The following is a 55,173-nucleotide window of genomic DNA, read 5'->3' on the forward strand; positions in this document are numbered from 1 at the left end:
GGAGAGGCCTACGACGAAGCGAAGGCCTTCCCCCGCCACTCGCCAACGGAGATCCTCCCGGAAGCCGCTTGACGGCTTAGCACCGTGGGATGTCTCCGGGCCGACTCGCCGACCCGACCTCATGGAGGAGGACCACGTACTGATGGACTGGCTCACCGGCACCGACGAGCAGATCCTCACTCATTCCGCGGCCACCTTCGCCACCGGCACAGCCCCCGCCGTATCCGGACGCCGGTGGTTCCGTGACCCGGGGCGCAACGACATCCAAGCCGAGTTGGAAGGACAGGGCTGGCCCCCCGGGCCCACCTACGCGCTCCGCTCCTCCGGCGACAAGGCTGCCCGGCGCGCCGGTGGCGTGTTCTCCTCCGCGTTCGCCCTGGTCACGAACCTGCTGCTCAACGAGAACAACGTGGGCACAGCGGACGCCGAGCCCGAAGATCCGGAGAACGAGGTCGACGACTTCGCCGTCATGTGGGGTGCACCCGGCGCCCTCGCCCGCACCTTGCCCTGGCAACTGGACCCGGCCCGCAGGCCCGACGGCTACACCACGGACCTCGTCATCACCAGCCAACGCCTGCTCTTCCTCGGCACTGACCTCGGCTCGCTCGAACATGCCGACGTACTCGCCGAGTTCCCCGCCAACGCCCTCGCCACCGCCCGGCAGATGAAGTTCAGCCCGCTCGGAGCGGATGTCCGGCTCACCTTCACCGACGGGTCCTGGGTGCGGCTCTTCACCGGTGCCGGGAACAACGCGGAGCGTCTCGGCCAGATGTTCGACGGGACGGTGCGCATGGTGCCGGAGAGCGCACTCAACCCCGGGCAGCGGGCGGAGGCGGCGCGATTCTGTGCCGGTTCGTCGCCGAACAGGCCGTACCCACCTACGTACGCCTTGCTGCCGAGCGGCACCGTGCTGATGGAGGTGCGGTCGCCGGCCAAGCACGCTGCGGGGTGTTTCGACGTCTCGCTCAACTTGATGACGGCGACCGGCGAGCGAACCGGCCCCCAGCCGGGCGACCCGGGCGTCGCGTAACCAGTCGGAGGCACCCGGCACCCGGCACCCTGCACTCGGCACCTGACCAACCCCTCGCGGCGATGGTGCCGAGCGCGAACTCGGGCAGCACCACCTGGGCCCCGCCCCGTACTCCCCACCCCGTACTCTCCACCCCGTCGCGACAGTAAAGTGCGCCGGATGAACGAGGGGGCCGGTGTGACCGAGGCAGTGCAGGGCACGACGTGGGGCCGTGGGGGTGGGGTTCGCCAGGGCAACGGGATGCTGCGGCGTCGGTGCGGAAACGTGCGGGGAGGTCGAGGGGCCTCCCTCCTTGCCGTCCTCGTCGCCGCCTGCGCCCTCCTCCCCCTCCTGGCCATCGCCCCCGCCGCCGTCGCCGCCCCCAGACCGCCCTCCCCCGGCGCCACCCAGGCCGCCACCCTCGCCGCCCACCTCCGGGCCGACCCGGTCTACGTCACCGACCAACTCCCCCGCGCCGTCCCCCGCTCCACCGCCCCCGACTTCGCGCGGCTCGCCGAGCGCACCGGTGTGCCGACCTACGTCCTCGTGCTGCCGGAAGGTGGCAGCGGAGGCAGCGGAGGCGGTGGAGCGGGGGACGGCGCGGGCGAGGCGCTGCTCGGGGCCGTGCACGACCGGCTCGGGCGGGACGGGCTCTTCGTGCTCGTGGACGACAGTTCCGTCGTGGCGGCCGGTGCGTACGGGGTGCGGGTGCCCGCCGAGGACGCGCGGACGGTGCAGGTGTACGAACTTCCGTACGATGCCGGGGCGTTGCTCAGCTTCGAGCGGTTCGTCGAGGTCGTCTCCCTGGGCAGGGCGAAGGCGGCGGAGCGCGCGGAATCCGCCCGTGAGGAGTACGGCGGGCACGGGCCCTACGGTGAGGGCTACAAAGACCCCGAGCCGCTGCACATCGGCCCCGCCGACCGCCGGAACCAGTCCTTCATGACCGGCATCGCCCTCGCGGCCCTGCCGTTGCTCGTCCTGCTGCTCGTTCCGTACGTGCGACGGTGGTGGGGGCGTCGGCGGCCCGGAACGGGTGGGTCCGGCACGGGCAGTACATCCGGCGCAGGGTGGTTCGTACCCCGTAGGCCCCGCCCCCGTCCCCGCCGCCCCCGCGCCCCCTGGCTCGTGGTCCCTCTCGCTGCGGGCGTCGCCGCCGTCATCGCCGTCACCGCCACCGCCCTCTTCGACCAGTCCACGTCGAGCGCAGCTCCCCCGCCCACCTCCGCCGACATGACGGCCCGCGTCGAACGCGTCGCCGACGGGCTGCGGCGCGACCCCGTGTACAGCGACCCGGAGAGCCCGCGCCCCCTCGCCGCCCGGCATATCGCCGAACTCCGCTCACGAGCCGCTGAGTTCGGCCCCGGACCCGTGCACTTCGCCCTCGTGCCGCAGCTCTCCGAGGACGAGTCCGCCGGTGTTCCCGAGGCCTTCGCCGACGCGCTCCACGCCGAGCTCGGCCAACCCGGCGTCTACGTCGTCGCCGACCCGCTGTCGGGCGACATCGACGCCGTCACGTACGACGTACGCATCGACGCGAACCTGGTCGCCTTCGACGTACCCGACGCCATCCACCACGCCGCCGCCGACGACCGCTCCGACGATCACCGGCTCGGCGAGCGTCTCGACAAGCTGATGACGTTCCTGGAAAAGACGCCCCGTTCGGACGTGCCCGAAACGTCCTCCTACGGTGAGCCGGCCCCCGACCCCGTCGAGGAGAGCACGCTGCCACGTCTGTTCAGCGGGGACTTCTGGCCCGGCCTGCTGGTCGGGGCGATCGGGGCAGTGCTGGTCTTCGGGATCGTGGCCGGGGCACTCGGTACCCCGGGCACGCTGCGCCGCGCCGCACGCTTCCTGCGCTTCGGCGGATCCGCCGGGTCCGGAGCGTCCGGCGCGTCCGGCACGTCCGGCGCGTCCGGCGCGTCCGGTCCCGCTGCGGCGGGCTCGGCGTTCACGGCGCCACCCGCCCCCTCCACCGCCTATCTGCGCGACACAGCACGCGCCGAACTCCACGCCCTGGCAGCAGAGTTCGACCCGGATGCCGCACTTCCCTCCCCCTTGCGCAACCGCGTATGGGACTGCCTCGACACCGCCACGCTCCTCGCCGACCGGGGAGGGAGCGGGAACGACGGGAGCGGGCACAACGGGAGCGGGCGCAACGGCCGCGGGCCCGACGGCCGCCTGGACGACGAAGCACCGCCCGCCGACCTCGCCGTCGACCTCGCCGCCGATCTCGCCGCCGCCATCACCCTCGCCCGCATCGGCCGCGCCGCCCTCGCCAGCGGCGACATCACCAAGCCCTGCTGCGCGCTGAACCCCCTGCACGGCCCGGCCACCGGCTGGCGCGATGCTCAGTACGCGCCCGAGGACAGCAGACGCCGCACCCTCCCCGTCTGCGCCTCCTGCCGCCTCTTCGTCACGGAAAATCCCGGGCGCGCCCACACCCTCCGGCTGACGCTGCCTGCTCCGGCGGTTGGCCGGGGCGCCGCCCGCGTCCTGTACGAGGACGCGCCGGGCCCGCTGCCCGCCGCCCGCACGGGCGTGCCGCAACTCATCCGCAAGGTACGGGAGTACGCCGGTGTCCAGTGACCTGAAGCGCCTCGCCGCCCTGCTCCTCGGATTCGGCCACCTCCTCGGCCTCAGCCTCGGTCTCAGCCTCGGCCTGCTGACCGTCACCACCACGTCGGCGTCGGCCGCCCCCTCCCCCACCCCCGGCGAGAGGATCGCCGCGTCCCTCCACACCTCTCCGGTGTACGTCGACCCGTCGTACGCGGCCTCCGCCGTACCGCCCGCACGGCAGAAGGAGCTCATCGCCCAGATCCGGAAGACGGGCCTCCCCATCAAGGTCGTCCTGGTCCCGCTGGACAAGGGCGACTCCTTCGGCGGCGAGCCCGACACCCTCGCGGCCGTCGTACGCGACCGCCTGACCGAGCAGCGCACGGAGAACCGCGGTGACGACCGCGACCTCATCCTCATCACCACCGAGGACCGGAACGACGACATCCGCGGCTTCGAGTGGCCCGGCGACGAGCACCAGGCCGAGGACGCGGTGGGCGCGGTCGGCCTCATGGACGCGTTCGACGACGCGGGCCTCGCCGAGCTGACCTCCGGGGCGATCGACCTGATCGAGCGGGGCGACGGCACGAAGGCGTACGAGAAGGCGTCGAAGGAGCTGGACAAGGACCTGAGTGACCACGCCAACGACACCGACAACACCGACGACACCAACGACACCAACGACGCCACGAAGCCCGCCGGAGGCGCAGCCGGATCGGGCATCGAGGCGAGCGACGAGGCAGGCGCCCCCTCGTGGTGGGGGATCGCGGGCCTCGCCGTCGCTGCGGCCGCCCTGCTGTCGGGTACGGCCCTTCTCGTACGTTCCGCACGGCACCGCCACCGCCCTCCGGGGCACCCCGCTGCTCTCTTCGCCTTCCCCCATGCCGTCTTCGCCGCCGCACGCGAGGCCGACGAGGACGAGCTACGCCGCCGCGCGGAGGCGGAGGTACTCGCCCTCGGTGAGGCCTTGCGGGCGGCCGACACCGAGGCGGCGCCCGGTCTCCAACCTCTCCAACGGGCCCTCGACGCGTACGCCGCCGCGGGCACCGTCCTCGACTCCGCGCGCGGGCTGCCCGATCTGGCGGGGGTCCTGGCCCTGGTCACGGAGGGCCGCGACGCCCTGGACGGCACGCAGGACCCGCTGCCGCTCTGCTTCTTCAACCCCCTGCACGGCCGCGCGGCCCGCGCCATCACCTGGCGCCCCCTGGGCCGCCGCGACCAACTGCGGATCTGCGCCTGCGCCGCCTGCGCCCGCGCCGTACGCGAACGCCGCGCACCCGAGGTCCTCACCGACGCGACCGAACCGGGCGGTTCACCACTCCCCTACTTCGAGGTCGACGCGACCGTCAGCATCTGGGCGGCCACCGGCTACGGCTCACTCATCGGTACCGGCACCGGCACCAGCACCGCCACCGGTACAGAGGACGGGCTCGCGCGGCGGGTGGCGCGGGGGGACTTCTCGCGGGAACGGCGCGGCTGATTCTCATGCGGCACGGCTCAAGACAGCCGCCTGGTTCCGGACAGCCGTCGGTGGGGGCGGATCCCGACACTGGCCGAGGCCCGCATCCGACGCCCGACGCCCGAAGCCGTGCGGTTCCACGTCATCCCGCCGTACTTCCCCAGGATGTCCACGGAACCGAAGCCGCCAGGCTAGGCGTGATCATGGCAAAGTAGTGTCCCGCGCACGTCGGCGCACCGTGTAAGTACCGTATGGAATGCGCCAACGGGCCCGGAAAACGGCACAAGAACGGCAAGAACGGCAAGCACGGCGAGAACGTGGCGAGAACGGGGAGACATGTCCGGATCGGACCTGGTCGTCGACTTCCAGCTGCTCAACAAGTCAGCAAGCCAGCTGAACGCCATCGAGAAGGAGTTCAAGAATCTCGGTGAATGGAAGGACGACATCAAGACCGCCGTCGGCGCGTCCGACATCAAGGACGCGATGGGCGACTTCGTAGACAACTGGGACAAGAACCGCAAACGACTTCTCGAATCGCTCGGCGAAGTCGGGAAGATGGTCGAGAACACGCGGGACGCGTTCCAGAAGCTGGAGGACCAGTTGTCGAAGTCCGGCAAGAAAAAGGATAAATAGCGCCCGGGCTGCACGGATTCAGCATTCGGCATCCAGCAGTCAGCCCGATTCGCCTCGCCGAGGTTCGGCACCACTCGGAATCGTCCAGGAACATTCGGGGGAGAAGGAAATGGCACGGCCCAAGGACTGGCACCCGCTGCGCGAGAGCGACCCCGTACCGGGTGACCCCGTAGCGGTCCGCAGCCAGGTCAAGCACATGAAGACGATCGCCGAGTATCTGCGCACGCAGGCCGAGGCGCTCAACGCCATGGCCGACGCGGACAACCTCAAGGGTCAGTACGCGGAGAAGCTCGGCGAGGACTCCCGTGCTCTGGGCCGCAAGCTCGACGAGGCCGAGGACCGTTACCGCGAGGTCAAGGGCCACCTGTCCAACTGGGCCGAGGACCTCGAAGGCTTTCAGAAGCGGGCCGACAAGGCGCTCAGTGACGCCAAGGAAGCCCAGGGCATCATCGACGCCCACGACAAGAAGCCGGACTCCGACAAGAAGGCCAAGGACGGCGACGAGAAGGACAAGAAGGACGACAAGGGTTCCGACACCGAGGACCCCGCCCTGAAGAAGGCCAAGGAAGATCTGTCGGACGCCCGTACGCGCCTCAACACCGCGTCCGGGGACTACGACGAGCGCGCGGGCCACTACGCGGGCCAGATCCGCAAGTCCATCGACGACGACATGAAGGACAGCTGGTGGAACGACTTCAAAGCCGCGGTCGCCGACGCCGACTGGATCGGTGACTGGGCGGACAAACTCAGCTGGCTCGCCACGGTCGTCGGCGTGGCCGCGATGTTCTTCCCGGCGCTCGGCATCGTCGCGCTCATCCTGACGGGCATCGTGGCCGCCGCCCACCTGGTGATGGCGGCGACAGGCAACGGATCGTGGTTCGACGTCGTGATGGACATCGGCGCGCTCAAAATGGCCCGCAATGGCGTCAAGGCCGCCAAGGCCATCAAGCTGCTGCAGCAGAGCTCCCGCAAGGCCGCGACCGGGGTGGCCAAGGAAGGTGCCGAGTCCGCAGCGGCCGCGACCCGCAAGAACGCGATCAAGAACGCGGCCAAGGGCGAGAAGAAGGCCGCCGGCCGCTCGGGCGGCGACCGCGCGAAGAACAGGGCACGCCGACTCAAGATGGAACAGAAGAACCGCACGGCGGGCAAGAAGGCGGGCAACGAGGTGCGCGACGCCGAGATGCCGCAGATCACCGCGCAGGAGAAGGCCGGCGTGATCGGCGACGCGCAGCTCGGCAAGCAGATGAAGGACATCAACAAGTGGCGTGACGCCTACCCCGGCAATACGAAGCTGGCGGACAACGCCGCCGAGGCCTCGCGCCAGAAGGACCTGCTCCAGGGGTCCTGGGCGGTCGGCACCGGCCTCGACGCCGCCGACAAGAGCGGCGACGCGGTCTCGGGCGGCGAGTACAGCAGGATGAAGGACCGTATGACGACGCCGGCGCCGGGCACGTCGCGATGGTGAGAGAAGAACGTTGATGGCAAGAGAAGAACGTTGAGGGCTGGAGAAGAGCGTTGAGGGCTGGAGAAGAGCGTTGAGGGCTGGAGAAGAACGCTGATGCCGAAGCACCCGCATCCCACGCAGCCACCCACGCAGCCGACGCAGGCCGAAGACCGGCAGACTCGGCGCCTGACGGCCGGTGTCGCCGTCTTCAAGTGGATCTTCGTGCTGGCCCTGCTCCGCATGTTCGCCACCCCCGCGAGCAAGGACTTCTTCGACGAGGAACTGCTGCCGTCGCCGACGTGGGAGTGGTCGCTGTGCGCGCTCACGCCGGGCCTGCTCATCTGGCTGGCGCGCAGCCCCGAGGACTGGAAGGCACTAGCGGGCGAGCGCTCCCTCCTCCGGATCGCGCTCACCTTCTACCTCCTCTACGCCCTGGCCTTCGCCATCGCCCAGGACGCCTGGGTGCTCTGGATCGCTGTCGCCGCGTCCCTCGCCGGTTTCGCGGGGATCCGGCATCTCAACCTCAAGGAACGAGCAAGTGCAGCCTGACCAGACCGAAACGACCACGGAGCGCGGTGGCGGCGACAACGACGCCCCGCAGGCGCCGGTCACCGGCTACCGCGTCCTCCTGCCCTCCGAATGGGCCCAGATCCCACTGCGCCACGGTACGGAGGACGCCGTCCGCCGCGTCCTCGACGAGGCGTTCGCCCGTATCCCCGCCGACGGCCCGCAGGACAAGATCGGCCCGTACAAGCGCGAGCTGGAACGCCGCTTCCGCGCATCCGTCGCCGACGCCCAGCGGAGCAAGGCCCTGGACCTCTACCTGCCGGTGAAGCCCATGGGCGACTTCACGGTCGGGGCTTCGATCCTGGTCTCCGAGTCGGTCGTGCCCCGGCGCGCCGGGGAGCGGCACCCCGCGGCCGAACCGACCGAGGTGGCCGTGCAGTTGCTCGCCCGGGACGGTGTCGAGGATGCCGATCTCAGCTCGGGTGACATCGACGGCGCGCTGGCCGTACGGCGCGAGCACGTGGCCGCCGCCGCCCCGGCCAAGGGGGCCGAAGTCGCCTCGCGGCGCGTCGAGTACGTCCTGTCCGTGCCGGACGATCCGGAGCGCTGGTTCGTGGCGGCGTTCTCCACGGTCGGGGGCGGCGATCCGCGGGACGAGCTCGCCGAGGCGCTCGTCGAGTGGTTCGACGCGGTGATGGCCAACTTCCGCTGGAGCCGGGCATGAACGAGACGGGCATGGACGAGACGGGCATGAATGAGCCGGGCATGAACGAGCCGGGCGGCGGCATGGGCGAGTTGTTCTGGCCGATCATCGACATCGAGGACGTCGACGACGACGCCTGGGTGATGGTCCCGCCCCGCACCGGGCGCGCGGCGCCGTTCCCCGAATGGGACGACATACGGGCCTGGTCCGCTGAGGTCGCCGCGGACCTGTGGGCGGACAGCGACCTCGACCCCGGCCAGGATGGCGTCGGCTTCGTGGCCGGCACCCTGGAGCGCACCGCCGAGGCCCTCGCCCCGCCCGGCTCGGACCACTGGGTCTTCCTCCACCTCGACCACCCGGCGGAGCTGCCGCTCCCCGTCTGCGCGGCGATCGGCCCCGCGTCGGGGCCGCGGGAGGAGACCCTGCGCGCCCTCACCGAGGCGGACGACAGCACCGCGGTCGAGCCACCAGTGGTGAAGACGGTCAAGTCCGAGAAACTCGGCAAGGGCATGACCACCTTCCGCTACGTCCCGCAGGAAGACTCCCCCCACCTCCTGGCCTGCGTCCGCTACGCGTGGCGGGTCGAGGAGCACGGGGCCGACGTGGTCATCTGGACGGCATCGGAGGACATCGCGCACGTCATGCGAGCGGCACAGGACCTGGAGGCGCTGGCCCGGACGGTGGGAGTCTGGACACCGTGAGGCCGACTCACATACCGGACGAGGACGAGAGCAATCGCGATCCCGGGCCGTGGGAGTACAGGGCGCGAGAAGGAATCATCAGGAAGATGGTCCCCGGCGATGTGCTCGCCGCGGTGCCTGCCGCCCGGGAAGCCGCCGAGGCCGAGGGCCGCAGGCTGCGGTGCGACTTCTTCGACGACGAAGCGGTCCTGAAAATGCTGCGTCTCCGCCACATCGACGAGATGCAACTGCACTACGCGGGCAAGCGGTTGGCCTACCCCACGGCCATCATTCTCTTCGGTCTCTTCGCCTACTGGGGGCCTACGTCCAGTACTGGGAATCCACCCGGAACCAGAATCTCTACTACGCGGCGGCCGGTGTCATCGTCGCCGCCCTCGTGGTGCTCTTCATCGGAACGCTGATACGGCAGTGGGGAAACCGCCCCCGGCAGAAGGTCCGCGCCAGGGCGGCGGCCTATCGAAAGGTCGCCCACATCGCCGCCGAGAACGGCGGTGACATCCCGGCCTTCTACCCCCACTACGGGCCGTACCCCTTCGCCGCCACCTTCCATGCCGATGCCGACGAGCTGGAACTGCCGGGCAGGAACAGGTTCTGATGAGCCAGGGTCTGACTGGGGGGGGCAGCGGCGCTGCGGGTGCCGCACCCGCCCTTCCCTGCTCAGTGCTCAGTGCTCAGTCGGGCTCAGTCGGGCTCAGTCGGGCTCAGTCAAGCGGGACTTCCTCGACTACCGTCTCGCGGAAACGCCACGACCCGCGGTTGCCCGCCGCCTCCGCGCGCAGTCCCATCTCCCAGGCGATCCGCGCGGCCCGCTGCCGGGACACCTCCGGATACTCCTCGGGCCGCACCTTGATGTAGCCACGCCGGTCGGCGGGGAACGTACGCAGAGCCGCCCGCAACCGTTCCTCCTGGCCGTCCTGCGAGCTGTGGTCGCGGGCGACCGTCTTGTACGCCCTCCGGGCCCCGGTGTCCGAGCCGCGCCAGGCCATCCAGGCGACGGCTCCGACGGCGGCGAGGGCGGCCGCCCCGGCGCTGACCAGTTCCGCAGTGGCGTCCGCCTCCGCCGGTGTGCGGGGCTCCAGTTCGCCTTCCGGGTCGGCGAGGACCGTGAGAACGTCGCCGACCTCGTACTCCTTGAAGCCCGTCCCCATCTCGGGCCCCGGAACCCGGGTACCGTCCCGCTGTTCCAGGACGTAATGGGAACGACGGCCCTTGCCCTGGCCGGGGTCAAGGCGCTCCTTCGCCACCGCGGCCGTGATCTTCTCGCCCCGCGCCCGGAGGGCCAGGTCGTCGCGGACGAGGCCCACTCCGTATGCGGCGAACAGAGAGGCGATGACGACGAACAGCGCCGCGCCCGCGCCGGACTCCCGGGCCCCGAGCAGAAACGCGGACGCCTTCCCGGAGAACTTCGTCAGCTGCTTGATCCCGTACGACCACTCGTCGCCGAAGTCGTCCATGCGCCGGGCGAGTTCGGGCACGCCCATGGCGCCGCCGGTGACCTGCTCCATGCGCCCACACCTGCGCGCGACCGCACGCCGCGCATGGCGCACACCGCACTCAACTACGACACCGTTGTAGATCGAAGCTATCATCACGCCCGCCGCGGCCCATATGTCTTGCCACGCCCCATACGCCCCCGTACGCATCTCGTACGGCGCCAAAGCAGGTCGACCACGTCGTGCCGGTACCTTCGACACCGTCATGACCACGTTCCGCTGGAGGACCGAGTGACCGTCGCCTTCTCCCTCGACACGGACAGCGACGCCACCATCTGGCTCGCCATGCCGATCCTCGGCGAAGGACGGCGGGCCGCGCGCGAGCGCAAGAAGTGGGCGCGGCGCATCTCGGAACTTCTCTGGGGGCTCGTCGACGACGAACCGGTCGACAAGAAGCAGGTCAAGATGCTGGCCTTCGAGCTCGACTCGGCGGCCGAGCTGATCCCCAAGACCGTGCCGGTGCACCAGATCTTCCTCTACGTTCCCGATCCTCGCCGCGAGTTCCTGACCTTCCTCGTGCATGCGGGACCGAGTGAGGGCGACGTCGACACGACCCTGGACGAGCTCGTCCAGAAGAACGAGCCGGGCGCCGCCCAGGACCCCGAGGTCATCGACTTCGACACCGAACGGCTGGGACGCGGCAAGCGTTCGATCCGCTACTTCGTCGCGGCCAAAGCAGAAGCGATGTGCTGCTCGGTGAATTACGCGTGGCGCCTCGAGTCCCTGGGCATCGACGTCATCGTGCGCACGCTCGGCGAGGACATCGGGTGGATCACGTCGAACATCGAGGAGTTCGACGCGTTCGCTCGGAGTCTGTTCATCAACCTTGAGCAGTGATCCACCCGGAATCAGAATCTCTACTCCATGCCGATGCCGACGAGTTGGTCCCGGCGGACATCAGCGAGTTCTGATGGTCGAAGTTCCACCTAAATGCAACGACTCGCCTGGGTTGCCCCCCTGGAGAACCAACAGCCCCCTGGATAGCGTCGGCCCGTTGGAGATACCCCAGCACCCTCTGCCCCGCCCCTTCGCCTCACCGGGAGCCGACCGTGAACCGCCGCACCATGCCCGTCACCGCCGCGCTCGCCGCGACCGCCGCCCTCCTCCTGACGGCCTGCGGCAGCGGAGACGACGGTGACTCCAAGGACAAGGACAAGATCGCCGGAGCCGACCAGGGGGACACGAAGAAGTCCGGGCCACCGAGCGAGCAGCCCGCCGACAAGGCCGGCCGGCCGAAGATCACTCTGCCCGAGGACGACGTTCTCGTCTTCGAGGGCGGCAAGACGGGTGACGCGAAGAAGGACGCGGTTCTGGGGGACAACGCGGAGCGGTTGCGCGCCGTCGACGCCGCCATCATCAAGGGCGACGCGGAGTACAAGCCGGTGTACTTCTACTCCACCGGAGACGCCGCCAAGTCCGCGGCCCAGTCGATCCAGAGTTACGTCGATGACGATCTCTCGGTGACCGGCACGGTCCGTTACTTCGACCGGTCCGTCAGCTTCCGTGAGGACGGTTCCGCCCGTCTCACGTACTGCAGCGACGAGACAAAGGGCTTTGGCAAGAACCGCAAGACCGACAAGACGCTCAAGACCAAGGTCGACAAGGACTCGTACGTCTTCTACGACACGCGCCTCGACCGGAACTCGAAGGGCGTGTGGCAGACATCAGGAGTCACGTCCGATAGGGGGGCTACGCAATGCCAGCCGTAAAGGTCGCGGGGATCACGGCACAGCAGCGGTTATGGATCGTCGCCGCTGTCACCTGCCTGGCGCTTGCACCGGCGGACGCCTTCGCCACTCGCCCGGGAGACAAGGACGAAGGCAAGGTCGAACAGTCCGGCCAGAAGCACAACGACGAGCTGGCCTCCGTAATCCGCTTCGATACGTCCCGCAACGGAACCGGCCCCTCCAGCGGCCCCATGACGGTGCGGTCGTCCGACTGGACGCCACCTCCGTGCTGGTACGAGCCCAAGTACACGCCGGAGCAGCTCAAGGCCGACCACATGAAGACGAAGAACCTTCCACATGCCAGCGGGCTCGGTGAGGCGGTGCAAGCCTTCGAGAAGCACTACGTCGACGGCCACCCCTACAAGAACTACAACATGGCCAAAAAGGGCAAGGGCATGTTCTGGGACCGCGCCGCGCTCTCCTACGAAGAGGGCGGTGACATCTTCGCCTGCAAGAAGCCACCCTTCTGGGTCGACAACGGCGAGCCCCCGAACGTCGAGAAGGCGGTCACGCCCGAGGTTCTCGCCGAACTCGCCTACGCGAAAATCAGGATCCCCGGGACCAAGGTCACGCTCGCTCCCGAGAACGTGACGAAGGTGAACCTCCACACCTGGGCCTGGCTCGACAAAGCGAAGTTCAAGCCCGTCTCGGTCACCGCCTCGCTCGATGCCGGCGGCCGGCACATCGAGGCCACGACGACAGCCGAGCCTCAGTCCCTCAGGATCGAGCCGGGTACGAACGCCGCGGAGATCCACCCCGCCTCGGGCGACTGCACGATCAACGAGGACGGCAGCATCGGCTCTCCGTATGCGCGGGGCAACGCGAAGAAGGTCCCGCCGTGCGGCGTGACGTACCTGCGCTCATCCGGCGACGGCACGTACGAACTCAAGGCCACGATCACGTGGAAGGTCACCTGGAAGGGCACGGGCGTCCCGGGCGGCACCCTGCCCGAGGGGACCTTCGGCACCACGCAGAACATCGCGGTCGAGGAAGTGCAGTCGATCAACCGCTGAGCAGCCACGGAGCGACCGCTGAGCAGCCACAGGGCAACCGCTGAGCACCCCACCTCTACCGCTCCGATCGCGACCGCGAACCCCGGTGCACTGCGAGAACCGGCGAGCTTTCGCCCCAGAAGGCCGCCGGTCTCCGCTCTCTCTTTGCGTCACAACACGGTGACATTCCGCCGAGCCATGACGGTTTTATCCGGTACCTCCCGTGGAGAGCCATCAGCCCCCTGGGTAACGTCGCCCCGTTGGAGACACCTTTTTCTGTCCTACCGGGAGCCGACCGTGAACCGCCGCACCCTGCCCGTCGCCACCGCGCTGGCCGCAACCGCCGCCTTGCTCCTGACGGGCTGCGGCAGCGACTCCGATCCGGACGACAAGATCAAGGGGGCCGAACAGGGGGAGAGCGCAGACGCGCCGAACCCGAAGGCCACCCCCACCGCGCCGGCCAAGGTCGCCGACTTCGGCCTCCCCAAGGACATCAAGGTCGAGATCGAGTCCAACGAGACGGGTGACAAGGCGAAGGACCAGATCCTCAAGGAGCAGGCCGAGGGCTTCATGGCCCGTCAGCGGCTCTACGTCGACCTGGATCCCAACTCCCGTTACCTGACGCGGTACTACGCCGGTGAGGCCCGGGCCTTCTACAGCGCGGAAATCAAGAAGGCGAAGTCTGAGGGCCGCACCATCACCGGGACCTATCGGTACTACGACCGCAAGGTCACGAAGAACACGGACGACCTCGCCATCGTCACTTACTGCGAAGACCGCTCCAAGGCGTACGCCAAGGACATCAAGTCGGGAAAGCCGCGTAAGACGAAGTCGAGTCCGGAGGACTTCATCTTCAATACCGCGACCCTCGGGAAGACCGAGCACAACACCTGGCTCGTACAGTCGTTCCGCGGTGAGGCCGGGACGGGTGCTTGCCGATGACTCGCTTGGTTCGCAGTGTGTTCGTGCTGGGCGTAGCGGCCCTGCTGACCCTTGGGTACGCGGGGGCGGCTGACGCCGGCGACGGTTCCGGTACCTCGGGTAAACCGCCGGCCGGGGAGGGCGGCGGTGAGGGCTCGTCCGGCAGCGGCTCCATCGGCGCCCAGGTCCAGTACAAGACCAATTTCAAGGGGACGAAGGGGTCCAGCCATATAGCCGCTAGCAACGGTCCGTGGAAGCCACCTCTGTGCTGGACCCAGCCGAAATTCACGCCCAAGCAGTACAAGGAAGAGGAGAAGAAGACCGCTCCCATCGACCCCACTACCGGAAAGACACTTCCCGGGTGGAACAAGGGGAAGGACTTCCACGAGGGCGACAAGGGCGCCTGGTGGTACCGGACCTACGCCGTGGACCAGCTCAAGTCGGGGAACGTCGAGTTCGCGGACATGGAAAAGTGCACCACGATCAAGGGCGTGCAGTGGGTCAAGGCGGGAGACCCTCCCCCGGACGCCATTTCCCCCCTCGCGCTGGCCGGGCTCGCCTACGCCGAGACGAAACTCCCCGCCCCGCCGGTCACGCTGCGCCCGGGCGCCGACAACCAGATCGTCAACCTGCCCACACACGTCAGATTCGACGCGCCTCTCGACCGGGTCTGGGTGACGGCCCGCTTCAACCATCTCGGCGTGGATCTGGCCGCCACGACGGTCGCGACCCCTGTCGCCCTTCGCGTAGATGCGGGCACGGAATTCGCGGATCCCAAGACCTGCGAGTACGACCTCACCAAGGGCAAGTCCGAAAAGTCCGGCAAATCCGGTTTCCAGGTGGACACTTCGAAGGCGGACTGCAACATCGCCTTCAGGAAATCCTCGGGCGACGGTTCCTATCCCCTGAAGGCACAGGTCACCTGGAAGGTGACCTGGACGGACTCCGCCAACCCCGACGGCGCCCCCCAACAGCCGGACTTGCCCGCGGGCTTGTCCACTTTCGAACAGGACGTGGCGGTCAAGGAAGTTCAGTCCGTCAACCGCTGATCCGCGCCCCGTTGAGCGGCTACTCCCAGTGGAGCGTTCCGGCCACGGTGTCGAAGAGCTCCACCATCTGTTGCGCCAGGCCCTCCATGGGAGTGGAGAAGGTGAGGTTCAGCCACTGCGTGCTCGCGGGGACGGGGACGTGATACGTCACGGTGGTCGTCGCGAGCGTGTTGCCCATCTGGCGCCCGGGATCAGCGGCTTCGGTCTTCTCGGTTCGTACCGCGTCGCCCGCGGCGTCCAGTGTCCGCACCTCGGCGGGGCGCCCCGTGTCCGCGAGTCTGCGGGCGAGATCGTGCGCCGTGCTGCAGCCGGGCCAGCCGTCGGGGAGGAGGCTCACGAGCAGCGACGACGCCAGTGGCAGACCCTCGACGGTCAGCAGTGAGATGTACAGCTCGACACCGCCCTCGCGGTGGGCCGCCTTCGCCTGCTTCTGCAGGTCCCGCATCAGGCGTTCCTTGAGCACGGGCGCGTTGTCGATGCCCTCGAACTGCCGGTCGGCCAGTGCGGCGATGCCGCGGTCGCGCTCGTCGGGGTCGAGGTGCAGCTGGAACCAGCCGGCGGGCACGAAGATCGTGTAGTCGCTGGGCGGGGTGTCCCATTCGGTGCGGAGAGACATGTCAGAGCTCGCTGGGGGGTTCGGGGGCGTTGTCCGTGCCGGGCTCCAGGAGGGTGGGCACGAGACGCAAGGTGGGCACGACGCGGTCCACGAGGTCCGTCAGCTCATCCGTGCGTTCGAAGTTGTGCCACCTCGCCTCGACCAGCAGGATCTCCTCGTGCCCGGTCGGCCAGACCCAGTACCGGAGACACTCGCTGAGCTTCTTGCCCCAGCCGAAGCGCCGCTTCTCGACCAGCACCGCCTGTACCCGGACAGCCGGGCCGATCGGCAACGCGACTTCGGTGATGTCGGCGTCACCCTTCACTTCGGCATAGGACCACTTCAGCAGCATGTCTCCGTACTCCTCCGGCGACGGCCGTGTGACCCCGTCCTCTCCGTAGGCGAGGACCGACATGTCCGCCAGGAACACACCACTGTCCGTATAGGCGACTGCGGTCAGGAGCGGGCCTGACTCGTGGACCGACAGGGCATGCTCCTCCAGTTCTTGCTGAAGCGATGCCTTGCTGACCGCCAGGTGCAGCGGGTCGAACTGCTCCACCAGGCCCGCGGCCAGTCGGCGGGCTTCCGCCCGGGTGCCCTCGAGGAGCGTGAGACCGAGCCATCCGCCGTCGAAGTCGAATTCGACGATGAAATCGTCCTCAGGGCCGGGCGGAATTCCGTCCGGATTCTGTTGCTCTTGTTTCATCACGACACCTCGTCGATGAATAGGCCGCCGGCGGTGACTCCACTGCCGGCCACACTCAGCTGCGTCGCCCTGCGCGACATCTTGTTGACATCGAACCCTGCGTCCCCCAGCCCCTTGCTCAAGAGCTTGGCTTCACTGAGAGATGATGCCGCCGACGAATCTGCCAAGGTGAACGATTTGCCGATCCCCTTCAAGGCACTTCCGTTCCCGACCTCCTTCAGTGTCCGACCCATCTCACGGTAGCCGCCCTTGAAGGCATCCTTCCAAGTGGGCCCCTTGAAAAGTTCCGTGACTGGCTCCCGGATCGACTTCGAGATGTCGCCCTTTTCGAGCCCCTTGATGACGCCCGCATCACGGTTGAACTTTTGACGGTTGCGCTTGAGCTGCCGCCCGGTCAACTTACCGGCCTTGGCCTGCTGCATGCGGTCCACAAGGCCCTTGGCATACCGTCCGCTGACCTTGGACATCGCCTTGCCCGCGCCCATCATCAGCAGTCCCACCGCCGCCGTGGCGAGCGCTGTCCACGACTCGTCGCCCATTCCGACCTGGATCGCCGTACAGGCGATGTTGACCAGCGTGGCCAACATGGATAGGGCCCCCAGGAACCCCGCCAAGCCCTGACCGATGATGGGGATCCAGCCGACCGCCAGAGCGGCGATGCCGGCCCACTTGGAGATGTCCTCCGTCCACTTCGCCACGGTGTCCACGACATCGGCGAAATCGTCCCAGAAACCATCCTTGAGCGCATCGTCAGAGATGACGTCGTCGATGGCTTCACGCGCCTTGCGCGCCGCATCGTCGCGGATGCTCTGCGCCTTCTGGAGCTTGTCCCTGGCCGCTTCCAGGGACTTCCCGGCGGCCTCCGCCCGGCCCTCCAGCTTCTTCTTGCGCCCCTTGTCATCACCCTTGGCGCCGTCATCCTTTCCGGATTCTCCGGACAGGCCATCAAGGCTCTTCTTGGCGGCGCTCTTTTCGGCCTCCGCCTCCTGCGCCTCCTGTCGGGCGATCTCCGCGATGCGTTGGGCGCGGTGTAGTTCCGTGGCGTAACTGCCGGGCTGGGCCGAGGCGTTCGACTCGTAGTCGGATCCGTGGTCCACGATCCGGTCGCCGACCGCGTCGGCCACCGTCTTGTAGCGCTTGTGCGCGGCTTCCAGACGGCCGCGGCACTTCTTGGCCTTCTCCCGGAACTCGTTACCGGCGTCGCTGTCCCAGGATTTCACCTCGGACGCCGCCTTGAGGTGACGGACCTGCCGTTCGAGCTCGTCTGCCGTCTTGCGGAGCTTGCGGCCCAGTTGTTCCAGTCGATCCGGATCACCGGGGGCCGGGTCCTGATAGGCCAACGGCTGCCAGTCCTTGGGGCGCGCGCCGGCCATCAGGACTTCTTCTTGTCGGAATCGCGGAGGGCCTTGGCCAGCTCGCTGTCGATCTTCTCGTATGCCTTCGCGGCGGCCTTCGCGATGTCGCCGAGGCGCTTGATCTCGTCGCCGAGTTCCTCGCGGTGGCTGTCCCAGTTCTCTACGAAGTCTCCGAACTGCCAGGCGAGGTCGTGTTCACCGAAGTCGTCTTCGTACTGTCCCTTGAGTTTCCCGAGACCGTCGAACGCTTCCTTGATCTTGCCGAGCCCGAGACCCATCTCGCGGATGACGTTCAGGTCGTCGATCCTCGAGTACTCCCCCACGAGGCATCCCCTCCGTGCGCCGTAGTTTTCCGTCGCTCGTCGTTACCGCACTCCCGCTCACGGGCCTTCGGCGTCTCCGAGGGCCGTGAACCGAGGCAGGGGCGGCGGATGCGTCCCGCCGCCCCAGACCAGTCGAGCCGACCAGGCTACTTGCGCGCAGCCCTGCCCAGCTCGTCGTCGATCTGCTCGTACTTGTCCGCGGCGTTGGTCAGGTAGTCGCCCATGCCGTCGAGGCCGTCGATGGTCTTCTTCGCACCCTCGACGAACTCGTCGAAGTTCTCGTCGAACGCCTTCGAGGCGCTCTTGGTGACGAAGCCCGTCTCGACGAGGTTCTTGATGTACTTCTTCAGCCCGTCGAGCTTCTCGTTGAGCTTGTCCTTCTCCTTGACCACGTGCTTGGCCGCGTCACGCATGTCCTGATATGTGACATCAAGGTCCTTGGCCATGAGGCTCTCTCCAATGCAACTCGCCGCAGGGCCAACCCCCGTGGCTCCCGTAACGCGGATGGTGTGATCTTCCGCTCTTGCGCCAGCAGCTTACGGGTGGGGCTGGTGGGATCACAGCCCGGTTCAGTCACAGCTCTGCTATGAGCGACTGCGAAGTGGTGTGAAGCGGTACGTGCCGTTTCGGGGGGAGCGAGTGCGCAGGCCGTTGCCTGTGGGAAGGGTGGAGCGGATATCGTCAGGCGCATTGTTCAGCTCCGGGGAGGACGATCGTGCGCCTGACTCTGACCGTCGTCGATCCGTACGGCGGGGGCTCCGCCGACGTGGTTCTCGACGCCGATCCCGAGTCCACCGTGCAGGACATCGCGGTGGAACTGGCCCGGCAGGCCGGCCGCAGCGGTGCGCAGATCATCCCGATCGGGCAGGGGCAGCAGGTCCCGGGCGGTGGAGCGCCCATGATCTACGTCGACGGGTACGCCGTCGACCCCGCCGCCACCGTCGTCACCTCGCCGCTGCGCGAGGGCGCCGTCGTCAGCCTCGACGACCCCGCGGGGTGCCTGCCGGGGGAGCCCTCCGGCCTGGTCGAGCTGCGCGTGGCGAGCGGGGCCGCCGCGGGTTCGGTGCACCGGCTCGGCATCGGGCGGTACGACATCGGCAGCGGGCCCGCCTCGTACATCCGCATCGGCGATCCGGAGATGCCCGGCCGCGCGCTGACGTTGTCAGTTGCAACCGACGGCACCTGTCAGGCCACCCTGCACGGGTCGGCGCAGGACAAGGAGGGCGTGACCCTCGACGGGGAGCCGTTCGGCGAGGAGAAGGAGGAGCCCGAGCCGCTCGCGACGGTGCCGCCCGAGGGAGAGTCCAAGAAGGACAGGAAGGCGCGCGAGAAGCGGGAGAAGCAGGAGCGGAGCGAGCGCAAGGAGCGGGTCAAGGCCGCCCGGGGCAAGGGCCGGCTCGACACCGTTCCGTGGCCCATCGGCGCGCAGATCGCGCTCGGCAACACCCTCCTCGAACTCGTCCGGTACACGCCCCCGAACGCCGCCCTCAAGTGGTCCGAGGACGGCGCGGGACTCGACTACAACCGGCCCCCGCGGCTGCGCCCGCCCGAGCGGCAGACCACCTTCCGGCTGCCCAGCCCGCCCCGCGAGTTCGAGGCGCGGCCGCTGCCGTGGCTGATGGCGCTCTTCCCGCTGGTCGGTGCCGTCGTGGCAGCGATGATCTTCAACCGCTGGTACTACCTGATCATGGCGGGGCTCAGCCCGATCATGCTCTTCGGCAACTACTTCATGGACAAGAAGCACGGGCGCAAGTCCCATGCGAAGCAGGTCAAGGAGTACAAGGAGACGAAGGCGCGGATCGAGAAGGACGCGCAGGACGCGCTGATCGCCGAGCGGCTCGACCGGCGTAACGCCGTCCCCGATCCCGCCGCCGTGCTCGCGCTCGGCACCGGGCCCCGTACGCGCCTCTGGGAGCGGCGGCGGACGGATGGCGATCATCTGCTTCTGCGGTTCGGGACCGGTCAGTTGCCCTCCGAAGTCGTGCTCGACGATCCGGAGAAGGACGAGCACCGGCGGCAGGTGACCTGGAAGATAGAGGACGCGCCCGTCGCCCTGCCGTTGAAGGGGCTCGGGGTCATCGGCATAGCCGGGCCCGACGACTCCGCCACCGCGCTCGGGCGCTGGGCCGTCGCACAGACCGCGACGCTGCACAGCCCGATGGACGTGCAGTTCTACGTGCTGACCGAGAACACGTCCATGGAGAGCTGGGACTGGGTGCGGTGGCTGCCGCACGCCCGGCCGTCGGGCGGCCAGGACATCAACGTACTGATCGGCACGGACGCCGAGACCGTCGGCGCCCGCATCGGTGAACTGACGCAGATCCTCGACGCGCGCGTGAAGGCCGCGGAGGACAACAAGAGCCAGGGCGCGAACTTCTCCGACCCGGACATCGTCGTGGTGTGGGACGGGTCGCGGCGGCTGCGGTCCCTGCCGGGTGTGGTGCGGCTGCTGCGCGAGGGCCCCGCCGTCCATATGTACGCGCTCTGCCTCGACACCGAAGAACGGTTCCTGCCCGGCGAGTGCCAGGCCTTCGTGGTCGCCGAGCCGAAGCCGGACCTCAAGCCGGACCCCCACGCGTACGGGGGCGGGCAGTACGGGAGCGGGCAGTACGGGAGCGGGCAGTACGGGGACGGGCAGATGGCGGCTCCCGGCGTCCCGAACGCGCCTGCCCAGCCTCCGCAAGCCCCCGGCGGCTTCCCTTCCTTCCAGGCGTGGCACACCGCGGCGCCCGAGACCCACCTGGCCAGCGCCCCGCGGGAGCTGCGACTGCGCGTCGAGATGTCGGGCGCGGAGCGGCTGCGCGACGTACGGCCCGACTTCGTGACCCCCGCCTGGTGCCTGCGCCTGGCGCGGGCCGTGTCGCCGCTGCGCGACATCAGCGGGGAGACCGAGGACTCCGCGCTGCCGGGGTCGAGCCGCCTCCTCGACGTACTGCAGCTGGAGCCGCCGACGTCCGGCGCGATCACCGCGCGCTGGCAGGCGGGCGGGCAGTCGACGATGGCCGTCATCGGTGAGTCGTACGACGGTGCCTTCGGCATCGACATGCGCAAGGACGGCCCGCACGGCCTCATCGCGGGCACCACCGGTTCCGGAAAGTCGGAGCTCCTTCAGACGATCGTGGCCGCGCTCGCCGTGGCCAACACCCCCGAGAACATGACCTTCGTCCTCGTCGACTACAAGGGCGGCTCCGCGTTCAAGGACTGTGTGAAGCTGCCGCACACCGTCGGCATGGTCACCGACCTCGACGCGCACCTCGTCGAGCGCGCCCTCGAATCGCTCGGCGCCGAGCTGAAGCGCCGCGAACACATCCTCGCCGACGCCGACGCCAAGGACATCGAGGACTACCAGGACCTCGTGCGGCGCGACCCGTCGCACCCGCCCGTGCCGCGACTCCTCATCGTCATCGACGAGTTCGCCTCCATGGTGCGCGACCTGCCCGACTTCGTGACGGGCCTGGTCAACATCGCGCAGCGGGGCCGTTCGCTCGGCATCCACCTGCTGCTCGCCACCCAGCGGCCCTCCGGTGTCGTCTCCCCCGAGATCCGCGCCAACACCAACCTCCGCATCGCGCTGCGCGTCACCGACGGCGGCGAGTCGACAGACGTCATCGACTCCCCCGAGGCCGGGCACATCTCCAAGAACACCCCGGGACGGGCCTACGTGCGGCTCGGGCACGCCTCCCTCGTGCCGTTCCAGTCGGGACGCGTCGGCGGCCGGCGCCCCGGCGCCGCCGACCCCGCCCTCCTCGCGCCCTGGGTCGACGCCCTCGACTGGTCCGCGCTCGGCCGCGCCGCACTGGTGAAGCCGAAGGCCCAGGCCCGCGAGGAGGAGGAGATCACCGACCTGAAGGTCCTGGTCGACGAGATCATCGAGGCCAACCGGACGCTCGGCATCCCCGCCCAGCACAGCCCGTGGCTGCCCGCGCTCGGCGAGACCCTGCTGCTCGACGAGATCCCGGTGCCCGCGCCGCGCACGGCACCCGGCTCGCTCACGCCCGCCGCGTACGGCGTCGAGGACCTGCCCGCCGACCAGGCGCGCCGCCCGGTCGTCATCGACTTCGCGAGCTTCGGCCACCTGATGATCGGCGGTGCGCCGCGCTCCGGCCGCTCGCAGGTCCTGCGGACCATCGCGGGTTCCCTCGCGCGCACGCACTCCTGCGCCGACGTCCACATGTACGGCATCGACTGCGGCAACGGCGCGCTGAACGCGCTGACCCGCCTTCCGCACTGCGGCGCCGTCGTCGGCCGTAACCAGACCGAGCGCGTGGTGCGCCTCATCAACCGCCTCAAGGGTGAACTCACCCGCCGCCAGGACCTCCTCGCCGACAAGGGGTACGCGGACATCGGCGAGCAGCGGAACGACGCCGCCGAGGACGAGCGCCTCCCGCACCTCGTCGTGCTGCTCGACCGCTGGGAGGGCTGGCTGCCCACGCTCGGCGAGGTCGACCACGGCTCGCTGACCGACGAGATCACCACGATCATGCGCGAGGGCGCCAGCGTCGGCATCCACATGGTCATGACGGGTGACCGGCAGATCCTGGTGGGCCGCATCTCCTCCCTCACCGAGGACAAGTACGGGCTGCGCCTCGCGGACCGCTCCGACTTCTCGATGCTCGGCATCCCGGCCCGCAAGGTCCCCGAGGAGATCGCGCCGGGCCGCGCCTTCCGGAACGAGAGCGGTACGGAGACGCAGTTCGCGCTGCTCTCCGAGGACTCCACGGGCCAGGGGCAGGCCGCGGCGATCGCCGCGATCGGCGAGCGGGCCGCGGCCCGCGACGCCGAAGTCCCGCGCGGCCTCCGCCCGTTCCGCGTCGACACGCTGCCGAGCCGCATCTCCTTCGAAGAGGCATGGGAGCTGCGCGACCCGGACGCCTCGCGCTCCAAGCTGTGGGCGCTCGTGGGCATCGGCGGCGACGAGGTCATGGGCTACGGGCCCGACCTGGCGCAGGGCGTCCCGGCGTTCGTCATCGCGGGCCCGGCGAAGTCGGGGCGCTCGACGGTCCTGATGAACATGGCGCGCTCGTTCCGCTCGCAGGGCGTACGTCTGGTCATCGCCGCCCCGCGCCAGTCCCCGCTGCGGGAACTGGAGGGCACCGAGGGCGTGTTGAAGGTCTTCACGGGTGACGACATCGACGAGGACGAGTTCGAGGAGCTCATCGACGAGGCGGACGCGTCCCGGGAGGAGCCCGTCGTCGTCCTCATCGACGACGCGGAGATGCTGGAGGACGCGGACGCGGCGAGCCAGTTCAAGCGGATCATCCAGCGCGGCGCCGAGCAGGGCCTCGCGCTCGTCCTCGCCGGTGACGAGGAGGACGTCTGTAGCGGCTTCTCGGGCTGGCAGGTCGACGTGAAGAAGGGCCGCCGCGGCATCCTGCTCTCCCCGCAGGACAGCTCCAGCGGCGACCTGATCGGGCTGCGGATCTCGCGCAGCCTGGTCGGCGGGCCGATCACGCCCGGCAAGGGAATGCTGCACCTCGGCAACGGCGAACTGGCCACGCTGACCACCCCGTTGTAGGGGGGATGCCAGGAGAACGGAGGCATCGTGGGTGGTTCGGCGAAGAAGGCGCGGCGGCGGGCGGCGGGGCCCGCGCTGCGGTATGCGCATGTGGCGGGGGCGCGGACGTCGGGCCGTCGCAGGCCGGGGAAGCGGAAGCCGACGGAGGAGGGCGAGGAGAGCAACTGGCTCTTCGGCACCCTGATGTTCCTCGCCGTGCTCGGCGTGACGGTGCTGTTCGGCCTGGCGGACCTGGCCTGGGGCACGACGCTGTGGGGCGAGATCGCGCCCGCTTGGCCCGGCGGCGGGTACGGCTTCGCGGTCACCATCGGGCTGCTCTCCCCGCCCGCCCTGGCCGGGGTCATCGCCCCACTCGTCCGGGCGAAGCGGAAGCAGCAGCCGCTCCGTTCGATCGGGTGGGCGCTCGCGGCGCTGCCCGGCGTGGCGCTGTCGTGCCTGCTTCTTCTGCTCAACTTCGGGGCCACCCGGCCCAAGCGCCGCCGCAGGGGCCCGGAGTGCTTCGCGCACGGCGAGCCCTGCTGGATCCACGAGCAGTACCCCTACCTGTGGGCGCCCGGGATCGCGGCCGTGCTCTGCGCCGCGCTGGGCGGCTGGCTCGCCCACCTGTACGTCAAGAAGCGGCGCGCCCGCGGCACCCCACCGGAGCTCACAGCACCGGAACTCACTCCACCGCAGTCAGCCGCGCCTTCGGGTCCCCCGCTCCCGGATCGTCCGACGTGTACGTGAGGGTCTTGCCGTCGGTCTTGCCGTCGGTCTTGCCGGACGGCCGGAGGTAGACCGTGTGGGTGGTCTGCGAGCACTGGCCGCCGTTGTCCGGCGACCCCTTGCCCGTCGCCACGACCTGCTTGTCCGTGGCCGACTTGAGGGTCAGGACGTCCCTGCACGTGTTGCCGATCGGGTCGTGCTGCACGACCGTGCCGAGCCGTTGCCCCGGGTCGGCCTGGCGCAGGGTGACCGTGAACGTGCCGAGAGGGACCGTGCCGCCGCTCGCGTCGGCCTTGCCGCGCCAGGTGCCGAGGTAGGCCTCGGGGACCTTGCCGCCGTCGTCCGCGGCGTCGCCCGGGTCGCTGGGCGCGGTGGTGGCCGCCGAGGGCCGCGCTCCCGCGTCCTGCGACGCGTCGTCGTCGTCCGGCAGCAGCCCGAAGACGAAGACCGAGCCGACGGTGACGGCGGCCAGGGCGCCCGCCACGGCGAGCGCGACCGTACAGCTCACCTTGCGGACGCGGCCGTTCGCGCCCTGCGTGATGGAGGACCCGGCCATGGAGACGGAGAGCCTGCCCGGCGGGCGGGTGTCCGGCGGGGCCTCGGAGCGGGGCCCCGGCACGGCGCCGGGCGGCTGCGGGGGCTGCGCCCGGTCGACGAACCCCACGGACGCGACGTACGAAGAGTCGCCGTACGAAGAGTCGGGGGGCCCGAACGCCCCCTGGTAGGAAGGCTCCTGAGAGGAAGTCTCCTTGGAGGAAGGCTCCTGGGAGGAAGAGGAAGGGGTCTCGAACGCCACAGGGCCGGAGGACGACGCGTCGACCGGCGGCGACGATTCGGCCGCCCCCGCCCCCGCCCCCGTGTCCAGGTCGAGCAGCCGCACCGCGCGCCGGCTCACCCGCTCCACGACCGGCCCCGGCAGCCATCCGGCGGCGACGAGCCGGGCCGCGCCCTCGGGGGCGAGGCGGCGGGCGAGCTCGCCGGGAGCGGGGCGGGCGGCCGGGTCCTTGGCGAGGCAGGCGGCCGCGGCATCGCGCAAGTCGCCGCTCAGCGCGCCCAGTTCGGGCTCCTCGTGGACGACCTTGTAGAGCAGGGCGGCCGACGAGTCCCCGGGGAAGGGTGACTCCCCCGTCGCCCCGTACACCAGGACCGCGCCCAGCGAGAAGACGTCCGCCGCGCCCGTGACGGTCTTGCCGAGGATCTGCTCGGGCGACATGTAGCCGGGCGAGCCGATGGAGACGCCGGTGGAGGTGAGCGAGGCGGTGCCGTCCGTGGCGCGTGCGATGCCGAAGTCGATGAGGCGCGGACCGTCGAGCGTGAGCAGGACGTTCGACGGCTTCACGTCGCGGTGGACGAGCCCCAGCGCGTGCACGTGCGCCAGCGCCTCTGCGAGACCTGCGCCGAGTACGCGTACGGAGTGCTCGGGCAGCGGCGCGCCCTCGCGCACCGCCTCCGTGAGCGAGGGCCCGGCCGCGTATCCCGTGGCGACCCACGGCACGGGCGCCTCCGGGTCCGCGTCGAGGACGGGCGCCGTCCAGTCGCCGCCGACCCGGCGCGCCGCGTCGACCTCACGCCGGAAACGGGCGCGGAACTCCTCGTCGAGCGCGAAGTGCGGGTGGACGATCTTCACTGCGACCGTACGGCCGCCCGTGCTGCGGCCGAGGTAGACCCGTCCCATACCGCCCGAGCCGAGTCGGCCGAGCAGCCGGTAGGGCCCGATCGCGGTGGGTTCGTCGGCTTCGAGCGGATGCATGTCCTTGACCTCCCCCAGGCGTGCCGCCGGACACCTCGCGCGGGTCAGCACTGCGGATCAGCGTAGTGCGGAAGCCGGTGCGGGAGCCCCCTGACCGCGTTCCCGCCACATGAGCGCAATGACCGTATTGCTAACGAAGTTCGGATTCACCGGCAAGGTAGGGGTATGGGCGCCCAAGCGGCACTTCGACCCGAAGTACTCCGGCAGCGGCTTCCCGGGACTCCAGTAATTGCCGGGATAGCCGTTACCGCCGGGCAGGGCCATCAAGGGAAGAGCCTGCCGTTCATCGTGGTGCGTTCATCGTGGTGCGTTCATCGTGGTGATGCCCGTGCTCAATCCGGACGCAAAGAACTATTACGACGGCAGACGGCAGCGATATGCCGGGCAGCCCCAGAATGGACAACTGGATGACGGACGACGTCCCCGATTTCGTCAAAAGGGCTTGAGCAGCGCCACTTCCACGTCCGCCGGGAAGCCGGTCGTCGGGCCGACCCGGCGGGCGAACTCGGTGACGCCCGCCAACTGCTCGCCGCCGAAGCGGAAGTCGAGCGTCGTGAAGTACCGCTCCAGGACACCGGCGTCGAAGGACTCCCAGCGCGCGGCCTGCTCGGCCACCTTCGTCACTTCCTCCAGGGAGAGGTCGCGGGAGGAGAGGAACGCCTTGTGCACCTCGCGCACGACCTCCGGCTCACGCGCCGCGTAGTCGCGTCGCGCCGCCCAGACGGCGAAGACGAACGGCAGGCCCGTCCAGTCCTTCCACATCTGCCCGAGGTCGTATACGTCCAGGCCGAGCCGCGGCCCGTCGATCAGGTTCGCGCGCAGCGCCGCGTCGCCGATGAGGACGGCGGCGTCCGCCTCCTGCATCATCAGCCCCAGGTCGGGCGGGCAGGTGTAGTAGTCGGGCCGCACGCCGTGCCGCTCGGCGAGCAGCAGCTGGGCGAGCCGCACGGAGGTGCGCGAGGTCGAGCCGAGCGCGACGCGGGCGCCGTCGAGCTGGTCGAGCGGCACCTGCGAGACGATCACGCACGACATGACGGGGCCGTCGCAGCCGACCGCGAGGTCGGGGAAGGCGACGAGGTCGTCGGCGTTCTTCAGGAACTCGACGAGCGTGACGGGCGCGATGTCCAGCTCGCCCCTGACCAGCTGCTCGCTGAGCTTCTCCGGGGTGTCCTTGGTCAGCTCGAAGTCGAGGAGCGTCCCGGTCCGCGCGAGTCCCCAGTACAGGGGCAGGCAGTTCAGGAACTGGATGTGACCGACGCGCGGCCGGGGAATGCGGCGGGAGCCGTGTCGCTGTTCGGCGCCCGCCCCCGCGGAGGCGTCCAGGGGAGAATTGTCCACATCGGGGAGGCTAGCCCCCATGCGGTACGGTGCGGGCGCCGGGGCGCCGACACGCCTCTCGTCAACCCTGTCGAGAGCGTTGTCAAACCTCCGGGTGACGTGATCTTGCCCCCTATTGCATTCCGCCGTCTGCGTGCTAAGCTCGCCGCAAGTTGCAGTTTGGTTTCCCTTGCAGTACAGAGCCTGCGGAGCATGTAACTCCGTGGGCTCTCGTCGTTTTCAGACTTATGCAGTTGTTTAAACAATCGCTGGTTCTGGAGCAGGGCAACCCTTTGGCCCAAGGAGGGCTTATGGCTACCGGAACCGTGAAGTGGTTCAACGCTGAAAAGGGCTTTGGCTTCATTGCCCAGGAAGGCGGCGGCCCGGACGTCTTCGTCCACTACTCCGCGATCAACGCGAACGGCTTCCGCTCCCTTGAGGAGAACCAGGCCGTTTCCTTCGACGTGACGCAGGGTCCGAAGGGCCCGCAGGCGGAGAACGTCACCCCGATGTAATCGGGCGCCTCACGCAAGTGGGGCGTGTGGTTGCTCCGGTGACCAGATCCGGAGATTGAGAGCAGTACCCAAGGAGCCCTGCTCCTCCGCTTTGCGGGGGAAGCGGGGCTCCTGCCTTTTGCTGGCCCCTGGGCCTTGGGCGGTGGGGTTCGGGGGCGGTTCGTCGGGCGTCTTCTGCGGGTTGGACGTGGCGGGGTGCGCAGTTCCCCGCGCCCCTGACTTCAACGTGGCGGGGTGCGCAGTTCCCCGCGCCCCTGGTGGGGCCGTTCCGGCCCCATCTCGGGTGGCCCCTCAGGTGTGTTGCATGATCAGGACGAAGGTTGTGGCGGGGGTCAGGGCCTCGTAGGCATGGGGGACGTCGCCTCGGTAGGACATGTAGTCGCCGGGGGACAGTTCGACCGACTCGCCCTGGGGGCCCGCGAGCAGGCGGCCCGTGCTGATGATCAGGTGTTCCACCGAGCCGGGGATGTGCGGGGCGGACTCGCGCGGAGGGCCGGGTTCCAGCGTGCCGTGGTAGATGTCGCGCCGCACGCCGGTCGGGCCCGCCGAGAGCAACGTACCCGCGTAGGAGGAGTTCTCGGCGAGCATCGTGGGGCCCTCACCCGCGCGGATCACCGTCACCGCGGGGGCGGGTGACTCCACAAGCACGCTGAACGGCACGCCCAGCGCGACAGCCAGGGCCCAGAGCGTCTCGATGCCGGGGTTGCCGGTGGCCGCCTCCAACTGGGACAGCGTGGACTTCGCGATGCCGGCGCGCTTGGCCAGTTCGGAGAGGGAGAGCCCGGCCTTGGTGCGCTCACGGCGCAGGGCCGCGGCGACCCACTCGCGCGGCATGCGGGACCCGTCGGTCATCAGTGCTTCTCCTCGGCTCTCTCCCCGTTGCGTTCGGTAGAGCGGTCCGATCGTTCGGCTTGACGAACGCGACCCGCTCCGCCCATCCTACGACGCATGCGTTCGCCACACCGAACAGACAGCCCGCCCCACCGAACGGACGGGGCAACCAGCGGCCTCGTGCGCGTCTCCGATCTGCCGCCCGGCGTCCTGCGCGACATCGCGCTCGTCTGGCTCGCCGACGCCGTCGTCGGCATCTCCTTCGGCGCCATCGCCGTCGCGGGCGGGCTCCCCCTGTGGGTGCCCGTGGTCATGTCGCTGCTCGTGTACGCGGGCTCCGCCCAGTTCAGCGCCGTCGGCATCCTCACCGCGGGTGGCGGCCCCGTGGCCGCTGCCGCCACCGGGCTGCTGCTCAACTCCCGCACGGCTGCGTTCAGTCTGGCGCTCGCCGACGACCTCGGCAGGTCCTGGCCCGCCCGCCTGATCGGCGCCCACCTCGTCACGGACGAGACCGCCGCGTTCGTCCTCGCCCAGGAAGGCCGCGCCCAGCGCAAGGCCGCCTTCTGGATATCGGGCATCGGCCTGTTCGTCGCGTGGAACCTCAGCGTGCTCGTCGGCGCCCTCGCCGGGACCGCGCTCGGCGACACGGACCGGTTCGGGCTCGACGCCGCGTTCCCCGCGGTGCTCCTGGCCCTCGTACTGCCCGCACTGCGTGCCGACAGCGCGGCGCGGCGGGCCTCGGCGGCCGGTGCCGTCATCGCGGTCGTCGCCGCGCCGCTGCTGCCCGCGGGGGTGCCGGTGCTGCTCGCCCTCCTCGGGCTGCTCGCGGCGCGGCGCGGGCCTCGTCGCCCTCTCCGTCCGGGCCGTCTCCTCCGCCCCCGCCGTCCGCGCCCCGCCTCGTCGAGGAGTGCCTCGTGAACGCCACCCTCACTTGTGTCCTCGCCCTCGCCGCAGGCACCTACGTCTTCCGCCTCGCCGGGCCCGTCCTGCACGGCCGCGTCGAACTCTCCGGCCGGGTCCAGGAGTTGCTGGCCGTCGGCGCCACGGTGCTGCTCGTCGCGCTGCTCGCCACCGGCGCGCTCACCGAGGGGCAGGACTTCGCGGGGTGGGCCAGGCCCGCCGGAGTACTGGCGGGCGGGGTGCTCGCCTGGCGCAGGGCGCCGTTCGCGGTGGTCGTGGTGGGTGCGGCGGCGACTACGGCGCTGCTGCGTCTCGCGGGTTTGCCGTAGCGTCTCGTGGCGCTGTCGTAGCGTCTCGTTGTAGCGCTGTCGTAGCGTCTCGTTGTAGCGCTTTCGTAGTGTCTTGCGGGGTTCTCGTGGCGTCTCGCGGGACTCTCGTAGCGTCCGGCGCTTATGGCCCGGCTTCTTCCGGGTTCGTCTCCGCGTGTGTCTCCGGCCCCGGGGCCCCGCCCCGCTCGTACAACTCCTCCACCACCCCCGCGTACCGCTCCGTCACCGCCTTCCTCCGTACCTTCAGGCTCGGCGTGAGGAGTCCGTCCTCGACCGTGAAGTCCTCGTCCAAGACGGCGAACGCGCGGATCCGGGCGGGGCGCGAGACCGTCGCGTTGGCGGCGTCCACCGCCTCCTGGACCAGCGCCCGCACGCGCGGGTCGCCGGAGACGGGCTCCGTCAGCGTCACCCCTTCCCGCGCCGCCCATCCGGTCACCTCCTCCGCGTCGAGCGTGACGAGGGCGACCGGGTAGGGGCGGCGGTCGCCGACCATCACGGCGCGGGAGACGAACCGGGAGGTCTGGATGGCGAGTTCGCTCAGCGAGGGCGTGAGGTTCTTGCCGCCCGAGGTGATGATGAGGTCCTTCTTGCGGCCGGTGATCGTGAGGAAGCCGTCCTCGTCGAGCGCCCCCAGGTCACCGGTGTGCAGCCAGCCCTCCTCGTCGAGGGTGGCGCGGGTGGCCGACGGGTTGTTGTGGTAGCCGAGGAAGACCATGGCGCCCCGGGCGAGGACCTCCCCGTCCTCGGCGATGCGCAGCTCTACGCCGTCCACGGGGCGGCCGACGGTTCCGTAGCGCACGGAGCCCGGGTGATTGAGGGTGAGGACGCCCGCCGACTCCGTCATCCCGTACCCCTCGTAGACCGCGATGCCGCAGGCCCGCAGGAAGTCGACGGTGTCAGGGGCGATGGGTGCGCCGCCGGTCAGCGCCCACCGGACGCGCCCGCCGAGCGCCTGCCTGACCAGGCCGTAGAGCGCCTTGTCGGCGGCTTCGTAGGCCTCCCTGAGCTCCTCGGGCAGCACGCCGTCGGCCGCGAGGACCCCGATACGGACGGCCTCGGCGAACCGCTCACGGCCGCCCTCCTGCGCCTCCGCGAGGGACAGCACCACCGACCGCACCTTCTCGAACAGCCGGGGCACGGACGGCAGATGCGTGGGCCGCGCCTCCGCGAGTTCGGCGACGACGTCCTCGACGCGCCCGCCGAAGAAGGTGAGGGTGGCGCCCCCGATGAGCGTCGTGAACTCGATGAGCTGGGCGAGGAGATGGGCGAGCGGGAGGTAGAGGTACGTCGAGTCGCCGGGGCCCCCGTCGACCAGCGGCACGGAGGCGGCCTGCACGGCGAGCAGGTTGCCGTGGGTGAGCAGGCAGCCCTTGGGCGGCCCGGTGGTGCCCGAGGTGTAGATGATGGTGGCCAGGTCGCCGCCGGTCCGCGCTTCGGCGCGGGCCAACAGTTCTTCCAGCGAGCCGATTTCAGCTTCAACAGGTTCGCGGGTCATCAGGACCACGTGCCGCACCCCGGGCAGCCGCCCCCGCAGCCGCTCGATCTTCGCCGCCTGCGCCTCGTCCTCGCAGATCACCACCGACGCGCCCGAGTCCGCCACCACCCAGGCGACCTCCTCGTCGCCCGCCGTCGGATAGACCGGCACCACCACCGCGCCCGCCGCCAGGACACCGAAGTGGGTTCGGGTCCACTCGGGGCGGGTCTCGGCGAGGACCGCCACGCGGTCGTCCGGGCGCACCCCCAGCGCGAGCAGGCCCCGGCCGACCCGGCGCGCGGCGTCCCGGAGCCCCGTGTACGACAGCTCGGTGTACGTCAGCTCCGTGCACGACAGCTCGGGCGACGCTCCGTCGCGCCGGAAGCGCAGAGCGGGCAGCTCGCCGTACCGCTCCGCCGCCCATTCGGTCAACAGGGCGAGGGTTTGCGGTAGTTCGGCCGGGCCGTGCGGGTTCTCGGGGTCCTTCGGGTCTTTCGGGCCCTTCAGGTTCTTCGGGTCCTTCGGGTCCTTCGGGTCCTTCCGTGTCTCCTGCATGCGTACGACGCTAGGGAGCGCGCCCGGCCCCCGGGATGACGGGAAACGTCAGCACCACTGACCGGGGCGCTCAACCGCGCGCTACCGTCGTGACATGGCCAGGCGGACGATCACCGTGCACCATGTGCGGGCCGTGCTGCGCGGCGCCGAACGGCGCGGCGTCGACACCGTGCCGCTGCTGCGGGGAGCGCAGATCCCGCCGCTGCTCCTCGGCGACGACCGGGCCCGGATCACCGCGCCCCAGTTCGCCCGGCTCTTCCGAGAGTTGTACCGCGCCACGCAGGACGAGTTCCTCGGTCTCGGCGCCGCCGTCAGCAGACCGGGCACGTTCGCGATGATGTGCCAGGCCGCACTGGGCTGCCGCGATCTCGGCGCCGCCGTGCAGCGGGGCACCACCTTCTACGGCCTGTTCCCCGGCGGCCCCGACCTCGTCCTGGAACGCCGCGGCGACGAGGCGGTGTTCGGCGTCCGCAACGACCTCGAACAGGACTACTTCCTCGCCGAGTGCCTCATCATCATCTGGCACCGCCTGTGCAGCTGGCTGATCGGCCGCCGCATCCCGCTGCGCTGGGCCGAGTTCGGGCACCCGCCGCCCCCGCACAAGGATGAGTACGAGCTGCTCTTCGGCTGCCCCGTACGGTTCGGCGCCGAGCGCACCGGCGCGGGGTTCGACCCGCACTGGCTGGACGCGCCGCTGATCAGGGACGAGGACGCGCTGGACGAGATGCTGCGCCGGGCGCCCTTCGAGCTGCTCACCCGGCGCGAGTACGGCACCACCGTCGCCGAGCAGGTGCGCCGCGTCCTCGCCCGTGCGCTGCGCACCTCGCCGCGGCTGCCCTCGCTCGGCGAGATCGCGGCGCGGCTCGCGGTGAGCCCGGCGACGCTGCGCCGCCGTCTGGCCCAGGAGTCCACGTCGTACCAGCAGTTGAAGGACGCGGTGCGGCGTGACGCGGCGATCGCCGGTCTGGCGGAAGGCCGCGAGCCGATCGCGGAGCTCGCCGCGCGGCTCGGCTTCTCCGAGGACACGGCCTTCCACCGGGCGTTCAGGCGGTGGACGGGGACGACTCCGGGCGCGTACCGGACGGAGACGGAACGGCCCTGCGGGGCGGCCCCGCCGCCGCACCATGACCCGCCGCCATCCCCCTACGGCTCCTCGTCGTCCGTCGCGCCGTCGGAGGGCGCCCCGTCGGAGGGCGCCCCGTCGGAGGGCACCCCGTCGGAGGGCACCCCGTCGGAGGGCAGCCCGTCGACCGCCGCGTCGGAGGGCGGGTCGTCCACCGGGTCCGCGGGGCCCGCGCCCCACGGCTGAGCCCCCGACTCCTCGTACACCGTGCCGTTCACCACCGCACGGTCGGCCTCCACCGTCCCCTCCCCCTCCTGCTCCCCGGCCCCCTCCCGCCTGCCGAGCCGTCGGCTGGTGCGGCCGAGCGCGATCAGCACCGTGATCAGCGAGGTGGAATTCCCCTCGATGCGCCGCGTGTACCGCACGGCCTCCTCGTAGGCGGCGTGCGCCTGGGGCAGCATCTCCTGCGCGTCGTAGGCGTCACCCATGCCCTTGAGTACGGAGGCGTACCAGCCGGGATCGCTCTCGCCGTCGACGAGTGCGAGCACGGCCTGCCGGGCGGTCACCCCGTCCGCGTAGGCGCCCTCGACGCCCAGGTGTCCCAACTCCTCGTAGATGAGCGCCATGTGGTGCAGGAAAGCCGCCCGCCGCTCGGTGTCCGTGATCCTGACGACCTCGGCGGCGAGCCGTTCCAGCACGTCCCGCGCCTCGGCCCGCTCGCCCAGCGTGACCAGGGTGTTGGCGAGCGCGGTCATGGTCGTGGCGAGGTCGCTCGGATCGTCGGCCCGCTGCTTGTACGAGACGGCCTGCCGGAAGTGCTCGGCGGCCTCCTTGAAGTCGCGGGCGTCGCGGTAGGTGTCGGCGATGTCGTGGAGGATGGTGCCGTAGATGCCCGGCGACTCCTCGGGATCCGCCAGGCCGCGGGCCTCGTGGAAGCAGGCCAGCGCCTGTTCGAGGCGGGCGGGCCGCGGCTGGCTGGTCTCTTCTGGCTCCGGCATGGCGGTCCTCCGTTCGGAGTCGGGTGGCGGAGTCCCGCCGGCGCCGCTCCCGTCCACGCGGGCGACTGCTGCCGCTGCCATCCGTTCGTGTGACTGCTGCCGCCCTCGTCCCGGCGTGCCGGAGCCCGCGGCTCCCCCCGCTGAGAAAGTAGCGCCGGGACGCCGCCCTGAACACCTGCGAGCCGGAGTCAACGAAGGTGAGCGTCCCGGTCAGCCCCGAACTTACTCACAAGTCACTACGGTCATTGCCGGAACACCCCGGAGCACCCCGCACGCCTCCGGAACACCCCCACCCCTGAGCACAGTTGGGAGAGCCGCATGCACACACGCACCGGCGTCAGAGCGTGGGCCGTGGTGGCCGCGCTCGGCCTGTCGGCCGTCACCCCGCTCACGGCGGCACACGCGGCACACGCCGACCAGAGCACGACCGCGACCACGAACACGACCGGGTCCCCCGCAGCTGAATCCCCCACGACCGGATCCCCCGCAGCCGAGTCCCCCGCGACCGGATCCCCCGGCGACATCGTGAGCTCCGCGCCGAGCAGCTTCCACCCTCTGCCGGGCCAGCCCACGAACACCAAGGCCTGGAAGATCCACTACCGCTCGACCACGGCGAAGGGCGAGCCGAACACCGTCTCCGGCACGGTCATCGTCCCGCAGGACGGCCACAAGGGCCCGCGCCCCCTCATCACGTACGCCGTCGGGACCGTCGGCGTCGCCGACCGCTGCGCGCCCAGCACGGGCTTCCCCTACGGCACCGCCGTGGAGGCCAACCTCATCCAGCAGCTCACCCTGCGCGGCTGGGCGGTGGCCGTCACCGACTACGAGGGCCTCGGCACCCCCGGCGACCACACCTACACGGTGGGCCGCGCCGAGGGCCAGGCCATGCTGGACGCCGCCCGCGCCGCGATCCGGCTGCCCGAGGCGGGCCTCGGCAAGGACACGCCCGTCGGCATCATGGGCTACTCGCAGGGCGGGCAGGCCTCGTCGTGGGCGGCCGAACTGCACGGCTCCTACGCCCCCGACCTCGCCGTCAAGGGCACGGCGACCGGCGGTGTCCCCGGTGATCTGCTGAAGGTCGCGAAGTTCAACGACGGCTCGTACGGGTCCGGCCTGATCTTCATGGCGGCGATCGGCCAGAACGCGGCCTTCCCCGAGCTGAAGCTCGACTCCTACCTCAACCCGGCGGGCAAAGCGCTCGTCGGCGCCATGAAGAACTCCTGCGTCGCGGACGGCGCCGTGCTCGGCTCCTTCAAGACGATCGCGTCGATGACCACGAAGAACCCCCTCGACCAGCCCGACTGGCAGCAGCGCCTGAACGAGTCGCGGGTCGGCACGGTGAAGCCGGACGCGCCCGTCTACCAGTACCACGCGCTCGCCGACGAGCTCATCCCGTACGGCGTGGGCAGGCAGGTCCGCGCGGACTGGTGCGCCCGGGGCGCGAACGTGGAGTGGCACACCGTGCCGCTCGGCGAGCACGTCAGCGGCGTGATCACGCAGTCGCCGTTCGCGGCCCAGTGGCTGGCGGACCGGTTCGCGGGGAAGCCGGTGCGGGGCAACTGCTGAGCGGAAAATGAGTGGGCAACGGCACGTCGTCCCCCTAGGATCTTGAGGTTTGCAGAATTCTGATTTCTGCAGTGCTTCGAGAACCGGGGGGACTTCTCGTCATGCTGATCACACCCACGGCCCTGGCCATGCTGACCCTGTTCGTCCTGGCGATGAAGGCGTCCGACACGATGCCGCACCGCCGCGCGACAGAGCCGGACATCGAAGCGGAGGGGCCGGGACAGGGAGCCGCCCGATGACTAGCCGCCCGATGACCAGCCGCCCGATGACCGCACCGTCTCCGCAGCCCGCGCGTGGGCCCATGGATGAGGCTGATGAGGCCCCACCCCTCGCGCCGCTGACGCCCCCGCCCGGCGACCCGTCCCTCGCCGATCCCGCGCCCGGCCCCGACTTCGTCACCCCGGTCGACCACGTCTTCGTCCGCACCCACCTGGGCCTGCCGGAGATCGACGCCGCGGACTGGACGCTGACGGTGGAAGGCCTGGTGGCGCACCCCTTGCGCCTCGACCTGGCGGACGTGCTCGCCCTGCCCGCCCGCCAACTGACCGCCGTCCACGAGTGCTTCGGCAGCCCGTTCCGCCCCGACACGCCGACGCGCGCGGTGACGAACGTGGAGTGGTCGGGCCTGTCCCTGGCCGCGCTCCTGGACCGCGCGAGCCCGCTGCCAGGCGCCCGGCACGTGGTCTTCGAGGGCGCGGACACGGGCTCCTTCCGCGACGAGGAAGGCCTCTCCTACGTGAAGGACCTGCCCCTCGACACGGCCCACCGCGACGGTTTCCTGGCCCACGGCATGAACGGCGAGCCGCTGCGCCCCCGCCACGGCTATCCGTTGCGGCTCGTGGTCCCCCACATGTTCGGCACGAACTCGGTGAAATGGCTGACCCGGATCGTGCTGACGGACGAGCGCCCGAAGCACATGTTCACGACGACGTTCTACACACGGACCCTGCCGGGCGGTTCCGAGCCCCAGCCCGTACGCGAGCTCGACGTCAACAGCAAGATCCTCTCCCCCGGCCCCGGGGCCGAACTGCGGCGCGGCGCCCTGACGTTCAGCGGCCGCACCTGGTCCACGTCGGAAGTCGTCCGCCTCGACGTCTCCCTGGACGGCGGCCCCTGGGAACCGGCCACGCTCGACATCCTCGGCTCCGACCCCGCCTGGCAGGGCTTCTCCCTGCGCCGCTGGCTCACGCCGGGCCCGCACACGATCCGCTCCCGCGCGACGGACGCGGCGGGGCGCGTGCAGCCGCCGCCGGGCTCCCGCAACTCGATCCACGAGGTGGCGTTCACGGTGCGGTAGGGCCACCCGACCAGGTGGCCGGGCCTCAGATGCCAGGGCCTCCCGTGCTCTGGTTCCGGGCGTTCGCCCCGCCGAGCCCCTGCGCGAGCCCTTGCGCCGCCGCGCCGCGCTCCAGGGCACCACGCTCCCCCGAGCCACTGCGGCGGCGCAGGGCGACCAGGCATGCGGCGATCACTGCGGCGGCCACGACCAGTACGGAAACGATGACGATCATGTGTTCCTCTTTCCCCGTGTTCCCCGTGTTCCCCGTGTTCCCCGTGCTTCTGCTGTTCGCATTCTCTCCCGTCAGCTGATCTCGTACGCGAGTTCGGCCCAAACGGTCTCCAGATGATGCCGACTGACAGGTCAGGCTGATCGCAGCACGCTATGGCATCCTGCGCTCCCAGGCGCTCAACGTCGAACAGTCCTTGGCCTTGATCGAGAAGATGCTGGGAGCACCATGAACACCGAGCGGCTCGACTGGTTCAAGTCCAGGCACTGCGACGGGGAAGGCGGCCAATGCCTCGAAGTCGCCCGCCCTTGGCACAAGTCGAGCTACAGCACAGGCGAGGGCGGCGAATGCATAGAGCTGTCCTCCTGCCCGCACGCCGTCCACGTGCGGGACTCCAAGAACCTCGAAGAGCCCTCCCTCACCATCTCGCCCACCCCCTGGTCCCACTTCCTCACGTACGCCACGTCCTGACGCGTCACGTCAGTCCCGGGGAAGCAGCCACGCCGCGAGGGCGGTCGTGACGCACAGGGTGAGGCCGACCACGACGAGTCCCGTGTGCATGCCGGAGAGCGAGAACCCGGAGTCGCCCCCGCTGTCGCCTCCGCTTCCCGCGAGGAGCGCGCCGAACAGGGCGACGGACATCGCGCCACCGGTCTGACGCAGGGAGTTGAGCAGCCCGGAGGCCGTACCCGCACGCTCGCCCGGCACGCTGTCCATGAGCTGGGCGGTGAGCGCCGGGACGCAGAAGGCGCCGCCGAGGCCGGTCGGCACGAGCAGGAGAAGGACGAGCCACAACGGGGTGTCCGCGCCCAGCGGGACGAGCGCGAACATGGCGAGGGCGAGGACCGCCTGCCCCAGGACGATGACCCGGCGCCGCCCGAACCGCTCGGCGGCACGGGGCGAGACGAGATTGGTCCCGGTGATGAAGACGGCGAGCGGCACGAACATCAGGCCCGCCTCGACACCCGACATGCCGCGCAACTGCTGGTAGTAGAGGCCGAGAAGGAAGGTCACGCCGTAGAACCCGGCGTTCACCGCGAAGCCGACCGCGAGGGCGACCCCGACCTGCCGCTGCCGCAGCAGACCGAGCGGGACCATGGGCGCGGCGTGCCGCTTCTCGGCGGCGTAGAAGGCGAACCCGGAGCCGAGGGCCACGGCGAAGGCGGCGAGCACGGGCGCGCTCGTCCACCCCAGGTGCCCGCCCTCGATGACCGCGAAGGCGAGCCCGGCGAGGGTGAGGACAGCGGTCACCTGTCCCGCCAGGTCGAGCGGCGCGGGGCGGCGAGGCGAACGGGTGGTGCGGGCGAGGAGCACGAGGATCACGGCGCCCACGGGCAGGTTGAGGAGGAAGACGGACCGCCACCCGGCACTCTCCGTCAGCACGCCACCGAGCACCGGCCCGACCGCGACGGCGGCGGAACCGCCCACCGTCCACAGGGCGATGGCGCGGGCGCGGCGGCGCGGGTCGTCGTAGGCCTGCCGGATCAGCGCGAGCGAGGCGGGCATCACGACGGCGGCGCCCGCACCCTGCGCGACACGTGCCGCGATCAGCGCGCCGATGCCCGGCGCGAGGGCGCAGGCCAGCGAGGCGAGGGTGAAGAGCCCCACGCCCCAGGCGTACGCCCGCCGCGCCCCCGCCCGGTCGGCGAGCGCGCCGGCGGACAGCATCAGGGCGGCGAACATGAGGGTGTAGGCATCCACGACCCACTGGAGGCCCGCCATGCCGCCGTGCAGGGTGTCGCGGATGTCGGGCAGCGCGATGTTCACGGCGGTGACGTCGATGGTGATGACCGTGAAGCCGAGGAGCGAGGCGACGAGGGCGAGGGCGGAGGAAGAGGCGGGACGACGGGGCGCTTCGGTCCGGTTCCGAGTGGAGGGAGGCGAGAGAACGGCGGCAGACATGAGGCTGAGGCTCCTACGAGGAGAGGGACACGTCGCGGAGCGACGGAGAGGCGGCCGCGGAGCGGCGGGGCGGTCGAGTTAGCGGCGGTGCGGTCGAGTTAGCGGCGGTGCGGACCAACGGGCGGGCGGGGAGAAACCGCCGCGGAGCGGCGAAGAGGTCGACCTCGCAACGTCGCGGGGCAACGGGTGGGCGGGTGGGAACCCGCCGCGGAGCGGCGAAGAGAAACAGCTACAGACAACGGCAGACGGCACCGACCACCGGGCCGCGGCCCGGCGACAACGCACCCCCTGGGCCACGGTGGCCGGGCCACCCGCACACCCCCACTCTCCCGGGCGGCAGCCCCCCGTGGCAGGCCGCACCTCACCGGGGCCCCGCGTTCCTGGTCCTGACACAACCCCCCACGCGAGACGCACACCAGGGACAATGACCGGATGACGGACAGCCCGGCGCAAGCCCCCGAACCCACCGCCACAGCGAAAGCCACCGCCACCGGCACCGCCACCGGCACCGGCACCGGCACCGCCACCGGCACCGAGCTGGGCCGATACCTCCGTGCCCGGCGCGCCAGGGTCACCCCGGCCGAGGCGGGCCTCCCCGCGGGCACCGGCCTGCGCCGCACCCCGGGCCTGCGCCGCGAGGAGCTCGCGACCCTCGCCGGGGTGAGCGTCGACTACTACACGCGCCTGGAGCGGGGCCGCGAGGCGAACCCGTCCCCCGCCGTGATCGACGCCCTGGCCCGCGCCCTGCGCCTGACGGGCGACGCCCACGACCGCCTGCGCGACCTGGCCGAGCTGGCCTCGGGCCGCCTCACCGAACCGCATCCCACGGCCGACCACACGGTCCGCGAGTCCACCCTGCGCATGTTGGAGGCGCTGGCCCCGCTGCCCGCGTACGTGGTGAGCAGGCACAGCTACATGCTGGCCGCTAACGCCCCCGGCAGGGCGCTGCTCCCCGGCCTGTGGGACTGGCCCGACGAACAGCGCAACGTCGTGCGCTACCTCTTCCTGCACCCCGTGGGCCGGGTCCTTTACCGGCCCTGGGAGGAGACGGTCGCCAAGTCGGTGTCACATCTGCGGGCCATCGCGGGCACGGACACCGACTCGCCCCGGCTGACGAACCTGGTCGGCGAACTCCTCCTGAAGTCCCCGGACTTCGCCCGCATCTGGGAGCGGTACGACGTGAGCGAGCGCGGCGGCGGCACCAAGTCGTTCGAGCACCCCAAGGTCGGCGCGATGACCCTCACGTACGAGGTGATGAAGCTGGCGCGCTCGGGCGACCAGCGCATGGTCGTCTACCAGGCCGCGCCGGACACCCCGGACGAAAAGGCGATGCTCGCCCTGACCTGACACAGCACCCGCCTCACTCAGCCGCGCAGGAACTCCCGGTCTTCGGCATCTCCCCGTACAGCAGGAACCCGTCCACCTTGTCCTGCACGCACTTGGAGCCGAGGTAACCGGTGTGCCCGTCGCCCTTGTTGTCCAGGACGACGGCCTGCGAGCCGAGCCGCCGCGCGGTCTCCTCCGTCCAGCGGTACGGCGTGGCCGGGTCGCCCCGCGTGCCGACGAGCAGCATCTCGGGCGTCTGCACGTCCCGTACGTCCTCACGGATGTAGCTGGTCCCCGCGGGCCGGCCGAAGCACAGCAGCACCGGCATCAGCATCGACTTGCCGAAGACCGGCGAGGCCTCCTCGAACTGCGCCTGCAACTTGCCGACTTCCTTCTCTATGTGCGCGGCGTCGGGCCGGTCGGGATCGTCGGCGCAGTTCACGGCCATGAGGGCGGCGGACAAGTTGTCCAGCGGCACCTCCTGACCGGCTCCGGACCCGGCCCCAGCCCCGGATCCGGCCCCGGCACGGACCGGCAGCGGCACCCCGCTCGGCAGCCCGCCGCTCATACGGATCAGCGCCCGCGGGTCCCCGTCGGCGAGCAGCGCCCCCAGGGCCTGCGAGAGCGCGGGCCAGGCCTGCCTGCTGTAGAGGGCCTGGCTCAGGACGCCGACGACGTCCTGCCCGGTGAACTGCTCGCCGCCCATGGACTGGAGCGGCATCGCGTCCATCTGCTTGACGATCTTGACCATGCTCTGCCGTGCGGTGCGGGAGTCGGCGCCGAAGACACATCCGGCGTTCCCGGTGCACCAGGCGAGGAAGTTGTCGAGGGCGGTCTGGCGCCCTTCGGCGGTCGCGAGGGACTGTGCGGCGACGGGCTCGGTCAGCGTGTCCACGCCGTCGAGGGTCATCCGTCCGACCTTCTTGGGGAACTGGGCGGCATAGACGGCGCCGAGCCGCGTCCCATAGGAGAACCCCAGGTAGTTCAGCTTCTTGTCGCCGAGGGCCTGCCGCATGACGTCCATGTCACGGGAGACGTTGACGGTCCCCATCTGCGGCAGTACGGGCCCGGACTTGGCCTCGCACTCCTTGGCGACCTTGCGCAACTCCCGCAGCATGGCGGCCGCGTCGTCCGAGTCCTCCGTGGTGGGGTCGGCGTTCCCCTGGGCGTCGCCGCAGCTGACCGGCTCGCTCTGGCCGACGCCGCGCGGGTCGAAGGAGACGACGTCGTACTCCTTGCTCAGGAAGCTGAACTCCTTCTGCGCACCGGCGAGCGCGGAGACCCCGGGCCCGCCGGGTCCGCCGAAGTTCAGCAGCAGCGAGCCGCGGGGCTTGCCGCTCGCGCTGGACTTCAGCCGGATCATCGCGACGTCGACGGTCCCGGCGGCGGGCTTCGCGTAGTCGAGCGGGACGGTCACGTGCCCGCACCGGACGTCCTTGGCGCCGTCCGTGGCTTCCGCCATGGCTTCGGTGTCGCCCTTGCACGCAGCCCATTTGATCTTCTGCGTGTAGTAGCGCGCCAGGTCGGGTCGTCCGCCTCCGTCACCGCCTCCATCGTCCTCGGTGGCAGCGGCAGCGGCAGCGGCGACGGTCGTGGCCGAGGCCACGCCCGGCACGCCCGTCCCTACGACGACCAGCACAATGACACCGGCGATCGCACAGGCTCCACGCACGGCAACCTCCCAGGGTGTAGCCCCTCGCTCACCCTAAGCGCGGCCCGCGCCCCTCGCCCGTTCAGCGCAAGGTGACCGTACGTACGCATTCGCCACCCTAAGTGAAGGCCGTCACTCCTCACTCCCTCTCCAGGATCGCGGTGACCCCCTGCCCGCCCGCCGCACAGATGGAGATCAGCCCGCGTCCGGGGCGCCCCCGCTCGGCGAGGAGCTTGGCGAGGGTGGCGACGATGCGCGCCCCCGTCGCCGCGAACGGGTGGCCGGTGGCGAGCGACGACCCGGCGACGTTCAGCCGCGCCCGGTCCACGGTGCCGAGCCCCTGCTTCTCCCAGGCGGCGAGCGTGGCGAGCACCTGCGAGGCGAAGGCCTCGTGCACCTCCACGAAGTCGAAGTCGCCGAGTTCGAGTCCGAGACCGGTCCGCTCCAGCATCCGGGGCACGGCGTACGCGGGCGCCATCAGCAGCCCGTCACCACCCCCGTCGTCGCCCTCTGCGACATCCCCGTGGACGAAGTCGACCGCGGCGCTCTCGCAGGCGGTGAGGTACGCGAGCGGTTCGAGCCCGCGCCCGGCCGCCCACTCCTCACTGGCGAGCAGGGCGACGGCGGCGCCGTCCGTCAGCGGAGTGGAATTGCCCGCGGTCATGGTCGCGGACGCGGTCGCGGTCGCGGACGCGGTCGCGGTCGCGGACGCGGTCGCGGACGCGGTCGCGGACGCGGTCGCGGACGCGGTCGCGGACGCGGTCGCGGTCGCGGTCGCGCCGGGGGCGTCGGCCCCGAACACGGGCTTCAGGCGGGCGAGCTTCTCCACCGTCGATCCCGGCCGCAGGTTCTGGTCCCGCTCGACCCCGCGGAACGGTACGACGAGATCGTCCAGGAAGCCCCGCTCGTACGCGGCCGCGAGGCGCTGGTGGCTGAGCGCCGCGAGCTCGTCCTGCGCCTCACGCGTGACGCCCCACTTCCGCGCGGTCACCGCGGCGTGCTCCCCCATGGAGAGCCCGGTGCGGGGCTCGGCGTTGCGCGGGATGTCCGGTACGAGGTGACGGGGCCGCACCCGGCCGAGCGCACGCAGCCGTCCGCCCGCCGACTTGGCCCGGCGCGCCGCGAGCAGGATCCGCCGCAGCTCGTCGTTGACCCCGAGGGGCGCGTCGCTCGCGGTGTCGGAGCCCCCGGCGATCCCCGACTCGATCTGCCCGAGCATGACCTTGTTGGCGACGGCGACGACGGCCTGGAGCCCGGTCCCGCACGCCTGTTGAAGATCGTAGGCGGGCGTACGGGAGTCCAGGGCGGAGCCGAGCACGACCTCCCGGGCGAGGTTGAAGTCCCGGCTGTGCTTGAGCACGGCACCGGCGACGAACTCCCCGACGTCCCCCGCGCCCTGGAGGCGGTACCTCTCGACCAGGCCGTCGAGGGCGGCGGCCAGCATGTCCTGGTTCGAGGCGGTGGCGTACGGCCCGTCGGAGCGGGCGAAAGGAATGCGGCTGCCGCCGATGACGGCGACGCGGCGCACAGAGGGACGACTCATGTCTCGACCAGCTCCTGACCCTTGAGTAACCTTACTCCGAAGTAAATTTACGACCGAGCTGGGAGTTGGACAATGGCCGACCGCTACCTGACCTTCGCCGCCACCGGACCCGGCCGCTTCCTCACCCGCCGCCTGGGCCTGCCCCAACCGGCCCGGCTGCGCCGCCGCACCCCGGAACACTCCGCCCTGGGCGGCGAGTTGCTCCTGCTCACGGCGGGCAAGTCCGCCTACCCGGCCGACCTGCCCACCCTCCTCAAGTCGGCAGGCCATACCCTCGTGTCAACTGCCGAGCGCCCCACGGCAGTTGTGCTCGACGCCACGGCGGTGAGGGACGTCGACACCCTCTCCGACGTGCATACGGCCCTCCACCCCGTCGTGCGCAAGGTCGCGGAGAACGGCCGCATCCTGATCCTCGGCAGCCCGCCCGACCCCGCCGACCACCACCAGGCCGCCGCCCAGCAGGCACTCGAAGGCTTCATACGTTCCCTCGCCAAGGAGCTCGGCCGGGGCCGCACCGCCACCCTCGTCCGTGTCACAGGGCCGGTCGCCACCGCCGAGCCGACCCTGCGCTTCCTGCTCTCCCCCAAGTCCGCCTACGTCACCGGACAGGTCATCGAGACCGGCCCCGCCGAGACGCTCGCCGCCCCCGCCGACTGGGACCGGCCCCTGGCCGGGCGTACCGCCCTGGTGACGGGCGCGGCGCGCGGCATCGGCGAAGCGGTGGCGGAGGTCCTGACCCGCGACGGCGCCACCGTCATGCTCCTCGACGTCCCCTCGGCCCAGCAGGACCTGGTCCGGGTGGCCGACCGGCTCGGCGGCTCGGCGCTGCCGCTCGACATCACGGCGCCCGACGCCGGTGAACGCATCGCCGCGGCGCTGCCGGACGGCCGTCTCGACATCCTCGTCCACAACGCGGGCATCACCCGTGACCGCAAGCTCGCCAACATGGCGCGGGACCGCTGGACGTCGGTCCTCGACGTCAACCTCGCGGCGGTCCTCACGACGACGGACGCGCTCCTCAAGGCCGGTGCGTTCAGCCCCGGCGGCCGGATCGTCGCCACCGCCTCCATCGCGGGGATCGCGGGCAACGCGGGCCAGACGAACTACGCCGCCAGCAAGGCGGGCGTCGTCGGCCTCGTCCGCTCGTTGGCGCCGCGGGCGCTCGCGGAGCACGGGGTGACGGTCAACGCGGTGGCGCCCGGCTTCATCGAGACGAAGATGACGGCCGCGGTGCCGCTGCTCATCCGCGAGGCGGGGCGCCGCATGAACTCCCTCGGGCAGGGGGGCCTTCCCGTGGACGTGGCGGAGACGACGTCGTGGCTGGCGCAGGGGGGTGTCAACGGGCAGACGGTACGGGTGTGCGGGCAGAGCCTTCTCGGGGCGTGACCCCCGACGAACCCGAGGCGACCCCACCCACCACCTCACCAAGGACGATCATGCGTACCCCGCTTTCCGCTCTCCTTGTCCGTGCCGCCCTCGCCTCGCCCTTCAAGCGGCCCGGTGTCCGGGCCCTCGTCCAGGAGCCCCTCACCTCCGCACCCGTCGTCCCCGACCCCCGCCACCTCGCCGCCTACAACGCGGTCTGCGGGTTTCCGGGCGGTGCCGGTGTGCTGCCGCTCACCTATCCGCACGTCCTCGCGTTCCCCCTGGCCATGCGCCTGATGGCCGCCCGCGACTTTCCGCTCCCCCTCCTGGGGCTCGTCCACACGTCCATCGAGATCACCCGGCACCGGCCCCTGCACCCGGCACAGGAGCTGCGCCTCTCCGTCCGGACAGCGAAGGTGGCCCCCCACCGTCGCGGCACCGAAGCGACCGTCGTCATCGAGGCCGCCGCCCGCGACGGCGAGCTCCTCTGGGAGTCCAGCAGCACCTATCTGGCCCGGCACAGAACACCCGGGACAGCCACCGAAACCGCCAAGGCGCCCCGCCCGGCCCCCGCGGCCGGAACGCCCTGGCACCTCGGTGCGGACCTGGGCCGCCGCTACGCCTCCGTCAGCGGCGACCGCAACCCCATCCACCTGCACCCGCTCACCGCCCGCCCCTTCGGCTTCCCCCGCGCCATCGCCCACGGCATGTGGACGGTCGCCCGCTGCCTCGCAGAACACGAGGACGGGGGCGGGGGTGGAGGTGGAGGCGGGGACGGCTTCGCCTGTCTCAAGGCCGAGTTCAAGGCGCCCGTCCTCCTCCCGTCCACGGTCACGTACACCGCACACGGCAGCTCCGCCTTCGAACTCCGTTCCCCCACGGGCAGACCGCACCTCACCGGCGTCGTCACGCGGGAGCCCAGCGCCGCCCCTCCATCAGGCCCCCAAGGCCCGCCCACGCGAAGTTCATGAGCGTCGCCGCCGCCTCCTTCGCGGAGACGGAGCCGTCCGTATTGGCCCAGCCGGCCAGCGACTCCGCCGCGCCGACCAGCGCCTGCGCGAGCCCCGCGACCTCGCGGTCCGGCAGGGAGGGGTCGCCGTGCGCCGACCGCGCCGCGTCCGCGATCAACGACGTCACGAACGCGACGATCTCCTCCCGCATCGCGGCGATCTCGGCCGCGAACGGCTCCCCCTGGGTCCGCGCCTGACTGTGCAGCACGGCCCAGCCGTCGGGGCGTTCCGCGGTGTGCGAGAAGAACGCCCGCAGCCCGTCCCACAGCTGCCGGTCCGCGGTCTCCCCGGCGACGGCGGCGCCGCTCGCCCCGTCCCGCACCGCGGCGACGAGCGCGGCGGCCTCGCGCCGGATGCACGCGCTGAAGAGCTCTTCCTTGGAGTTGAGATACAGATACACGAGCGGCTTGGAGACTCCGGCGAGCTCCGCGATCTCGTCCATGGACGCGGCCCGGTACCCCCGCTGCCCGAACGTCCGCACCGCCGCGTCCAGCATCTGCTGCTCCCGCACGGCCCGCGGCATTCTTTTCTGCCGCCGCTTCTCGCCCACCCCGGCCCCCGCCCTCTCCACACTGTCCGTTCCGACGTCAGCGTACGGTCAACGGGTGCCGGGGCACGATTAACGGAAACCACCGGAACCACCGGAAACCACCGAGCCCCGCCCCGGATCACTCCGGGGCGGGGCTTCGGCGAAACGACGGGCGAGGGCTCAGGCTGCCGCCGCCACCGGACGCGACGAGGACGGCGCATCGCTGTAGTCGTCCTCGAGCTCGTCGAGCGGCGACGCCGAGGCGTTCTCGTACGCCTCGCGGTCGAGGATGTTCTCGCGGGCGGCGACGATCACCGGCACAAGCGCCTGTCCGGCGACGTTCGTCGCGGTGCGCATCATGTCGAGGACCGGGTCGATGGCGAGGAGCAGACCCACGCCCTCCATCGGCAGGCCGAGCGTGGAGAGGGTCAGCGTCAGCATGACCGTGGCACCCGTGAGGCCCGCCGTGGCCGCCGAGCCGACGACCGACACGAAGGCGATGAGCAGGTACTCCTTGATGCCCATCTGCACGTCGAAGATCTGCGCGACGAAGATCGCGGCGATGGCCGGGTAGATGGCGGCGCAGCCGTCCATCTTCGTCGTGGCGCCGAACGGCACCGCGAAGGACGTGTACTCCTTCGGGACGCCGAGGCGCTCGGTGACCTTCTGGGTGATCGGCATGGTGCCGACCGAGGAGCGGGAGACGAAGGCCAGCTGGATGGCGGGCCAGGCGCCCTTGAAGAACTGGAGCGGGTTGACCTTGGCGACGAAGGCGAGCAGCAGCGGGTAGACGCCGAACAGGACCAGGGCGCAGCCGATGTAGATGTCGGCGGTGAACGTCGCGTACTTGCTGATCAGGTTCCAGCCGTAGTCCGCGATGGCGAAGCCGATGAGGCCGATGGTGCCGATCGGGGAGAGCTTGATGACCCACCACAGGGCCTTCTGGAGGAGGGCGAGTACGGACTCGCTCAGCTCCAGGATCGGCTGGGCCTTGTCGCCGATCTTCAGCACGGCGATACCGGCGACGGCGGCCATGAAGACGATCTGCAGGACGTTGAGCTCGGTGAAGGGGGTGATGACGTCCTTCGGGATGATCCCGGTGAGGAAGTCGATCCAGGAGCCCGCGTGGTCGGGGGCCTTGCCGTCCTTCGGGGTGAGGCCGGTGCCGGAGCCGGGGTTGGTGAGCAGGCCGATGGCGAGGCCGATGGCCACCGCGATCAGCGACGTGATCATGAACCACAGCAGGGTGCGGGTCGCGAGCCGCGCGGCGTTGTTGACCTTCCGCAGGTTGGTGATCGACACCAGGATCGCGAAGAAGACGAGCGGGGCGACCGCCAGCTTCAGGAGGCCGATGAAGGTGTCGCCGACCTTGGAGAGGGTGGTGACGAGCCAGTCGACGTCCTGGTTGCGGGCGATCCAGCCGAGCAGGACACCCAGGACCAGGCCGCCGAGTATCTGCGCCCAGAAGGGGATCTTGAGGAACTTGGGTATCCGGAAGCCGGACTTGGGCTTCTCGGGTCCGCTCGCCTGGTCGGCGGGCGTCGCGGAATTCGCGGACACGGACACACTCCGGTGAGGTCAGTCAGGGGTGGGGGACGTACGGGAGCGGCGACCGCGAAGGGTCAGCAGTGCCGCTGCGGCGGGGGTCACGTTCAGATGTGACAGGCCGCGGACATGCAGCGGCAGAGATCGACATGCAGGCGCGCCACGAGCGGGATGCTCGTGGCGTAGTGGTGCGCTGCTGCTGTCTTCATGTCGAACACGTTAACACTTGTGCTTTGAGAACATCAAAGGTCTTGTTTGAGGTAACCCCCGCCCCGACTCCCCCTTGACGCACGGAACCCCGGCCCTGGAGCGATGCGCTCCGGAGCCGGGGTCCCGAGAAGTGTGTGACGAAGCTTACGAGCCCTGCACCTGCGTGCCGCCCTGCGTGCTGCCCTCCGTGCGCGCCGCGTCGTCCGCGTCGTCCTCCTGGGTGCGGTTGGCCTCCAGGTTCGCCTTGGCGCGGTCCACGCGGGCCACGACGTCCAGCGAGGCGCGGTCACGCTCCTTGCGGAGGGCCACGAAGCTGATGGGCGCGGAGATGACCAGCGAGAGCAGGAGCACCCACAGCAGGTTCGAGTCGCCGAGGCCACGCGGCAGGATCTCGGAGTAGACGAGGCCCCAGACGACCAAGAAGCAACCCACGAAGATCCCGAGGCGCATCAGCGTGTAGCGGAGCATGTCAATCCACTCTTCCGTTCCGAAAGGGGCCCGAGTAGGACGAGCCCCTCCAGTGAAGCATGCAAGGAGGCGCGTCGGGCAAGGGGGTGACGCCCCCGCGTGGGCCGTCAGCCGAGCGGCAGCAGCATCGTGATGTCGTCGCGGTCGTCGCCGGGCGCGACCCGGATGGCGCCCGGCACCCGGCCGACCTCCTTGTATCCGCAGGACGCGTAGAAGCGGTCGACGCCCGTGCCGCCGCGGCAGGTGAGCCGTATCGCCTCGATGCCGCCGAGGCCGCGGGCGGCGTCCGCGGCGGCGGCCATCAGGTCACGCCCGTACCCCTTGCCCTGGTGGCGGGGGTGGACCATCACCACGTACAGCCAGATCCAGTGCCTCATCAGGTGGTGCTGGTTGTACGCGAGGAAGGCGGTCGCGGCGATCTCGCCGTCCTCGTCGTAGCCCACGAGGAGCCGGGTGCGCCCGTCGCTCAGCTCGGCGAGGCGCTTGATCCACTCCGGGCGGATCTCGTCGGCGGTCACGGGCGGCACGAAGCCGACGGCGCCGCCCGCGTTGGAGACGTCTGCCCAGAGCGCGAGCACCCCGTCCCGCAGGGCGGGGCCGATCGCCGGGTCCAGTCGAAAGGTAAGAGGCATGCAGCGAGGCTAGCCCTTACCGGACCGGCCTCGCGACGCGTTAAGAGCGGCTGGCCGGAAGAGCAACCGGTCGGAGAGAGCAACCGGTCGGAGAGAGCAGCCGGTCAGAGCCGCATGGCCTGCGGCGTCTCGCGCAGCATCCGGTCGGGGCCCTCGTACTCGCGGATCGACTCGTAGCGCGTGTTCCGCTCGACCGGGCGGAAGCCCGCCTCGCGGATCAGGTCGAGGAGGTCCTCGCGGGTCAGCTTGTTCGGCGTACCGAAGTTGTCCGCGTCGTGCGTGATCTTGTACTCGACGACCGAGCCGTCCATGTCGTCCGCGCCGTGCTGAAGGGCGAGCTGCGTGGTCTGCAGACCGTGCATGACCCAGAAGACCTTGACGTGCGGGACGTTGTCGAAGAGGAGCCGCGAGACCGCGAAGGTCTTCAGTGCCTCGGCGCCCGACGCCATGGTCGTGCGCGCCTGGAGGCGGTTCCTGACCTTGCCGTCCTTCATGTCGACGAAGTCGTGCTGGTAGCGCAGCGGGATGAAGACCTGGAAGCCGCCGGTCTCGTCCTGGAGTTCACGCAGCCGCAGCACGTGGTCGACGCGGTGGCGGGGCTCCTCGATGTGGCCGTACAGCATCGTGGAGGGGGTCTTCAGACCCTTCTCGTGCGCGAGGCGGTGGATGCGCGACCAGTCTTCCCAGTGGGTGCGGTGGTCGACGATGTGCTGGCGCACCTCCCAGTCGAAGATCTCCGCGCCGCCGCCGGTCAGCGACTCCAGGCCCGCCTCGATGAGCTCGTCGAGGATGTCGGACGCCGACATCCCCGAGATCGTCTCGAAGTGGTGGATCTCCGTGGCCGTGAACGCCTTCAGGGAGACGCTCGGCAGCGCCTTCTTGAGCTCGCTCAGCGACCGGGGGTAGTAGCGCCACGGCAGGTTCGGGTGCAGGCCGTTGACGATGTGCAGCTCGGTGAGGTTCTCGCCCTCCATCGCCTTGGCGAGGCGGACGGCCTCCTCGATGCGCATCGTGTACGCGTCCTTCTCGCCCGGCTTGCGCTGGAACGAGCAGTACGCGCAGGACGCGGTGCACACGTTGGTCATGTTGAGGTGGCGGTTGACGTTGAAGTGCACGACGTCGCCGTTCTTGCGCGTGCGCACCTCGTGGGCGAGGCCGCCGAGCCAGGCGAGGTCGTCCGACTCGTAGAGGGCGATGCCGTCCTCGCGGGACAGCCGCTCACCGTCCCGGACCTTCTGCTCAAGATCGCGCTTGAGACCTGCGTCCATGCCCTCGCCCTTACCTCTCCCTACGACCTGCCACAAACCTCCGCCAACGTTACGCCCCGGAGGTCACTCCTCCTCGGGCAGCTCCCCGACCCTGTTCTCCCACTTGGTGGAGAGCACGATCGTCGTACGGGTCCGGGAGACGCCACGGGTGCCGCTGAGCCGGCGGATCGTCTTCTCCAGACCGTCCACGTCGGTGGCCCGGATCTTGAGCATGTACGAGTCGTCGCCCGCGATGAACCAGCAGTCCTCGATCTCGTGCAGGTCCTTCAGGCGCCGCGCCACGTCCTCGTGGTCGGCGGCGTCGGAGAGCGAGATGCCGATGAGGGCGATGACGCCGAGGCCGAGCGAGGCGGAGTCGACGGTGGCGCGGTAACCCGTGATGACACCGGCCGCTTCGAGGCGGTTGATCCGGTCCGTGACGCTGGGCCCGGAGAGGCCCACGAGCCGCCCGAGTTCGGCGTACGAGGCGCGGCCGTTCTCCCGCAGGGCCTGGATGAGCTGCCTGTCCACGGCGTCCATAGGTGCGATGCCTTTCATTATTCAGCGATACCGCGAGTCTATGTGTAGAATCTAAGGCGTAACAGGGTCTAGCCCCTGTGAATCTTTCTCAATCTCAGCAGATCAACGACGATCCTTCAGGAGTGAGTCACCGTGTACTCGATCGAGATGGCCTACGCCCGGATGCGCGAGCTTCAGGACCTGGCCAACCGCTCGCGTGCCCACCAGTCCGCCTCCGCGCCCAAGGCCGGCTTCCTCAGGAAGCGCGCCGCCAAGAAGCGCTAAGCCCCCCGGGAGCCAGAGCCACCTCCGGAACCGGAGCCGAGCTCTCCCTCCCACCGGCGGTACAGCCGGTGCGGCACCCGTGCCGCGTCGAGCATCCGCCCGGCGACGAAGTCCACCAGATCCTGGATGTGCGTCGCCCCCGCGTAGAACGCCGGAGAGGCGGGCAGCACGATCGCGCCCGCCTCGTCCAGGCTCACCAAGTGCTTCAGCGTCTGCCCGTTCAGCGGAGTCTCGCGTACGCAGACCACGAGCCGTCGCCCTTCCTTCAGCGTCACGCTCGCCGACCGCTGCAGCAGGTCCTTCGAGAGCCCGAGCGCCACCCCGGCCACGCACGCCGTGGACGCCGGAACGATCAGCATCCCCTTCGTCGCGTACGAACCCGAGGACGGCCCCGCCGCCAGATCACCGGCGGCCCAGTACTTCACGTCCGACACGTCGGCGTCGAAGACCCCCGGCTTGCCGTCCGCGCCGCGCCCCAGCCACTGCCGCAGATCGTCCCGCCAGTGCGCGTCCCGGAACGCGATGCCCGTCTCGTCGAGCAGCGTAAGACGCGAGGCACGCGAGACGACCAGGTCCACGCTCTCGCCCGCGGTCAGCAGAGCACGCAGCACCGCGGCGGCGTACGGAGTGCCCGAGGCACCCGACACCCCCACGATCCAAGGCCTACGCTCTGTATCTCCTGGGTTCACGCTGTGAAGCCTATCCGGGCGGTGTTTCAGACAGTGAGGCCGCGTACGAGCAGATCGAGCAGCGCGCACGCGAACAGGGCAATCCCGATGAAGCCGTTCACCTGGAAGAAGGCGCGGTTGAGGCGGGACAGGTCGTGCGGCTTCACGATCGAGTGCTCGTAGCCGAAGGCGCCCGCGACGACCGCGAGGCCGAGCCAGAAGAACACGCCCGCGTCGGTGGCCGCCGCGTACCAGACGAGGAGCGCCGTGGTCACCAGGTGACAGGCGCGCGCGCCCCAGATGGCGGCCGGGATGCCGAACCGCGCGGGCACCGACTTCACGCCGACCTCGCGGTCCGTCTCCACGTCCTGGCACGCGTAGATCAGGTCGAAGCCGCCGATCCAGACGCCGACCGCGAGCCCGAGGATCACCGCCTGGCCCGACCACTCGCCAGTGATCGCGATCCAGGCGCCGACCGGGCCCATCGCCTGGGCCAGGCCGAGGATCGCCTGCGGGAAGTTCGTGAACCGCTTCCCGTACGGATAGACGACCATCGGGATCACCGCGACGGGCGCGAGCGCCAGGCACAGCGGGTTGAGCAGCGCGGCCGAGGCGAGGAAGACGACGAGCGCGATCAGCGCGCCGGTCCACGCGGACTTCACCGACACCGTGCCCGTGACGAGCTCGCGGTGCGCGGTCCTCGGGTTACGGGCGTCGATCTCGCGGTCGATGATGCGGTTCGCGGCCATGGCGAACGTGCGCAGACCCACCATGCAGATGGTGACCAGGAGCAGGCGTCCCCAGTGGATGTTCTCGTCGAGGCGGAACATCGCGGTGAGCGCGGCGATATAGGCGAAGGGCAGCGCGAAGACCGAGTGCTCGATCATGACGAGGCGCAGGAACGCCTTGGTGCGACCGGGTTGCGGGAGCGCGGCTGATGCTGAACTCACGAGAGTCCGTACTCCTTCCAGCGGCGGTCGACCTTCGACGCCGTCTCCGGGTCGGACTCGACCATGTTCGGCCAGCCCCCGTCCCGCGTGTAGCCCTCTTCGGGCAGCTTCTTCGTCGCGTCGATGCCCGCCTTGCCGCCCCAGAACTGCTGGTAGGAGGCGTGGTCGAGGTGGTCGACGGGGCCTTCGGCCACGGTCAGGTCGCGCGCGTAGTCCGTGTTGCCGAGCGCACGCCAGGACACCTCGTGCAGGTTGTGCACGTCGCAGTCCTTGTCGACGACCACGATCAGCTTGGTCAGCGACATCATGTGGGCACCCCAGATGGCGTGCATGACCTTCTGCGCGTGCTTCGGGTACTTCTTGTCGATCGAGACGATCGCGCAGTTGTGGAAGCCGCCCGACTCCGGCAGGTGGTAGTCCACGATGTCCGGGACGATCACCTTGAGGAGCGGCAGGAAGAAGCGCTCGGTGGCGCGGCCAAGGGGGCCGTCCTCCGTCGGCGGGCGGCCGACCACGATCGACTGGAGCAGCGGACGCCTCCGCATCGTCACGCAGTCGATCTTCAGCGCGGGGAAGTCCTCCTGCGGCGTGTAGAAGCCGGTGTGGTCGCCGAAGGGGCCCTCGGGGAGCATCTCGCCCGGTTCGAGCCAGCCCTCGATGACGACCTCGGCGTGCGCCGGGACCTGGAGCGGGACCGTCTTGCAGTCGACCATCTCCACGCGCTTGCCCTGGATGAACCCGGCCAGCATGTACTCGTCCATGTCACCGGGCAGCGGCGCCGTCGACGCGTACGTCACGGCGGGCGGACAGCCGAAGGCGATCGCGACGGGGAGCTTCTCGCCCCTGCGGGCGGCCACCTGGTAGTGGTTGCGGCTGTCCTTGTGGATCTGCCAGTGCATGCCGATGGTGCGCTTGTCGTGGCGCTGGAGCCGGTACAGGCCGAGGTTGCGGACGCCCGTGTCGGGGTCCTTGGTGTGGGTCAGGCCCAGGTTGAAGAAGGAGCCGCCGTCCTCGGGCCAGGTGAAGAGCGCGGGCAACTGCTCCAGGTCCACGTCGTCGCCGGTGAGGACGACCTCCTGGACGGGGGCGCTGTCGGACTTCACCTTCTTCGGCGGCACGTGCGTCATCGCGCCGAGCTTCCCGAACGCCTCGCGCACCCCGATGAAACCCTGCGGCAGCTCCGGCTTGAGCAGGCCGCCGATCTTGTCGCTGATCTCGTTGTACGACTTCAGGCCGAGCGCCTTCAGGAGGCGGCGGTCCGTCCCGTACACGTTCATGGCCAGGGGCATCGAGGAGCCCTTGACGTTCTCGAAGAGGAGCGCGGGGCCCCCGGCCTTCTGGACGCGGTCGGTGATCTCGCCGACCTCCAGATACGGGTCGACCTCGGCCTTGATGCGCTTGAGATCGCCCTCGCGGTCCAGTGCCCGGAGCAGGGAGCGAAGATCGTCGTAAGCCATGCGTTCCAGTATCCGGCACCGGCTACCCTGGCCCCGTCACCGGGGGGCTCGCACGCCCCTCGCCGCCACCGCTTGGGGGATCGCGCCACCATGCTCAGGTATCTGCCGTTCCTGCTGGTCCTGGCGGTGTGGATCTATGCCTTCATCGATGTCCTGAACACTCCGGAGAAGGAGGTCAGGCATCTGCCGAAGGTGGTGTGGGTCATCATCGTGCTGCTCTTCGGAGAGGTCCTCCTCGGCCCGATCGCCTGGTTCGTCACCGGCAAGGTGCGCCATGCGCCCGGCACGGGCGGCGGCATCGGCGGGCGGGGCCGCGGGGGCAGTACGCGGTGGGTGGCGCCCGACGACAATCCGGAGTTCCTGAAGTCCCTGCGGGACGAGGACCCCGACAAGAAGCGGCGGGACAAGGGCGACGAGAGCTGACGGCCCATGGAGATCCGGCTGCTCCAGACCTTCGAGAAGGTCGCCACCGTCCTCAGCTTCACCCGGGCCGCCGCCGAGCTGAAGTACGCGCAGTCCAGCGTCACCAGCCAGATACGGGCCCTGGAGACCTCCCTCGGCACCGAACTCTTCGACCGGCTCGGCAGCCGCATCCGGCTCACCGAGGCGGGCGAGCGGCTGCTGCCCTACGCCCGGCAGATCATCGAACTCGCCGACGAGGCGCGGGCCG

General features: G+C 70.3%; 53 protein-coding genes and 2 pseudogenes (1 of these 55 only partly in view). 31 read left to right on the forward strand and 24 right to left on the reverse strand.

The window, feature by feature from the left end; translation table 11 throughout:
• The first annotated feature begins 142 nt into the window (after nt 1–142).
• The 10 genes from ABZ953_RS33665 to ABZ953_RS33710 all read left to right on the forward strand — a co-directional run bounded on the left by ABZ953_RS33665 (nt 143) and on the right by ABZ953_RS33710 (nt 9,604).
• Nucleotides 143–1,030 carry a hypothetical protein gene (locus ABZ953_RS33665; RefSeq protein ID WP_361732204.1) on the forward strand — a complete coding sequence of 296 codons (888 nt, stop codon included), beginning with the start codon at nt 143–145 and terminating at the stop codon, nt 1,028–1,030.
• Nucleotides 1,031–1,294: 264 nt separating this feature from the next.
• A complete protein-coding gene (locus ABZ953_RS33670) occupies nt 1,295–3,595 on the forward strand; it encodes a hypothetical protein (RefSeq protein WP_361732207.1) in 2,301 nt (766 codons plus the stop codon).
• On the forward strand, nt 3,585–5,042 hold the full coding sequence (locus tag ABZ953_RS33675) for a hypothetical protein (protein ID WP_361732209.1): 1,458 nt from the start codon (nt 3,585–3,587) through the stop codon (nt 5,040–5,042). Before ABZ953_RS33670 ends, ABZ953_RS33675 begins: the two co-directional genes overlap by 11 nt.
• Before the next feature lie 315 nt (nt 5,043–5,357).
• On the forward strand, nt 5,358–5,654 hold the full coding sequence (locus tag ABZ953_RS33680) for a hypothetical protein (protein WP_361732212.1): 297 nt from the start codon (nt 5,358–5,360) through the stop codon (nt 5,652–5,654).
• A gap of 109 nt (nt 5,655–5,763) precedes the next feature.
• Nucleotides 5,764–7,119 (forward strand): putative T7SS-secreted protein, encoded by a 1,356-nt coding sequence (locus ABZ953_RS33685; RefSeq protein ID WP_361732215.1) that lies wholly within the window; start codon nt 5,764–5,766, stop codon nt 7,117–7,119.
• Nucleotides 7,120–7,212: 93 nt separating this feature from the next.
• The gene (locus ABZ953_RS33690) at nt 7,213–7,647 is read left to right on the forward strand and encodes a hypothetical protein (RefSeq protein ID WP_361732218.1); all 435 of its coding nucleotides are present in this window, start codon (nt 7,213–7,215) and stop codon (nt 7,645–7,647) included.
• The gene (locus tag ABZ953_RS33695; protein WP_361732221.1) at nt 7,637–8,329 is read left to right on the forward strand and encodes a hypothetical protein; all 693 of its coding nucleotides are present in this window, start codon (nt 7,637–7,639) and stop codon (nt 8,327–8,329) included. The genes ABZ953_RS33690 and ABZ953_RS33695 overlap by 11 nt, the downstream gene beginning before the upstream one ends.
• Entirely contained in the window at nt 8,326–9,009 is a 684-nt protein-coding gene (locus ABZ953_RS33700; RefSeq protein WP_361732224.1) for a hypothetical protein, read from the forward strand. The genes ABZ953_RS33695 and ABZ953_RS33700 overlap by 4 nt, the downstream gene beginning before the upstream one ends.
• A gap of 86 nt (nt 9,010–9,095) precedes the next feature.
• Nucleotides 9,096–9,410: a hypothetical protein gene (locus ABZ953_RS33705; protein WP_361732226.1), complete on the forward strand. Its 315-nt coding sequence runs from the start codon at nt 9,096–9,098 to the stop codon at nt 9,408–9,410.
• Nucleotides 9,386–9,604: a hypothetical protein gene (locus ABZ953_RS33710; RefSeq protein ID WP_361732229.1), complete on the forward strand. Its 219-nt coding sequence runs from the start codon at nt 9,386–9,388 to the stop codon at nt 9,602–9,604. The genes ABZ953_RS33705 and ABZ953_RS33710 overlap by 25 nt, the downstream gene beginning before the upstream one ends.
• 106 nt (nt 9,605–9,710) lie before the next feature.
• Here ABZ953_RS33710 and ABZ953_RS33715 read toward each other — a convergent pair whose 3' ends face one another.
• Nucleotides 9,711–10,514 (reverse strand): hypothetical protein, encoded by an 804-nt coding sequence (locus ABZ953_RS33715; protein ID WP_361732479.1) that lies wholly within the window; start codon nt 10,512–10,514, stop codon nt 9,711–9,713.
• A gap of 219 nt (nt 10,515–10,733) precedes the next feature.
• On the opposite strand from ABZ953_RS33715, the gene ABZ953_RS33720 reads away from it, so the two are divergent.
• The 5 genes from ABZ953_RS33720 (at nt 10,734) to ABZ953_RS33740 (ending at nt 15,191) form a co-directional block, all read left to right on the forward strand.
• Nucleotides 10,734–11,339 (forward strand): hypothetical protein, encoded by a 606-nt coding sequence (locus tag ABZ953_RS33720; RefSeq protein WP_361732232.1) that lies wholly within the window; start codon nt 10,734–10,736, stop codon nt 11,337–11,339.
• A 212-nt stretch (nt 11,340–11,551) separates the two neighbouring features.
• Nucleotides 11,552–12,211 carry a hypothetical protein gene (locus ABZ953_RS33725; RefSeq protein WP_361732235.1) on the forward strand — a complete coding sequence of 220 codons (660 nt, stop codon included), beginning with the start codon at nt 11,552–11,554 and terminating at the stop codon, nt 12,209–12,211.
• On the forward strand, nt 12,199–13,242 hold the full coding sequence (locus tag ABZ953_RS33730) for a hypothetical protein (protein ID WP_361732237.1): 1,044 nt from the start codon (nt 12,199–12,201) through the stop codon (nt 13,240–13,242). Before ABZ953_RS33725 ends, ABZ953_RS33730 begins: the two co-directional genes overlap by 13 nt.
• 276 nt (nt 13,243–13,518) lie before the next feature.
• Nucleotides 13,519–14,163 (forward strand): hypothetical protein, encoded by a 645-nt coding sequence (locus tag ABZ953_RS33735; RefSeq protein ID WP_361732240.1) that lies wholly within the window; start codon nt 13,519–13,521, stop codon nt 14,161–14,163.
• Nucleotides 14,160–15,191 (forward strand): hypothetical protein, encoded by a 1,032-nt coding sequence (locus tag ABZ953_RS33740; RefSeq protein WP_361732243.1) that lies wholly within the window; start codon nt 14,160–14,162, stop codon nt 15,189–15,191. Before ABZ953_RS33735 ends, ABZ953_RS33740 begins: the two co-directional genes overlap by 4 nt.
• Before the next feature lie 19 nt (nt 15,192–15,210).
• Here ABZ953_RS33740 and ABZ953_RS33745 read toward each other — a convergent pair whose 3' ends face one another.
• The 5 genes from ABZ953_RS33745 to ABZ953_RS33765 form a co-directional block, all read right to left on the reverse strand.
• Nucleotides 15,211–15,807: a hypothetical protein gene (locus ABZ953_RS33745; protein ID WP_361732246.1), complete on the reverse strand. Its 597-nt coding sequence runs from the start codon at nt 15,805–15,807 to the stop codon at nt 15,211–15,213.
• Nucleotide 15,808: 1 nt separating this feature from the next.
• A complete protein-coding gene (locus ABZ953_RS33750) occupies nt 15,809–16,492 on the reverse strand; it encodes a hypothetical protein (protein WP_361732249.1) in 684 nt (227 codons plus the stop codon).
• Nucleotides 16,492–17,865: a hypothetical protein gene (locus tag ABZ953_RS33755; protein ID WP_361732252.1), complete on the reverse strand. Its 1,374-nt coding sequence runs from the start codon at nt 17,863–17,865 to the stop codon at nt 16,492–16,494. Before ABZ953_RS33755 ends, ABZ953_RS33750 begins: the two co-directional genes overlap by 1 nt.
• Nucleotides 17,865–18,170, reverse strand: a complete 306-nt coding sequence (locus ABZ953_RS33760; protein WP_361732254.1) for a hypothetical protein — start codon at nt 18,168–18,170, stop codon at nt 17,865–17,867. The genes ABZ953_RS33755 and ABZ953_RS33760 overlap by 1 nt, the downstream gene beginning before the upstream one ends.
• A gap of 146 nt (nt 18,171–18,316) precedes the next feature.
• Complete coding sequence (locus tag ABZ953_RS33765; protein ID WP_150170864.1) at nt 18,317–18,616, reverse strand: WXG100 family type VII secretion target; 300 nt, start codon at nt 18,614–18,616, stop codon at nt 18,317–18,319.
• A gap of 269 nt (nt 18,617–18,885) precedes the next feature.
• On the opposite strand from ABZ953_RS33765, the gene ABZ953_RS33770 reads away from it, so the two are divergent.
• Both ABZ953_RS33770 and ABZ953_RS33775 read left to right on the forward strand, forming a co-directional pair.
• Nucleotides 18,886–23,685 (forward strand): FtsK/SpoIIIE domain-containing protein, encoded by a 4,800-nt coding sequence (locus tag ABZ953_RS33770; protein ID WP_361732257.1) that lies wholly within the window; start codon nt 18,886–18,888, stop codon nt 23,683–23,685.
• Nucleotides 23,686–23,712: 27 nt separating this feature from the next.
• Nucleotides 23,713–24,411 carry a hypothetical protein gene (locus tag ABZ953_RS33775; RefSeq protein WP_361732260.1) on the forward strand — a complete coding sequence of 233 codons (699 nt, stop codon included), beginning with the start codon at nt 23,713–23,715 and terminating at the stop codon, nt 24,409–24,411.
• Here the strand turns inward: ABZ953_RS33775 and ABZ953_RS33780 are convergent.
• The gene (locus ABZ953_RS33780) at nt 24,347–26,140 is read right to left on the reverse strand and encodes a protein kinase (RefSeq protein WP_361732263.1); all 1,794 of its coding nucleotides are present in this window, start codon (nt 26,138–26,140) and stop codon (nt 24,347–24,349) included. The genes ABZ953_RS33775 and ABZ953_RS33780 overlap by 65 nt on opposite strands.
• Before the next feature lie 432 nt (nt 26,141–26,572).
• Complete coding sequence (locus ABZ953_RS33785) at nt 26,573–27,412, reverse strand: menaquinone biosynthesis protein (RefSeq protein WP_361732467.1); 840 nt, start codon at nt 27,410–27,412, stop codon at nt 26,573–26,575.
• 356 nt (nt 27,413–27,768) lie between these two features.
• On the opposite strand from ABZ953_RS33785, the gene ABZ953_RS33790 reads away from it, so the two are divergent.
• A complete protein-coding gene (locus ABZ953_RS33790; protein WP_006138897.1) occupies nt 27,769–27,972 on the forward strand; it encodes a cold-shock protein in 204 nt (67 codons plus the stop codon).
• 291 nt (nt 27,973–28,263) lie between these two features.
• Here ABZ953_RS33790 and ABZ953_RS33795 read toward each other — a convergent pair whose 3' ends face one another.
• Nucleotides 28,264–28,824: an XRE family transcriptional regulator gene (locus ABZ953_RS33795; RefSeq protein ID WP_361732265.1), complete on the reverse strand. Its 561-nt coding sequence runs from the start codon at nt 28,822–28,824 to the stop codon at nt 28,264–28,266.
• Between the two features lie 96 nt (nt 28,825–28,920).
• On the opposite strand from ABZ953_RS33795, the gene ABZ953_RS33800 reads away from it, so the two are divergent.
• A complete protein-coding gene (locus ABZ953_RS33800; protein ID WP_361732268.1) occupies nt 28,921–29,721 on the forward strand; it encodes an AzlC family ABC transporter permease in 801 nt (266 codons plus the stop codon).
• The gene (locus ABZ953_RS33805) at nt 29,718–30,032 is read left to right on the forward strand and encodes an AzlD domain-containing protein (RefSeq protein WP_361732271.1); all 315 of its coding nucleotides are present in this window, start codon (nt 29,718–29,720) and stop codon (nt 30,030–30,032) included. The genes ABZ953_RS33800 and ABZ953_RS33805 overlap by 4 nt, the downstream gene beginning before the upstream one ends.
• 121 nt (nt 30,033–30,153) lie before the next feature.
• Here the strand turns inward: ABZ953_RS33805 and ABZ953_RS33810 are convergent, their stop codons facing one another.
• Nucleotides 30,154–32,061 carry a long-chain fatty acid--CoA ligase gene (locus ABZ953_RS33810; protein ID WP_361732274.1) on the reverse strand — a complete coding sequence of 636 codons (1,908 nt, stop codon included), beginning with the start codon at nt 32,059–32,061 and terminating at the stop codon, nt 30,154–30,156.
• 94 nt (nt 32,062–32,155) lie between these two features.
• Between ABZ953_RS33810 and ABZ953_RS33815 the strand changes: the two genes are divergently transcribed.
• Nucleotides 32,156–33,370, forward strand: a complete 1,215-nt coding sequence (locus tag ABZ953_RS33815) for an AraC family transcriptional regulator (protein WP_361732277.1) — start codon at nt 32,156–32,158, stop codon at nt 33,368–33,370.
• 452 nt (nt 33,371–33,822) lie between these two features.
• Here ABZ953_RS33815 and ABZ953_RS33820 read toward each other — a convergent pair.
• Nucleotides 33,823–34,203, reverse strand: a pseudogene (locus tag ABZ953_RS33820) (tetratricopeptide repeat protein); the annotation flags it as partial.
• Between the two features lie 237 nt (nt 34,204–34,440).
• Here ABZ953_RS33820 and ABZ953_RS33825 point away from each other — a divergent pair.
• From ABZ953_RS33825 to ABZ953_RS33835, 3 genes are all read left to right on the forward strand, one after another.
• Nucleotides 34,441–35,688, forward strand: coding sequence for a lipase family protein (locus tag ABZ953_RS33825; protein ID WP_361732280.1), 1,248 nt, complete (start codon nt 34,441–34,443; stop codon nt 35,686–35,688).
• A 101-nt stretch (nt 35,689–35,789) separates the two neighbouring features.
• A complete protein-coding gene (locus ABZ953_RS33830) occupies nt 35,790–35,927 on the forward strand; it encodes a hypothetical protein (RefSeq protein WP_361732283.1) in 138 nt (45 codons plus the stop codon).
• Nucleotides 35,928–35,989: 62 nt separating this feature from the next.
• Nucleotides 35,990–36,985, forward strand: coding sequence for a molybdopterin-dependent oxidoreductase (locus ABZ953_RS33835; RefSeq protein WP_361732286.1), 996 nt, complete (start codon nt 35,990–35,992; stop codon nt 36,983–36,985).
• Between the two features lie 25 nt (nt 36,986–37,010).
• On the opposite strand, the gene ABZ953_RS33840 is transcribed toward ABZ953_RS33835, so the two are convergent.
• A complete protein-coding gene (locus tag ABZ953_RS33840) occupies nt 37,011–37,199 on the reverse strand; it encodes a hypothetical protein (protein ID WP_361732288.1) in 189 nt (62 codons plus the stop codon).
• A 225-nt stretch (nt 37,200–37,424) separates the two neighbouring features.
• Here ABZ953_RS33840 and ABZ953_RS33845 point away from each other — a divergent pair, with 225 nt between their 5' ends.
• A complete protein-coding gene (locus ABZ953_RS33845; protein ID WP_361732290.1) occupies nt 37,425–37,667 on the forward strand; it encodes a DUF397 domain-containing protein in 243 nt (80 codons plus the stop codon).
• 9 nt (nt 37,668–37,676) lie between these two features.
• Here ABZ953_RS33845 and ABZ953_RS33850 read toward each other — a convergent pair whose 3' ends face one another.
• On the reverse strand, nt 37,677–39,098 hold the full coding sequence (locus tag ABZ953_RS33850; protein WP_361732293.1) for an MFS transporter: 1,422 nt from the start codon (nt 39,096–39,098) through the stop codon (nt 37,677–37,679).
• Nucleotides 39,099–39,530: 432 nt separating this feature from the next.
• Between ABZ953_RS33850 and ABZ953_RS33855 the strand changes: the two genes are divergently transcribed.
• Nucleotides 39,531–40,445 (forward strand): helix-turn-helix transcriptional regulator, encoded by a 915-nt coding sequence (locus tag ABZ953_RS33855; protein WP_361732295.1) that lies wholly within the window; start codon nt 39,531–39,533, stop codon nt 40,443–40,445.
• Between the two features lie 13 nt (nt 40,446–40,458).
• Here the strand turns inward: ABZ953_RS33855 and ABZ953_RS33860 are convergent, their stop codons facing one another.
• A complete protein-coding gene (locus tag ABZ953_RS33860) occupies nt 40,459–42,096 on the reverse strand; it encodes an alpha/beta hydrolase (protein ID WP_361732298.1) in 1,638 nt (545 codons plus the stop codon).
• 118 nt (nt 42,097–42,214) lie between these two features.
• A complete protein-coding gene (locus ABZ953_RS33865) occupies nt 42,215–43,618 on the reverse strand; it encodes an acetyl-CoA C-acyltransferase (RefSeq protein ID WP_361732301.1) in 1,404 nt (467 codons plus the stop codon).
• Between the two features lie 72 nt (nt 43,619–43,690).
• On the opposite strand from ABZ953_RS33865, the gene ABZ953_RS33870 reads away from it, so the two are divergent.
• Together ABZ953_RS33870 and ABZ953_RS33875 are read left to right on the forward strand one after the other, a co-directional pair.
• The gene (locus ABZ953_RS33870) at nt 43,691–45,004 is read left to right on the forward strand and encodes a 3-oxoacyl-ACP reductase (RefSeq protein ID WP_361732304.1); all 1,314 of its coding nucleotides are present in this window, start codon (nt 43,691–43,693) and stop codon (nt 45,002–45,004) included.
• A 50-nt stretch (nt 45,005–45,054) separates the two neighbouring features.
• Complete coding sequence (locus ABZ953_RS33875) at nt 45,055–45,954, forward strand: MaoC/PaaZ C-terminal domain-containing protein (RefSeq protein WP_361732307.1); 900 nt, start codon at nt 45,055–45,057, stop codon at nt 45,952–45,954.
• Here the strand turns inward: ABZ953_RS33875 and ABZ953_RS33880 are convergent.
• The 6 genes from ABZ953_RS33880 to ABZ953_RS33905 all read right to left on the reverse strand — a co-directional run bounded on the left by ABZ953_RS33880 (nt 45,890) and on the right by ABZ953_RS33905 (nt 51,164).
• Complete coding sequence (locus ABZ953_RS33880) at nt 45,890–46,516, reverse strand: TetR/AcrR family transcriptional regulator (protein ID WP_361732470.1); 627 nt, start codon at nt 46,514–46,516, stop codon at nt 45,890–45,892. The genes ABZ953_RS33875 and ABZ953_RS33880 overlap by 65 nt on opposite strands.
• A 186-nt stretch (nt 46,517–46,702) precedes the next feature.
• The gene (locus ABZ953_RS33885) at nt 46,703–48,082 is read right to left on the reverse strand and encodes a dicarboxylate/amino acid:cation symporter (RefSeq protein WP_361732310.1); all 1,380 of its coding nucleotides are present in this window, start codon (nt 48,080–48,082) and stop codon (nt 46,703–46,705) included.
• Between the two features lie 339 nt (nt 48,083–48,421).
• Nucleotides 48,422–48,745 (reverse strand): DUF4229 domain-containing protein, encoded by a 324-nt coding sequence (locus ABZ953_RS33890; RefSeq protein WP_361732313.1) that lies wholly within the window; start codon nt 48,743–48,745, stop codon nt 48,422–48,424.
• A gap of 107 nt (nt 48,746–48,852) precedes the next feature.
• Complete coding sequence (locus tag ABZ953_RS33895; RefSeq protein WP_361732316.1) at nt 48,853–49,377, reverse strand: GNAT family N-acetyltransferase; 525 nt, start codon at nt 49,375–49,377, stop codon at nt 48,853–48,855.
• A gap of 104 nt (nt 49,378–49,481) precedes the next feature.
• Nucleotides 49,482–50,645: an aminofutalosine synthase MqnE gene (gene mqnE / locus ABZ953_RS33900; RefSeq protein WP_361732319.1), complete on the reverse strand. Its 1,164-nt coding sequence runs from the start codon at nt 50,643–50,645 to the stop codon at nt 49,482–49,484.
• 63 nt (nt 50,646–50,708) lie between these two features.
• On the reverse strand, nt 50,709–51,164 hold the full coding sequence (locus tag ABZ953_RS33905) for an Lrp/AsnC family transcriptional regulator (protein WP_361732473.1): 456 nt from the start codon (nt 51,162–51,164) through the stop codon (nt 50,709–50,711).
• A 132-nt stretch (nt 51,165–51,296) separates the two neighbouring features.
• On the opposite strand from ABZ953_RS33905, the gene ABZ953_RS33910 reads away from it, so the two are divergent.
• Entirely contained in the window at nt 51,297–51,428 is a 132-nt protein-coding gene (locus tag ABZ953_RS33910; RefSeq protein WP_361732482.1) for a hypothetical protein, read from the forward strand.
• Here ABZ953_RS33910 and ABZ953_RS33915 read toward each other — a convergent pair.
• Genes ABZ953_RS33915 through ABZ953_RS33925 form a run of 3 tightly spaced genes read right to left on the reverse strand, consistent with a single transcriptional unit; the run spans nt 51,425 to nt 54,503 of the window.
• Nucleotides 51,425–52,117, reverse strand: a complete 693-nt coding sequence (locus tag ABZ953_RS33915; protein ID WP_361732322.1) for a UbiX family flavin prenyltransferase — start codon at nt 52,115–52,117, stop codon at nt 51,425–51,427. The two genes, ABZ953_RS33910 and ABZ953_RS33915, sit on opposite strands and share 4 nt — an antisense overlap.
• A gap of 26 nt (nt 52,118–52,143) precedes the next feature.
• On the reverse strand, nt 52,144–53,046 hold the full coding sequence (mqnP, locus tag ABZ953_RS33920) for a menaquinone biosynthesis prenyltransferase MqnP (RefSeq protein ID WP_361732325.1): 903 nt from the start codon (nt 53,044–53,046) through the stop codon (nt 52,144–52,146).
• Complete coding sequence (locus ABZ953_RS33925; RefSeq protein WP_361732327.1) at nt 53,043–54,503, reverse strand: menaquinone biosynthesis decarboxylase; 1,461 nt, start codon at nt 54,501–54,503, stop codon at nt 53,043–53,045. Before ABZ953_RS33925 ends, mqnP begins: the two co-directional genes overlap by 4 nt.
• A 90-nt stretch (nt 54,504–54,593) precedes the next feature.
• Here ABZ953_RS33925 and ABZ953_RS33930 point away from each other — a divergent pair, with 90 nt between their 5' ends.
• Both ABZ953_RS33930 and ABZ953_RS33935 read left to right on the forward strand, forming a co-directional pair.
• On the forward strand, nt 54,594–54,926 hold the full coding sequence (locus tag ABZ953_RS33930) for a PLD nuclease N-terminal domain-containing protein (protein ID WP_361732330.1): 333 nt from the start codon (nt 54,594–54,596) through the stop codon (nt 54,924–54,926).
• A 6-nt stretch (nt 54,927–54,932) separates the two neighbouring features.
• Nucleotides 54,933–55,173, forward strand: a pseudogene (locus ABZ953_RS33935) (LysR family transcriptional regulator); its annotated part runs 653 nt beyond the window's last position; the annotation flags it as partial.

This window comes from Streptomyces sp. NPDC046465, assembly GCF_040646035.1.
In the GTDB taxonomy this organism is placed as follows: Bacteria; Actinomycetota; Actinomycetes; order Streptomycetales; family Streptomycetaceae; genus Streptomyces.

What these genes read in the sequence shown, in the direction of transcription:
- ABZ953_RS33665 (WP_361732204.1), top strand. Translation starts at nt 143, where the DNA reads ATGGACTGGCTCACCGGCACCGACGAGCAGATCCTCACTCATTCCGCG.
- ABZ953_RS33680 (WP_361732212.1), top strand. Translation starts at nt 5,358, where the DNA reads ATGTCCGGATCGGACCTGGTCGTCGACTTCCAGCTGCTCAACAAGTCA.
- ABZ953_RS33685 (WP_361732215.1), top strand. Translation starts at nt 5,764, where the DNA reads ATGGCACGGCCCAAGGACTGGCACCCGCTGCGCGAGAGCGACCCCGTA.
- ABZ953_RS33690 (WP_361732218.1), top strand. Translation starts at nt 7,213, where the DNA reads ATGCCGAAGCACCCGCATCCCACGCAGCCACCCACGCAGCCGACGCAG.
- ABZ953_RS33700 (WP_361732224.1), top strand. Translation starts at nt 8,326, where the DNA reads ATGAACGAGACGGGCATGGACGAGACGGGCATGAATGAGCCGGGCATG.
- ABZ953_RS33705 (WP_361732226.1), top strand. Translation starts at nt 9,096, where the DNA reads ATGGTCCCCGGCGATGTGCTCGCCGCGGTGCCTGCCGCCCGGGAAGCC.
- ABZ953_RS33715 (WP_361732479.1), bottom strand. Translation starts at nt 10,514, where the DNA reads ATGGAGCAGGTCACCGGCGGCGCCATGGGCGTGCCCGAACTCGCCCGG.
- ABZ953_RS33730 (WP_361732237.1), top strand. Translation starts at nt 12,199, where the DNA reads ATGCCAGCCGTAAAGGTCGCGGGGATCACGGCACAGCAGCGGTTATGG.
- ABZ953_RS33740 (WP_361732243.1), top strand. Translation starts at nt 14,160, where the DNA reads ATGACTCGCTTGGTTCGCAGTGTGTTCGTGCTGGGCGTAGCGGCCCTG.
- ABZ953_RS33745 (WP_361732246.1), bottom strand. Translation starts at nt 15,807, where the DNA reads ATGTCTCTCCGCACCGAATGGGACACCCCGCCCAGCGACTACACGATC.
- ABZ953_RS33750 (WP_361732249.1), bottom strand. Translation starts at nt 16,492, where the DNA reads ATGAAACAAGAGCAACAGAATCCGGACGGAATTCCGCCCGGCCCTGAG.
- ABZ953_RS33755 (WP_361732252.1), bottom strand. Translation starts at nt 17,865, where the DNA reads ATGGCCGGCGCGCGCCCCAAGGACTGGCAGCCGTTGGCCTATCAGGAC.
- ABZ953_RS33765 (WP_150170864.1), bottom strand. Translation starts at nt 18,616, where the DNA reads ATGGCCAAGGACCTTGATGTCACATATCAGGACATGCGTGACGCGGCC.
- ABZ953_RS33780 (WP_361732263.1), bottom strand. Translation starts at nt 26,140, where the DNA reads ATGCATCCGCTCGAAGCCGACGAACCCACCGCGATCGGGCCCTACCGG.
- ABZ953_RS33790 (WP_006138897.1), top strand. Translation starts at nt 27,769, where the DNA reads ATGGCTACCGGAACCGTGAAGTGGTTCAACGCTGAAAAGGGCTTTGGC.
- ABZ953_RS33795 (WP_361732265.1), bottom strand. Translation starts at nt 28,824, where the DNA reads ATGACCGACGGGTCCCGCATGCCGCGCGAGTGGGTCGCCGCGGCCCTG.
- ABZ953_RS33800 (WP_361732268.1), top strand. Translation starts at nt 28,921, where the DNA reads ATGCGTTCGCCACACCGAACAGACAGCCCGCCCCACCGAACGGACGGG.
- ABZ953_RS33810 (WP_361732274.1), bottom strand. Translation starts at nt 32,061, where the DNA reads ATGCAGGAGACACGGAAGGACCCGAAGGACCCGAAGGACCCGAAGAAC.
- ABZ953_RS33815 (WP_361732277.1), top strand. Translation starts at nt 32,156, where the DNA reads ATGGCCAGGCGGACGATCACCGTGCACCATGTGCGGGCCGTGCTGCGC.
- ABZ953_RS33825 (WP_361732280.1), top strand. Translation starts at nt 34,441, where the DNA reads ATGCACACACGCACCGGCGTCAGAGCGTGGGCCGTGGTGGCCGCGCTC.
- ABZ953_RS33830 (WP_361732283.1), top strand. Translation starts at nt 35,790, where the DNA reads ATGCTGATCACACCCACGGCCCTGGCCATGCTGACCCTGTTCGTCCTG.
- ABZ953_RS33835 (WP_361732286.1), top strand. Translation starts at nt 35,990, where the DNA reads ATGGATGAGGCTGATGAGGCCCCACCCCTCGCGCCGCTGACGCCCCCG.
- ABZ953_RS33840 (WP_361732288.1), bottom strand. Translation starts at nt 37,199, where the DNA reads ATGATCGTCATCGTTTCCGTACTGGTCGTGGCCGCCGCAGTGATCGCC.
- ABZ953_RS33845 (WP_361732290.1), top strand. Translation starts at nt 37,425, where the DNA reads ATGAACACCGAGCGGCTCGACTGGTTCAAGTCCAGGCACTGCGACGGG.
- ABZ953_RS33850 (WP_361732293.1), bottom strand. Translation starts at nt 39,098, where the DNA reads ATGTCTGCCGCCGTTCTCTCGCCTCCCTCCACTCGGAACCGGACCGAA.
- ABZ953_RS33855 (WP_361732295.1), top strand. Translation starts at nt 39,531, where the DNA reads ATGACGGACAGCCCGGCGCAAGCCCCCGAACCCACCGCCACAGCGAAA.
- ABZ953_RS33865 (WP_361732301.1), bottom strand. Translation starts at nt 43,618, where the DNA reads ATGAGTCGTCCCTCTGTGCGCCGCGTCGCCGTCATCGGCGGCAGCCGC.
- ABZ953_RS33870 (WP_361732304.1), top strand. Translation starts at nt 43,691, where the DNA reads ATGGCCGACCGCTACCTGACCTTCGCCGCCACCGGACCCGGCCGCTTC.
- ABZ953_RS33875 (WP_361732307.1), top strand. Translation starts at nt 45,055, where the DNA reads ATGCGTACCCCGCTTTCCGCTCTCCTTGTCCGTGCCGCCCTCGCCTCG.
- ABZ953_RS33880 (WP_361732470.1), bottom strand. Translation starts at nt 46,516, where the DNA reads ATGCCGCGGGCCGTGCGGGAGCAGCAGATGCTGGACGCGGCGGTGCGG.
- ABZ953_RS33890 (WP_361732313.1), bottom strand. Translation starts at nt 48,745, where the DNA reads ATGCTCCGCTACACGCTGATGCGCCTCGGGATCTTCGTGGGTTGCTTC.
- ABZ953_RS33895 (WP_361732316.1), bottom strand. Translation starts at nt 49,377, where the DNA reads ATGCCTCTTACCTTTCGACTGGACCCGGCGATCGGCCCCGCCCTGCGG.
- mqnE (WP_361732319.1), bottom strand. Translation starts at nt 50,645, where the DNA reads ATGGACGCAGGTCTCAAGCGCGATCTTGAGCAGAAGGTCCGGGACGGT.
- ABZ953_RS33905 (WP_361732473.1), bottom strand. Translation starts at nt 51,164, where the DNA reads ATGGACGCCGTGGACAGGCAGCTCATCCAGGCCCTGCGGGAGAACGGC.
- ABZ953_RS33925 (WP_361732327.1), bottom strand. Translation starts at nt 54,503, where the DNA reads ATGGCTTACGACGATCTTCGCTCCCTGCTCCGGGCACTGGACCGCGAG.
- ABZ953_RS33930 (WP_361732330.1), top strand. Translation starts at nt 54,594, where the DNA reads ATGCTCAGGTATCTGCCGTTCCTGCTGGTCCTGGCGGTGTGGATCTAT.